The sequence below is a fragment of the Mesorhizobium sp. SEMIA396 genome, assembly GCF_024518615.1.
Classification (GTDB): Bacteria; Pseudomonadota; Alphaproteobacteria; order Rhizobiales; family Rhizobiaceae; genus Mesorhizobium.
Genome location: NZ_JANIFC010000003.1, coordinates 335,606 through 393,276, shown reverse-complemented (window position 1 = coordinate 393,276; position 57,671 = coordinate 335,606). Strand labels below are relative to the sequence as shown.

The window sequence follows — 57,671 nt, the reverse complement described above, 5'->3', positions numbered from 1 at the left end:
CAGGAACGCGTTGAGGACGCCGGCGATGAAATCGACCGGCGACTCGGTGGCGATGCGCAGATCCTCGGTCATGCGGGCCTCGGGGTTCTGGTGGTCGCCGCCGACGAGATTCAGTTGGTAGTAGCGGCCGCCTGCCAGCCAGCGCGCGATGACCGCGGTGGTCAGCCAGGAACGCCAGCGGCGCTGGATCGTCATGCGCAGGTAGACCTGCGCGACGACAAGGCTGCCGCTGCAGATTACCAGCGGCACGAAGACGGCGCTGAGGAAATAGACGCTGCGGGCGTTGCGCTGCTCGAGGGCATCGAACATCGAACGGTTCCAGACATTGATGCCATACTGGAAGCCGATATTGATGCAGATCAGCAGCAGCACCCCGATCGTCAATGGCCAGGCGAGCCGGTCGCCGCGCCGGCTCCAGTAACCGCGCGCGCTGATCCAGAAACGCCGCAGCAGATATTTCTTGCGCTCCTGCTCGGCCCCTTCGGGCGTCAGTTGCGGATCGGGCTCGACAGCATCCGGCGGTGGCCCCGGCTGGCCGTCGACCTCCGGGGCAGCTTCGGCACTCGACAGCTTTTTTTCGCGCAGCTCCTCGTGGCGTGGCCTTTGGTCACGCGGAGCTTTCTGTGGCGGCTTCAAGGCACCGCGCGGTTTGATGCCGTCGGCCTGTTTCAATTTGGGTTTCGCCTCGGACATACGCTCCGACAACGACCTCAAAATCAAAAGGTTTCATGACGTCAGCCGACTTGACCTGATATCAACGCACAGTGTCGGAGCCGGCCGCAAAAACCTTTTCGCCGCCGATCCAGACGCCCTTCGTGTCGAGATCGTCCGACAGAGCGACAATATCCGCAGCCGTGCCGTTGGCGAATCGGCCAAGTCGGTGCGACTGGCCGATTGCTTGCGCCGGATAGAGTGAGGCCATGCGCAAAGCCTCGGAAAGCTCGACCCCGACGACGCGGTGGATGAAACGAACGGCCGAGATCATGTCGAGATCGGCGCCCGCCAGCGTTCCGTCGGCGAGCCTCAGGCTGCCGTCCCTTCGATAGATGGTGCGGCCGTTGAGCGTGAACGACGTCATCTCGGTGCCGATTGTCGCCATGGCGTCGGTGACCAGCACGATCCTGGCCGGCCCCTGCTTGGCGCGCAGCGCGATCTTGATGGTGGCCGGATCGACATGGATGCCGTCGGCGATGAGGCCGGCCGACAAGCTGCCGATGTCGATGGCGGCGCCGACCAATCCGGGCTCGCGATTGCCGATCTGGCTCATCGCATTGAACAGATGGGTGACCATTGAGGCGCCGGCCGCGGCAAAGGCGCTGGCGGTGGCATAGCCGGTATCGGAGTGGCCAAGGCTGACGATGATGCCGGCCCTGGCGAGTGCCGCGACGCGCGCCGGCTCGACGGATTCAGGGGCAATGGTGGTGAGCAGCACCGGTAGTTTTTGCCGCGCGGCGATCAGCATCGCCTGATCGGCATCCGTCATCGGCCGGATCAGCACCGGATCATGCGCGCCCTTGCGGGCGACCGACAGATGCGGGCCTTCGAGATGCAGTCCGAGAAACCCGGGCACCTTCTGGCGCGCCGCTGCCTCGCCGGCGGCGACAGCGGCGGCCGTGATTGCAGGCGTGTCGGTGATCAGCGTCGGCAGCAGCGCCGTCGTGCCGAAGGGCGCGTGCGCGCGACAAATGGTTTCGATGGAAGCGACATCGGGATGGTCGTTGAGCATGACGCCGCCGCCGCCATTGACCTGTACATCCACAAAGCCCGGCGTCAGAAGGCCGCCGCCGGTGTCGACGACGCGGATATCCGAGGGGACGGCGCCCGTTGGCAAAATAGCCTCGACGAGACCGTCGCGCACGACAAGTGCGTGGCCTTCATGCCAGTCGTCGCCGTCGAAAATCCGGGCTCCAGTCAGGGCAAAGCGATCGCTCATACTGTCTCCGTCACCTTGCGAAGATTGCGCGGCGTGTCCGGGTCGAGACCGCGATGGCGGGCAAAGGCCTCGACGAACATGTAGAAGGAGACGATCAGCGTCAGCGGATCGGTCAGCGGGTGGCCAGTGGCGACATGCGGCAGGCGCACGGCGCGTTTGGCAAGCGCCGAGGTGACGAACACCGGCGCGCCCTTGGCCGCCAGGCTGTCGGCGGCCTCGGCAATGGACGGTTCGGAGGCGTCGCGCGCGGCCAGCGCCAGCACCGGAAAATCGGGACCGATCAGCGCCAGCGGGCCGTGCATGACCTCGGCGGCGCTGTAGGCCTCGGCATGCATGCCGCAGGTCTCCTTGAATTTCAGCGCCGCCTCATTGGCCATCGCCGCCGACGGTCCGCGGCCGAGGATGAACAGCGACTTCTGCTTCTCGATCGTCTCGGAGAGCACGCTCATCCAGTCGCAGGCGATCGCCTTGCCGAAATGCTCCGGCAGGCGGGCAAGTGCGGCCAACAGCGCGTCGTCGCCCGTGGCATGCGCCATCAGAGCGAGGCCAGCGACGGCCGAATTGATGAAGGTCTTCGTGGCCGCGACGCTGCGCTCGGGGCCGGCCAGGATATCGATCGCATAGTCCGAAGCACGCGCCAGCGGCGAATCGGCGGTGTTGGTGATGGCGACGGTCAGCGCGCCCCCCGCCCGCGCGGTTTCGGCCATGGCGACGATATCGGGGCTCTTGCCCGACTGCGAGATTGCCAGGCAGGCCGAGCCGGCCAGCCTGAGCTTGCGGCCGTAGATCGAGGCGATCGACGGTCCGACCGATGCGACGGCCAGGCCGGCGGTCAGCTCGACGGCGTATTTCATGAAGGTGGCGGCATGGTCGGACGAGCCGCGCGCCACGGTGACGACGAACTGCGGGTCACGTTCACGGATGCCGCGCCCGGCCTCTGTCAGCACGGCGCCGGAGCCGTCGAGCAGGCGGGCGACCGCTTGCGGGACCTCCTCGATCTCGCGCCGCATATGGGTCATTTCTGCCGACATGGTCGGCTTTGTCGTGCTCATGGTCGGCCCTCTTCGCTCGGCCCTGTCAGCCGCAGTTCGGCGACGAAATCATAGGCGTCGCCTCGGTAGATGGAGCGGGTGAATTCGATCACCTTGCCGCTCGCCAGATAGGAAATGCGTTCGATGTGCAGGCCGGCAATGCCTGGCGGCACTTCGAGCAGGCGCGCGTCGCTGTCGCCGAGATTGGCGGCGGAGATGCGCTGCACCGCCCGCACCGGCCGGTTGCCGGTCAATTCCAGCGCCGCGTAGAGCGAGGAACCTATATCGGCCGGATCGGGCAACACGCTGGCCGACAGCGAGGCGCGTTCGATCGCCAGCGGCGTGTCGTTGGCAATGCGCAGGCGCGCCACCCGCGCCACCAGTTCGCTCGACGACAGGCCGAGCACCATCATCTCGTCGGGCGAGGGCGCGTAAAGGCCGCGGTCGAGCCATGCCGAACGCACCGCCATGCCGCGCCGCGCCATGTCCTCGGTGAACGAGGTCAGCCGCGACAGCGACTGTTCGACACGCTCCATGCGCGGCGCCACGAAGGTGCCGGAGCCGTGGCGCTGCACCAGGATGCCGCCCTTGACCAGGTCCTGCACCGCCTTGCGCACGGTGACCCGCGAAATATCGGCCTTGGTGGCGATGTCGCGCTCGGAAGGCAGCGCGTCGCCCGGCCCGATGAGGCCGCGATTGACCGCGTCCTCGATGCTCTTGCGAAGCTGCAGATAAAGCGGCGCGCCGCTTTGCGCCTGATGTTTGAGCGTGGCGAAGATCTGGTCGGCGGCCTCGCTCATCGAGTTGCCTCCGCGTGTCCGGCGAAAAGGCGGACCGCTATCTGCACCGCGCCGCCCAGCGCGTCGTCGAGCGGCGGCTTCAGCAGCGCCCGGTAACGGGCAGACAGGCGCGGCGCGTAGAGCGGCGCCAGCCCGCCGAGCAGGCACAGCGGCGCGTCGTCGGCGAGATCGAGCGCGCCGAGCGAGGCTTCGACATCGGCGACCACCCTGTCGAGGATCCAGTTGGCGACGCTGTCACCCTTCTCGGCATGCTCGAACACCTTGGGTGCGAAGCCGCCGAAATCGCCCGGCTTGGCATTGGTGGTGAATTCGACGACATCCTCCGGGTTGTTGCGGAACACGGCCAGCATGCTCTGCGTCAGCGGCGAACCTTCGCGGACGCCGTCATAGGCAAGCAGGGTCTGTTCGAGCAGGTCGCGGCCGATACGGGCGCCGCTGCCCTGGTCGCCAACCTGGAAGCCCCAGCCGCCGATGGCCCGCGATTTGCCTTGTCTGCGCGCCATATAGGCGGTGCCGGTGCCGAGGATCGCCATGGCGCCGTCGCCGGAGCCGACAGCGCCTTCCAGTGCGATCTCGGCGTCGGTCTCGACGCGGCTGATGCTGAACGGCAGGATCGCTTCGAGCTGCTGCCGGTAGGTGCCGACATTGGCGCCGGCCAGCCCGAGAATGGCCGGCGTCTGCGGGATCAGTTCCGCATCCTGCCCGGCGGCGAGAAACGCCTGCCGCGCGGCCTCGACGATGTTCGAGCGGGCGCCGGTCAAGTCGGTGCGGATGTTGGCGGCGCCGCTTTTTGCGCGGCCAATCACCGTGCCGTCCGCCGTTGCCAGGGCGGCCCTGCAGCTGGTGCCGCCGCCATCGATTCCGAGCACGAAATTCACGTGATTTCTCCTCCAGGCGGATAATACCAATAAAATACCAATAGCCAAGGGTTAATTTCCGTTTCAAAAAGATTAAGCCGTATTTTATTGAAAATCCTATGAATTTCGCCGGCTCAGCGATTTCCGGCCAGCGAATTCGTTAATGCGTGTGGACAAGTGGTATTTTTTTGGTATTGTTCTGGTATTGGAGGAACCGGGATGGCCGAAACGCGCACCGAAGCGCTTCACAAAAATGCCGAGGGGCTGGATATCCAGCCTCCGGACGCCATCCTTTCCTATCTGGCCGATGCGCAGATCGAAGCCGCCAAGGTCGTGCGCCATGCCATTCCATCCATAGCCAGGGCCGCCGAGATCATCGCCGGCAGGCTGAAGAGCGGCGGCAAGCTTGCCTACGCCGCGGCCGGCAGCTCAGGCCTGATGGCGCTGGCAGATGCGCTGGAACTGCCGGGCACCTTCGGCATTCACCGTGACCGCATCGCTATCCTGATCGCTGGCGGCGACGACGCTTTCCGCACGCTTGCCGGAGGGCCGGAAGACGATACCGAGGAGGCTGCGGCAGCGGTCGCCGAGGCCGGCCTCGGCAAGGGCGACTGCCTGATCGCTATTTCCGCCAGCGGCACGACGCCCTATGCCGTGCGGGCCATCGAGGACGCCCGGCTTCGGGGCGCCGCCACAATCGCTATTGCCAACAACGGCAACACGGCGCTGCTGCGCCTGGCCGATGTGGCCATCCTGCTCGAAACGCCGCCGGAGTTGATCGCCGGCTCCACGCGTATGGGCGCCGGCACCGCCCAGAAGATCGCGCTCAACATGCTGTCGACGCTGACCGCCATCCATCTCGGCCATGTGCATGACGGCTACATGGTCAATCTGATGGCCGACAACATCAAGCTGCGCGGCCGCGCGGCGCGCATCGTCGCCGCCGTCAGCGGGTGCGGCACGGACGAAGCGGCCCGCCTGCTCGAGAAGAGCGGCGGCGCGGTCAAGACCGCCATTCTGCTCGCCGCCGGCGCCGACAGCACCGACGCGGCGCAGAAGACACTGGAAGAGGCCGGCCAGAAGCTGCGCCCGGCCCTTTCCGCTATAGAGGGGAGCAAGGGCTCAAAAGCCTCCGTTCTCATCAAAACCGAACCTGAAAAAGGTCAACAGGGAGACTGAGCATGACAACGAAACTACTGACGGCACTGCTTTTGGGCACCAGCATTCTCGGCTCGGCCGGGGTTGCTTCTGCCGCAGACGTAACGCTCAACATCGAAAGCTGGCGCGGTGACGACCTTGCCATCTGGAAGGACAAGCTGCTCCCGGCTTTCGAAGCCAAGAACCCGGGCATCAAGGTGGTGTTCGCGCCCTCGGCTCCGACCGAATATGACGCAGCGCTCGGCGCCAAGCTCGCCGCCGGCTCGGCGGGCGACCTGATCACCTGCCGCCCGTTCGACAAGTCGCTCGAGCTGTTCAAGAAGGGCAACCTTGCCGATCTCTCGGCGCTGCCCGGCATGGAGAACTTCTCGCCCGTGGCAAAGTCCGCCTGGCAGACCGACGACGGCAAGGCGAGCTTCTGCGTGCCGATGGCCTCGGTCATCCACGGCTTCATCTACAACAAGGACGCCTTCGACAAGCTCGGCATCAAGGTGCCGGAGACCCGCGACGAGTTCTTCGCCGCGCTCGACAAGATCAAGGCCGACGGCACCTACATCCCGATGGCGATGGGCACCAAGGATCTCTGGGAAGCCGCGACCATGGGCTACCAGAACATCGGCCCCAACTACTGGAAGGGCGAGGACGGCCGCGCAGCACTGATCAAGGGCGAGCAGAAGCTGACCGACAAGGACTGGGTCGCGCCGTATGAGGAACTGGCCAAGTGGAAGCCTTATCTCGGCGACGGCTTCGAGGCGCAGACCTATCCGGACAGCCAGAACCTGTTCACGCTCGGCCGCGCCGCCATCTACCCGGCCGGCTCGTGGGAAATCGGCCTGTTCAACACCCAGGCCCAGTTCAAGATGGGCGCCTTCCCGCCGCCGGTCGAGAAGGCCGGCGACACCTGCTACATATCAGACCATACCGATATCGGCATGGGCCTGAACGCGGCTTCGAAGAACGCCGATGCGGCCAAGACCTTCCTGTCCTGGGTCGCCTCGCCCGACTTCGCCACCATCTACGCCAACGCGCTGCCGGGCTTCTTCAGCCTGAACTCCTCGCCGGTGAAGATGGAAGACCCGCTGGCGCAGGAATTCGTCTCCTGGCGCGGCAAGTGCAAGTCGACCATCCGCTCGACCTACCAGATCCTGTCGCGTGGCACGCCGAACCTCGAGAACGAGACCTGGGTTGAATCGGCCAACGTCATCAACGGCACCGATACGCCGGAAGCCGCGGCCAAGAAGCTGCAGACCGGTCTCGACAGCTGGTACAAGCCGGCCAAGTAAGAGCTCGGCTGAGCGCTGCTTTATCTCCCCCCTCGAGGGGGAGATGTCGCCGAAGGCGACAGAGGGGGTCGGTGGAGGCAGGCCGCGACTTGATCGTTGCTGGAAAGCGCGGTCAAATGTCGATGGCGCGCTGCCTTGACCGACCCCACCCGCCTCGCTTCGCGAGGCACCCTCCCCTCGAGGGGGAGGGAGGCGCCGCGCCTTTGGCGGCATTTGCCGAGACCTAAACGGCGGGGACCGAACTCATGGCCGCAGATATCAGACCGAAAAGACCGTTCCGCTGGCATATAGGCGTCTTCCTGGCGCCGGCGGTGCTTGTCTACACGGCGATCATGATCCTGCCGCTCGCCGGCACGCTGCAGCTGTCGCTGTTCCGCAACATCGAGCAGCACCAGGTCTTCGTCGGGCTGGAAAACTTCCGCACGCTGTTCGGCGACCCCAACTGGTCGGTGGGTTTCTGGAACGCGCTGAGGAACAATGTCTGGTTCTTCATCATCCACATGATCGTGCAGAACCCGATCGGCGTCATGCTGGCCGCGCTTCTGTCCAGTCCGAAACTGAGATTCGCGGCTTTCTACCGCACGGCGATCTTCGTGCCGACCATCCTGTCCTTCGTTATCGTCGGTTTCGCCTGGAAGCTGATCCTGTCCCCGTTGTGGGGCGTGGCGCCGCATCTGATGGACCTCGTCGGCCTGAAAAGCCTGTTCACGCCATGGCTCGGCAAGGAGCAATATGCACTGACCGCACTCAGCCTGATCTCGGTGTGGCAGTTCGTCGGCATCCCGATGATGCTGATCTACGCGGCACTGCTGTCGATCCCCGAAGAGGTGATCGAGGCCGCGGAATGCGACGGGATTACCGGCCTGTCGCAATTCTGGAAGATCAAGCTGCCGCTGATCCTGCCGTCGATCGGCATCATCTCGATCCTCACCTTCGTCGGCAATTTCAACGCCTTCGACCTGATCTACACCGCGCAAGGCGCGCTCGCCGGGCCGAACTATTCGACCGACATTTTAGGCACCTTCCTCTACCGCGCCTTCTTCGGCTTCCAGCTGCAGACCGGCGACCCCAATATGGGCGCGGCGATCGCCACGATGATGTTCCTGATCATCCTCGGCGGCGTCTGCGTCTACCTCTTCCTCGTCCAGACGCGCCTGCGTCGCTACCAGTTCTGAGGGGCCGAGAGATGAGCACCGCCACCCGTTCCGTGCCCCGCACCATCGGCGCCCACGCGATCCTTTTGACCTACACGGTGATCGCGCTGTTTCCGGTGATCCTCGTCATCATGAACTCGTTCAAGTCCCGCGCCGGCATCTTCGGCGCGCCTTTGACGCCGCCGACGCCAAAAACCTTCGACCTGATCGGCTACACGACCGTCATCGGCCAGGGCGACTTCATCCACTATTTCCAGAACAGCCTCGTCGTCACCGTCGCCTCGCTGTTCTTCGTGCTCCTGTTCGGCGCCATGGCGGCGTTCGCCCTGTCGGAATACCGCTTCCGCGGCAACTCGCTGATGGGGCTCTACCTGGCGCTCGGCATCATGATCCCGATCCGGCTGGGCACCGTCGCCATCCTGCAATTGATGGTGGCGAGCGGGCTGGTCAACACGCTGACGGCGCTGATCCTGGTCTACACCGCGCAAGGCCTGCCGCTTGCCGTGTTCATCCTGTCGGAGTTCATGAAGCAGGTCTCCGACGATCTGAAGAATGCCGGCCGCATCGACGGCCTGTCCGAATACACCATCTTCTTCCGGCTGGTGCTGCCGCTGGTCAGGCCCTCGATGGCGACCGTCGCCGTTTTCACCATGATCCCGATCTGGAACGATCTGTGGTTCCCGCTGATCCTGGCGCCGTCGGAAGAAACCAAGACGGTGACGCTCGGCGCCCAGCTGTTCCTCGGCCAGTTCGTCACCAACTGGAACGCCATCCTGGCAGCCCTGTCGCTGGCGATCATGCCGGTGCTGATCCTCTACGTCATCTTCTCGCGGCAGCTGATCCGCGGCATCACGTCCGGAGCCGTCAAGTGAACTCTGAAACACCCCTCCGCGTCGTCATTGCCGGCCTCGGCAATATGGGTCGCAGCCATGCGCTGGCCTACCATACCAATCCAGGTTTCCAGATCGCGGCGCTGATCAATCGCTCCGACGTGCCGCTGCCGGACGGGCTGTCGGATTACGGCATCAGGCGCTCCTTCGACGAGGCGTTGCGCGAGGAAAAGCCCGATGTCGCCTGCATCGCCACCTATTCCGACAGCCATGCCGACTATGCGGTGAGGGCGTTCGAGGCCGGTTGCCACGTCTTCGTCGAGAAGCCGCTGGCAACGACGGTGGCCGACGCCAGGCGCGTCGTCGCGGCGGCGAAGGCCAATGGCAGGAAGCTGGTGATTGGCTACATCCTGCGCCATCACCCGTCCTGGATCAGGCTGATCGCCGAAGCCCGCAAGCTAGGCGGCCCCTACGTCTTTCGCATGAACCTCAACCAGCAATCCTCAGGCCACACCTGGGAGACGCACAAGCAGTTGATGCAGACGACGTCGCCGATCGTCGACTGCGGCGTGCACTATCTCGACGTCATGCTGCAGATCACCGATGCGAAGCCGATCGAGGTGCGTGGCATGGGCGTGCGGCTGTCCGACGAGGTGGCGCAGTCGATGTACAATTACGGCCATCTGCAGGTGCTGTTCGACGACGGCTCGGTCGGCTGGTACGAAGCCGGCTGGGGTCCGATGATTTCGGAAACGGCGTTCTTCGTGAAGGACGTCATCTCGCCCAATGGCTGCGTGTCGATCGTCATGAAGGAAGGTGTGAAGTCCGATGACATCGACACCCACACCAAGACCTCGACCATCCGCCTGCACAGTGCGGCGACCGGCGCGGACGGCAAGTTTCTCAAGGCCGACGAGATGCTGTCGATGGAGGGCGAACCCGGCCATCAGGATCTCTGCGACCTCGAACAGGCCTTCGTGCTGAAGGCGATCCGCGAGGATCTCGATCTCACCAAACATATGGACGACGCGGTCAAATCGCTCGCCGTCTGCCTTGCAGCCGACGAGAGCGTGCGCAGTGGAAAGGCGGTGCGGTTGTGATCAGGGAATTGTCGTCAGGGGCTGCGCTCTACGGCGCCCCCCTCTGGCCTGCTGGCCATCTCCCCCTCAAGGGGGGAGATCAGCTTTCGGCACGGCCTTCGCCAATCACCAACGTTGAAAAGAGTGCGGCGGCGTCAAAGCTGCCAATCTCCCCACTTGAGGGGGAGATGGCCGGCAGGCCAGAGGGGGGTGTCTTGGCGCCCACATTCCAATCCGGAGGAACGAAGTGGGCTCGCTGAACATCGAGAACGTGAAGAAGGCCTTTGGGCCGGTCGAGGTGCTGAAGGGCATCAACCTCGAAGTGAACGACGGCGAGTTCGTTGTCTTCGTCGGCCCCTCCGGCTGCGGTAAGTCGACCTTGCTCAGGGTCATTGCCGGACTGGAGGATTCGACCTCGGGCCGTGTTGTGATCGACGGCGCGGACGTCTCGGCCACGCCGCCGGCCAAGCGCGGCATCGCCATGGTGTTCCAGACCTATGCGCTCTACCCGCATCTGACGGTGAAGAACAATATGGGCCTTGGCCTCAAGCAGGCCGGCACGCCCGCCCCGGAGATCGAGCGCCGCATCGGCATCGCCTCGTCGATGCTGTCGCTGGAGCCCTATCTCGAAAGGCGGCCGGCCGAACTCTCCGGCGGCCAGCGTCAGCGCGTCGCCATCGGCCGCGCCGTGGTGCGCGAACCCAAGCTTTTTCTCTTCGACGAGCCATTGTCCAACCTCGATGCGGCACTGCGCGTCAACACAAGGCTGGAGATCGCGCAGCTGCATCGCCGGCTGAAGGCAACGATGATCTACGTCACCCACGACCAGGTCGAGGCGATGACGCTGGCCGACAAGATCGTGGTGCTCAACGCAGGGAAAATCGAGCAGATCGGTGGCCCGATGGAGCTCTACAATTCGCCGGCAAATGAGTTCGTCGCCGGCTTCATAGGCTCACCGAAGATGAATTTCGTCGACGGCGCCAGGCTTGGCGAAACCGCCAAGACCATCGGCGTGCGGCCGGAACATTTGACCGTCGATCCGAAATCCGGCGCCTGGAAGGGAACGGTGGTGCACGCCGAGCACCTCGGCGCCGACACCAACCTTTATCTCGATTGCGAGAAGGCCGGTCTGATTACCGTGCGGATTTTCGGTGTTTATGATGCCGAGCCGGGTGCGACGCTGTATGCGACGCCGGATCCGGGGAAGACGTATCGGTTTGGTGCGGATGGGAAAGTGCTGAAGTAGCGCGGCGGCGCACCCCCCTCACCCAGCCTCCGCTTCGCTCGGCTGACCTCTCCCCGAGGGGAGAGGAGATTGTCAGCGCCGCCGCTCACCTCTTCTCCCCAGCGGGGAGAAGGTGGCCGCGAAGCGGCCGGATGAGGGGGCAGCGCTGACCCCGAAATGTAGTGCCTACAAATCAGCCTTGAACGTCTGCTTCTGCTGGCCCAGGCCCTCGATTCCCAGCTCCACCACATCGCCGGCCTTCAAGAACACCGGCGGCTTCATGCCCAGCCCGACGCCGGGCGGCGTGCCGGTGGAGATGATGTCGCCGGGGTGCAGCGACATGAACTGGCTGAGATAGGAAACCAGATACTTGACGCCATAGACCATGGTCTTGGTCGAGCCGTTCTGCATCGTCTTGCCGTTGACCGTCAGCCACATTTTGAGGTTCTGCGGATCGGCCACTTCGTCCTTGGTTACCAGCCATGGGCCGGTCGGGCCGAACGTGTCGCAGCTCTTGCCCTTGGTCCACTGGCCCTGCCGCTCGGCCTGGAAGGCGCGCTCGGAGACGTCGTGGGCAACGCTATAGCCGGCAACATAGTCGAGCGCATCGGCCTCGCTGACATACTTGGCGGTTTTGCCGATGATTACGGCCAGTTCGACTTCCCAGTCGGTCTTCTCCGAGCCGCGCGGGATCAGCACGTCGTCATCCGGCCCGACAATGGCCGAGCTTGCCTTCATGAAGATGATCGGCTCCGGCGGCACGGTGGCGCCGGTTTCGGCGGCATGGTCGGAATAGTTGAGGCCGATGCAGATGAACTTGCCGGTGCCGGCAACGCAGGCGCCAAGGCGCGGGCTGCCGGAAACCGCCGGCAGCGACTTCGGATCGAGCTTGGCCAGTGCCGCCAGCGATGCCGGGTCGAGCGTCTTGCCGCCGATATCGGTGACGTGAGCGGAGAGATCACGGATCGTTCCATCCGCATCGAGCAGGCCGGGACGTTCGCTTCCCACCTCGCCATAGCGCAGCAGTTTCATCTAAATCCTTCTCCTGATTGCGGCCTCGTGGCCTTTTGCAAACTTTCCGCCAAGGCGATTGCGCCTTCAAGGAACCGGCGGACCGTACCCATCGACCTGACTACGGACAAGCGCGATCGCCATACAAGATAGCCGGCGCGCGGGATTTTCAGACTCTTCGATCCCCTGTCAAACGCCGGGAAAGGGCCAGATCGTCCGGCTCGGCAAGATTTCCGCAGTCAGATCGACCAGCCGCCATCGATATTGTAGGCCTGCCCTGACGTATAGGTGGCGCCGGCCAGATAGACGGCGAGATCCGCGATCTCCTCCGGCGTGCCGAGCCGGCCCATCGGCTGGCGGGCGATGAAGGCTGCGCGGGCGGCATCGTAGTCGCCTTGCGCGTGCATGCGGTCCTGCAGCGACGGGCTCTCGACCGTGCCGGGGCAGATGGCGTTGCAGCGTATACCCTTGCCGACATAGTCGGCGGCGATCGCCTTGGTCAGGCCGATGACGGCGGCCTTGGTCAGGCCATAGACGAAGCGGTTGGGCACGCCCTTGGTTGAACTGGCCAGCGAGGCCATGTTGATGATCGATCCGTCGCCGCGTTCCAGCATGCCGGGCAGCACGGCCCGGCTGGTGCGGATCATGGCGCGAACATTGAGATCCAGCGCGAAATCGAGATCGGCTTCCTTCATCTCGAGGATCGAGCCGGAATGGACGAAACCGGCGCAATTGAACAGAACGTCGACGACGCCGATCTCGGCAAAGGCGGCGTTGACGGCTTCGTCGTTGAGTACGTCCAGCTTGCGGGTCTTGATCCCCGGCGTCCTGGCGAGTTCCGCCAGCAGTGCCTCGTTGATGTCGGTGGCGTGGACGATGGCGCCAGCTTTTGCGAACGCCAGTGCGCTCGCCTTGCCGATGCCTTGCGCCGCTGCCGTGACGACAACGACCTTGCCTGCCAGATCCGACATACTGTTCTCCTCGTCCGCTGGGGATAGTCCGGGTCTACCTGCGGCTGGCCAAGGCGTCATGTGCCAGTCACGCGTGATCGTGCAGCCTGCGCCGTTGACCGTTCACTGATAAAGATGTTTTTTCTCGTTAAAGAACATCTGTCCGTGCGTCAAGCCCGAACACGATCTCGACAGCACCGGCGGGACATCAATCGCCGTAAGGCACCCAGACATTCTTGACCTCGACGGCGCGGCGCAGGAAGGCGTCGCCGGCGGCTTCGTCGGATGCCCAGTCGAGGCTGCGGCCATTGCCGCTCCAGACGCGCTTGAGGTTGCCGATGGACTCTGCCTCCGCCTTGGCGCAGGTCTCTGCGTCGGCGAACACCCAGAGCCCGTCGACATCGTCATGCTTGGCCAGCACGCCGGCAAGTTCGGCGCTGCGGCCGGTGACGATGTTGATGGCGCCTGAGGGAATGTCGGAATATTCGATGACCTGGTAGAGATCGGTGGCCAGCAGCGGGTAGCGCTCCGACGGCACCGCAACCACGGTGTTGCCCATGGCCAGCGCCGGTGCGACCAGCGAGATCAGACCGAGCAGCGGCGAGCTATCGGGGGCGACGATGCCGACGACGCCGACCGGTTCATGAAGCGCCAGCGTCACGGCACGCGCCGGCGGCTGGTGCACGCGGCCCTCGAACTTGTCGGCCAGACCGGCATAGAGGAACAGCCGTTCAATGGATTGTTCTACCTCTTCCCGCGCGGCCTTGGGCGTAGCGCCGGTCAATTCGGTGAGACGGGCGGCGAACTCGCCGGCACGGCCGGAAAGATTCTCGGCCAGATAATAGAGCACCTGGGACCTGTTATAGGCGGTCGCCTCCGGCCAGGCCTTGGCACCGCGGGCGGCAGAGACGGCATCGCGGATATCCTTGCGGCTGCCGAGCCCAACTTCGCCGGCAAGCTTGCCCTTGGCGGTGGCGATGGCGAGCGAATAATTGCCGTCCGGCCGAACCTGCTTGCCGCCGATGAACAGCTTTGCGGTGCGGTCGATTGCCGAGCCGTCGGCCTGCTCGACTGGCTGTGCGGAGGTCGTCGCCGGCTTGATGACCGGGCCGAGCGGCAGCTTTGCCGTGAGATATTCGAACATGCCCTCGCGCCCGCCCTCGCGGCCGAAACCGCTCTCGCGGTAGCCGCCGAAGCCACAGGCGGCGTCGAACATGTTGGTGCCGTTGACCCAGACCACGCCGGCCTTCAATTGCGGCGCGACGTGCAAAGCAAGGTTGACGTTCTCGCTCCACACCGAGGCGGCGAGGCCATAGCGCGTGTTGTTGGCTAGCTCGATCGCTTCCTCGGTGTTGCGGAAGGTCATGGTCGCCAGAACAGGGCCGAACACCTCTTCTTGTGCCAATATGTTAGCCGGCGAAACACCTGTGGCGAGCGTCGGCAGATGGTAGTAGCCGGAAGACGGCAGCGCCGCATCCGGCTGCCAGCAGACGGCGCCCTGCCTGGCGCCTTCGGCAACCAGGCCCTTGACGCGGTCAAGCTGGGTCAAGTCGACCAGCGGGCCGATATCGGTGTTCTTGTCGAGCGGGCTGCCGACGCGCAGCCGGCTCATCCGCGTCTTGACCTTGGCGATCAGGGCGTCGGCGATGCCTTCCTGCACCAGCAGGCGCGAGCCGGCGCAGCAGACCTGCCCCTGGTTGAACCAGATACCGTCGACCAGGCCTTCGACGGCGCTGTCGAGATCGGCATCCTCGAAGACGATGAAGGCCGACTTGCCGCCGAGCTCCAGCGACAGTTTTTTCCCGGACCCCGCAGTGGCTTTCCTGATGATCTTGCCGACCTCGGAAGAGCCGGTGAAGGCGATCTTCTGGATGCCGGGATGGTTGACGATGGCCACGCCGGCCTCAGGTCCGCCCTGGACGATGTTGACGACGCCTTTCGGCACGCCGGCGCGTTCGCAGATCTCGGCGAACAGGATTGATGTCAGCGGCGTGAACTCGGCCGGCTTCAGCACCACCGTGCAGCCGGCGGCGAGCGCCGGCGCGATCTTCCAGGCCAGCATCAGCAGCGGAAAGTTCCACGGGATGATCTGGCCGACGACGCCGACGCCCTTGTGGCCGGGGAAATCCTTGTCCAGCGCCTGCGCCCAGCCGGCATGATGGATGAAATGGCGGATCGCCAGCGGCACGTCGATGTCGCGGCTTTCGCGGATCGGCTTGCCATTGTCGATTGTCTCAAGCACCGCGAACAGGCGCTGGTGGCGCTGCATGGCGCGGCCGATGGCATAAAGCACCTTGGCCCTGACATAGCCCGAGGCTGCCGACCATTTCGGCAACGCCTTGGTGGCCGCCGCCACCGCCGCGTCGATGTCGGCGGCATTGGCGTCCGAGACCTTGGCCAGCAGCTTGCCGGAGGAGGGCTCGCTGGTCTCGAAGGTCTTGCCGCCGGACGCGGCTTTCCAGTCGCCGCCGATGAACAGCGCCTTGGAAAAATCGCGCGCGGCAAGCCAGGCGTCGGCCTCGTTGCGGGCTTCCGGCGCCGGGCCGTACTCCATGGCGTGATAGCGGTCGAGGATGTTCATCAGGTGCCTCCTTCACCCTCCCCCTTGTGGGGAGGGTCGATCGGCAAGGCCGATCGGGGTGGGGGTAAATGTCTCATGCCATCGCGTGGCGATGATTGGCCGAATAGTGTCCGGTCAGATGGTGCTCGAGCTGGCGCTCGATGTCGGTCAAGAGGCTCGAGGCACCGAAGCGGAACAGCTCGGGCTCCAGCCAGGGCCGGCCGAGTTCTTCCTTCATCAGCACCAGCCAGTCGAGCGAGGCCTTGGCCGTGGATATGCCGCCGGCCGGCTTGAAGCCGATGAGATAGCCGGTTTCCTCGAAATAGGCCCTGATGGCGCGCACCATGGCGAGGCCGACAGGCAGCGTCGCGTTGACGCTTTCCTTGCCGGTCGAGGTCTTGATGAAATCGGCGCCCGCCATCATCGCCACCATCGAGGCCAGCATGACATTGCGCAGCGTGGCGAGGTCGCCGGTGCCGAGGATGACCTTCAGATGCGCGTCACCGCAGGCGGCGCGCATCGAGACGATCTCGTTGTAGAGCTCCCGCCATTTGGCGCCGAACACCAGCCCGCGCGGGATGACGACGTCGATCTCGTCGGCGCCGTCGCGGACCGAGGCCTCGATCTCCTGCAGGCGGGTCGACAGCGGCGTAAGGCCATGCGGGAAGGCGGTGGAGACGGCGGCGACATGGATGCCAGTGCCGCGCACGGCATCGACGGCGGTGGCAACGAAGGGGTGGTAGACACAGACGGCGGCCGGGCGGATGGTTTCACCTGATATGCCGAGGCCCTCGACAATGTCGCGGCGGAACGGATTGATCGCCTTGGCGCAGAGCCGGCGCACGCGCTCCTCGGTGTCGTTGGAATTCAGCGTCGTCAAATCCATGCAGGCGACGGCGCGCAGCAGCCAGGCCGCCTGGTTGTCGGCCTTTATCGAGCGCCGCTTGGTCAGGCTGGCGACGCGCCGTTCCAGCGCCGAGCGATTGACGCTGCGCACCGATTCCATGAAGCCGAGGTCGAGCTTCATGCCTGGATTGCGCGCAATGCGATGGTCCGGGGGAACGGCTGTGTTGGCGGCGGCACGCGCGGGCAGCGGCGTCACCTTGGACGAGCCGACATCGGCTTCGCGGATTGTGCTGCTCATCTCCTGCCCTTTCATTCAGCGACGTGTGCCGAAGATAGCCCGTGAAGCCGTACTTCACGAGTCCTGCGGGCGGTCATAACCGAAAAAGGCGGCGAAAGCAGCAATTTTTGACCGTGCGGTCAAAAACATAGACTTCGAGATGTTGGTGCGTCTCAGCCGACGAAGGCGCGCTCGACGACAAAAGTCGCTGGATGGCTCAGCGACCCTTCCTCGAAGCCAAGGCTTTCGGCCAGTTCCTTGACGTCCTTCAGCATATGCATCGAGCCGCAGATCATGATCCGGTCGGTTTCCGGGTTGAGCTTGTCGATGCCGAGATCGCTGTAGAACTTGCCGGAGCCGATCAGCGCGGTGATGCGGCCCATGCGTGCCGATTCCTCGCGGGTCGTCGAATTGTAGAGCGTGACGCGCCCGGAGGTCAGCTCGCCGATCAGCGGGTCGCTTTCGAGTGCTGCGACCAGTTCCTGGCCATAGGTCAGCTCGGCATTGTCGCGGCAGGTATGGGTCAGGATCAGCTGATCGAACTTGTCGTAGGTGTCGGGGTCGCGCAGCAGGCTGGCGAAGGGCGCGATGCCGGTGCCGGTCGAGATCATGAACAGCCGCTTGGCCGGCGTCAGCGCGTCGACCACCAGCGTGCCGGTCGACTTCTGGCGCATGATGACGGTGTCGCCGACCTGGATCTTCTGCAGCTCCGAAGTCAGCGGGCCGTCCGGCACCTTGATCGAGAAGAATTCCAGCTCTTCGTCCCAGGCCGGGCTCGCCACCGAATAGGCGCGGTACACCGGCTTCTCGGCATTGGGCAGGCCGATCATGACGAACTCGCCGGAGCGGAAGCGCAGCGACTGCGGACGGGTGATGCGGAACGAGAACAGCCGATCGGTATAGTGCTTCACCGAGACGACGGTTTCGGCATAGACGTTGGCCGGAATCGGGAACTGCAGCGGTCGGGCGCCGGCGGTGTTGAGAGCGGATGTGGTGTTCATCAAATCCAACCTTCTGGCCCAACCGTGGACGCGGGCGCCAAACTTTCACCTGCACGCCCGGACCATTCAGATCCCGGCGGGCTGTTCGCACACTGCAAAGCGGCAAGCTCTTGTGTCCGGAATTTATTAGTATACAAACGATATTTGCGTCAAGATGCTCCCTTAAAACAGCTTTCCAAACTGGCGCATATCCGTAGTCCGCGCATTTCGGGTTTCGACGATGGAAGAGAATATTTCGGCGCAAGCGCGCAATTCCCGGGGAAATGTCGTCGCCGGTATCGATGTCGGCGGCACCTTCACCGACCTGCTCCTGATCGACGGAAGCGACGGCGGCCGGGTGTATCTGGCCAAGACGCCGACCACGGTGGACAACCAGGCTTTCGGTGTGGTTTCGGCACTCGGCGCCACCGGATTTGCCATCGATAGCATCGACCTCATCGTGCATGGCACGACCACCACCACCAATGCGGTGCTCGAACGCCGGCTGGCGAAAACCGGCATGATCACCACGCGCGGTTTTCGCGACGTGATCGAACTGGGCCGGCGCACGCGGCCGCAGGCCTATGGCATGACCGGCAGCTTCGTGCCGATCATTCCGCGCAATCTCAGGCTCGAAGTCTCGGAGCGCGTCGAAGCATCGGGCGCGGTGCGCACGCCGCTCGACGAGACCGAGATGCGCGACGCAGTGCAGACGCTGATAGCGGCCGGTTGCGAATCCCTGGTCATCCATTTCCTGCATTCCTACGCCAACCCGGCACATGAGCGGCGCGCCGTCGAAATCGCCACCGAACTCTGGCCGAACGGCTACATCACGGCAGGCCATGCGCTGCTGTCGGAAGCGCGCGAATTCGAACGCGGCGTGACCGCTTCGGTCAACGCCTCAGTGCAGCCGATCCTCGAGCGCTATGTCGAGCGGCTGCGCAAGGAATTGGCCGCCAAAGGCTATGCCCGCGACTTCCTGATCATGAACGGCAATGGCGGCATGATCTCGGCCCGCTTCGTCACACGTGAATCGGCCAAGACGGTCATGTCCGGCCCGGCCTCGGGCGTCATCGCCGCCGCTTATACGGGAAAACGCGCCGGCTTCGAAAACCTCGTCACCTATGACATGGGCGGCACCTCGACCGACGTGGCGTTGATCCGCAATGCCGAGCCGGCAGTGTCGAACGAGATCGAGATCGAATATGCGATGCCGATCCATGTGCCGATGGTGGCGGTGCACACGGTCGGCGCCGGCGGCGGCTCGATCGCCCGCGTCGATGCGGCCGGCCTGATCCAGATCGGTCCGGAAAGTGCCGGCGCCAATCCCGGCCCGATCTGCTACGGACGCGGCGGCCTCGAGCCGACCATTACCGACGCCAATCTGGTGCTCGGCCGGCTGGCGCCGAAGAAGCTGCTGGCGGTCCAAAATCCCGTCACATCAGAGCGCGTCACCAGCATTTTCGAAGACAAGATCGGCAAGGCGACCGGCCTTTCCGGCGTCGAGGCGGCGGGCGCGGTGCTGCGGCTCGGCAACATGAAGATGGCCGGCGCCATCCGCATGGTCTCGGTGTCGCGCGGCCATGACCCTCGTGATTTCGCGCTGTTCGCCTTTGGCGGCGCCGGCCCGCTGCACGCAACGGCCCTGGCGCGCGAACTCGGCCTGCCCAAGGTGCTGGTGCCGGCGCGTCCGGGCATCACCAACGCACTCGGCTGCGTCGTCGCCGACCTGCGCCATGACTTCGTCAACACCATCAACCAGCCGGTGGCGGTGCTCGACGAAAGACAGCTTCATACTGTATTGGAACGACACCGAAACGAAGGTGAAGAGCTGATCGGCAAGGAAGCGGTGAAGCCGGAGACGATCCGCGTCACCCACTCCGCCGACATGCAGTTCGTCGGCCAGACCCACATCATCAACGTGGCGCTGCCGTCCTCATCGGTGACGCGGGCAACGCTGCAGCAGCTTTTCGAAAAGGCCTATTTCGCCCGCTTCAAGGTCGAGCTTCCGGAAATCCGCGCCAACCTCGTCAATCTCAACACCTCGGTCACTGGCGTGCGTCCGGCGATCGATCTGTCGCGGCTGATCGACCCGGCCGGGCGCGCAACAACGCTCGACGAGGCGCGGCGCGAAATCCGGCCGGTCTGGTACGCCGGCCAATGGCACGACACGCCGGTATACGCGCGTGAAAAGCTGCCGCTTGACGCTGAAATCGAAGGGCCGGCGATCCTCGAACAGGTGGATGCCACCACCGTGCTCGAACCCGGCGACCGCGCACGCAGCGACGCCGACGGCAACATCATCATCGACATTGGCGAGGCCTGAGATGCCAAATCTTGATAGGGCAAAGCTCGACGCCATCACCCTTTCGGTCCTCCAGGCGGCACTGCAGCAGGTCTGCGACGAGATGGACCTGACCTTCTCGCGCGCCGCCTTCTCGCCTGTCATCGCCGAGGCCAATGACCGCTCCGACGGCATCTATTCCGCCGTCGATGGTTCGCTGATCGCGCAAGGCAGCCAAGGCCTGCCGGTGTTCGTCGGCGTCATGCAATATTCGACCAGGACGGTGATCGAGATGATCGCCGACGGCCGTTGCCTGCCGCCGGAACCAGGCGACATCTACATCGTCAACGACCCCTATCTCGGCGGCACGCATCTGATGGATGTGCGCTTCGCCATGCCGGTCTACCGGGACGGCAAGATTTTCTGCTGGCTGTCCAACACCGGCCATTGGCCCGACATTGGCGGCTCGGTCCCGGGCGGATTTTCGGCCTCGGCGACTGCCGTGGAGCAGGAAGGCCTGCGACTGCCGCCCGTAAAACTGTTCAAGAAGGGCGTGCTCGATCCGGAGATCTACGCCATCATCTGCTCCAACATCCGCGTTGCCGACCAGCGCATCGGCGACATCCGCGCCCAGGCTGCGGCACTGCTGATCGGCCAGGACCGGCTCAATGGTATCCTGGATCGTTACGGTGATGAAACGGTTGTCGAGGCGATCGCCGAACTGCGCCGCCGCGCGGCCGAGCAGATGCGCGCCAACATCTCAGCCATTCCCGACGGCACCTACCATTCCAAGGCGTTTGTCGATTCCGACGGGGTGGTCAACGAGCCGCTGACCATCGCGCTCGCGGTGGAGAAACAGGGCAATACGCTGACCTTCGATTTCACCGGCTCGTCAAAGCCCTGCGCCGGGCCGATGAACAGTGTGCTGGCGACGACCTTGTCGTCGGTCTATCTCGCCATGCGTCACATTTTCCCTGATGTGCCGATCAGCGCCGGTGCCTTCGAACCGCTTGAAGTCAAGCGGCCGGAAGGCACTTTCCTCGACGCCAGATATCCACGCCCGGTCTCGGGCTGCGCGGCTGAAGTGTCGCAGCGCATCGCGGAAGCGGTGTTCGCGGCCATGGTGCAGGCGTTGCCGGACAAGGTGACGGCGGCGCCCGCCGGCTCCAGCGGCAATTTCGCGCTCGGCGGCAACGACCCGGCGCGCGGTCGCGATTACGTCATGTACCAGATCTCCGGCGGCGGTTACGGCGGAAATTCAGGCCATGACGGACTGACCAATGGCTGCTCGACCATCGGCATTTCCAAATCGCCGCCGGTCGAGATCATGGAACAGGCATTCCCGGTGCTCTACCGCCACTATGCCTTGCGCGAAGGTTCAGGCGGCGCCGGCAAGCATCGCGGCGGTTTCGGCCTCGCCTATGAGGTCGAAATCCTGCGCGGCGACGCCCGTGCTTCTTTCGTCATGGATCACGGCCGTTTCGGCCCCCAAGGCGCACTCGGCGGCAGGGATGGCGCGGTCAACATGGTGACCGTCTTCCGCAACGGCGAGGAACATGTACCGCCGCATTTGTCCAAGGAGCAGGACATCGCGCTCAAGGCCGGCGACCGCGTGCGTGTCGGCACGCCGGGCGGTGGCGGCTACGGCGATCCGCTGCAGCGCGATCCGGATCTGGTGCTGCGCGACGTGGCGTTGGGTTACTATACGATCGAGGAAGCCAACGAAAAATTTGGCGTTGTCCTCTCGGCAGGCGAACTCGGCATCGACCGGACAGCGACGAACAAGCAGCGCGCCGGCTAACGCACGACCAATCGTGAGGGCTTGGTCCGCTCGCCGCGCCGCGATCGCCGCAGCGCATGTCGTTTCCGTCTCCGCCGGGATCATGAAAGCCCGTAGACTTCCCGCTTTCAACGGGGAACTCGAACATGCGTCTTTTCGGTCGTTTCGTGCTTGCAGCTTCCGTCGCTCTCACCCTTGCCACGGGCGCCGCCTCCGCCCAGGACAAAAAACTCAGGATCGGCACCGAGGGCGCCTATCCGCCCTTCAATTACGCCAGTGCCGACGGCACGCTGGGCGGCTTCGACATCGACTTGGGGAAGGCGCTGTGCGCGCAGATGAAGGCCGAGTGCGAGTTCAGCGTGCAGGATTTCGATGGTTCGATCCCGGCGCTGCAGGCCGGCAAGTTCGACGCCATCATCAACATCACCATCACGCCCGAGCGGGCCGAAAAGGTCGAGTTCACCCACAAATACTACCAGACGCCGCCGGCCATCGCCGTACCGAAGGATTCGACCATATCAGGCTCCTCGCCGGACGACCTGAAAGGCAAGGCGCTCGGCGTGCAGACCGCGACCATCCACCAGAAATTCGCCGACCAGAAATATGCAGGCTCGACGGTCAAGGCCTATCCGACGGGCGAAGATGCCCGCACCGACATGGCCAATGGCCGCCTCGACGCGATGATGGACGGCTCGATCATCCTGACCGAGTGGTTGAAGAAGCCAGACGGCGCCTGCTGCAAGCTGCTCGGCACGCTGACGGCCGATCCGGCCATACACGGCCCCGGCGTCGGCATCGCCCTGCAGAAGGGCAACAAGGAGTTGGCCGACAAGCTCAATGCGGCCATCGACGCGCTGCGCGCCAATGGCAAGTACAAGGAAATCAACGACAAATACTTTTCCTTCGACGTCTACGGCAGCTGAGAACGACAACAAATGCCTTCCGGCAGCGCTGCCTGGCGCTGCCGTTTTTCATGAACGATGGAGACTTCCTTGGCTGAGCGGCGTTCCCCTTTCTACAGCAGCATCGTCGGGCTGGGCGCGACCATGGGTCGTGTCGGGGGCGATTTCATCTCGGCCAAAACTTATTCCGGTATTGCCGACGAGCACCTGAACACCCGCAGGAATGTCGGCGTGCAGGATCTCAGCACCATGGGCAAGATGGATATCAAGGGGCCGGAGGCCGAGGCGCTGGTCAACCATGTCATCGTCAATAATGCCGCTGCCATGAAACCGGGCCACGTCCGCTATTCCACGGTCTGCCGCGAGGATGGCGGCATCATGGACGACCTCACCGTGTTTCGGTTGGGCCCGGAGCACTTCATGCTGGTGACCGGCTCGGTCAACCGCCTGAAGATGCTGCCCTGGCTGCAGCATCACGCTCAGGGCCGCAAGGCCTATGTCACCGACATCACGGCGGCCATCGCCTTCCCGACCATCCAGGGTCCGCGCTCGCGCGAACTGCTGAAAGCGTTGATCGCGGATGCCGATCTGGATGGACTGAAGCGCTGGTCGTTCACGTCGGGCCATATCAACGGCACGCGGGTACTGATCTCGCGCACCGGCGTCACCGGCGAACTCGGCTTCGAACTGTTCGTGCCGGCCGACGAGGCGGCCTCTCTCTGGGACGCGCTGATGCGCACCGGCCGTGACTTTGGCCTGAAACCCTATGGCGTGCTGGCGATGTTCACGCTGGGCCTGGAAAAGGCCTATCCGGCGCACGGCATCGACATGGACGAGACCCGCACCCCGTTCCATGTCGGCCTCGACCGCTGGATCAAGTTCGACAAGGGCGATTTCATCGGCCGCGAAGCTTTGCTCAAGGTTCGCGACAAGGGCCTCGACGAGCAATGGGTCGGACTGATCCTCGACGGCGACAAGCCGGCCGCGGCCGATGCCAGGATTCTGGCCGATGGCGAGGACGCCGGCATCGTCACCTACAGCGACCACGGCTATTCCCTCGGCAAGGTGCTGGCCACCGCGCATCTGCGGCTGCCCTTCACGGCTGTCGGCACCGAATTGAGCATTGATATCGGTGGTAAGCCGACGCGTGCGGTGGTGGCTCCGATACCGTTCTTCGATCCGGAAGGGGCGAGGTTGCGAGGTTAGCTGACCCCATCGGGTGTTTCGGCCATTTTCAAGGTATGCGGGGCCGTCAACCCAAGCGACCGTCGAAACCTCTGCGGTAGCCGGAACGATCAGCTCTCGCCGTCGATCAGCGTCTCCAGCAGATCGAGCAACTGCTCGAGCTTTTCGTGGCCGAAGCGCTGTTCGATGTCGTCATAAATGACGCGACGCTCCGGCGACAGGGCGTCGATCAGGGCGGAACCGGCGGGCGCAATGGTTAGAACGACGCGTCGGCCGTCGCCTTCGGCCTTGTTGCGGGTGATGAATTTGCGGCCCTCGAGCGCCTTGATGATGCGCGTCAGGCTGGGCGGCAAAACCGAGGCGCGGTCGGCGAGTTCCGTCGCCTCGACCGGGCCGGCTTCGCTCAGCACGCGCAGCACGCGCCATTGCTGTTCGGTCACGTCATGCGCCGCAAGCATCGGCCGAAACCGCGCCATCACCGCTTCGCGGGCATGAAGCAGCGCCATTGGCAGAGAACGACGGGTGTTTTCAGGCAGCAAGAAAAAGAGCCTCCCACGCTTGCGATCGAAAACAGGCCTTCCCTCAGCCGAATCCGCCTGCCAGGGCCCGTTCCTGCCATCCCGTATCGTTGCGCCAAGGCCGATGCAAGACTTGACTTCGTCGGCGTTGCATGTAATTAACGCGTTAACTACAACAAAAGCAATAGACCAGGGAAACGCCGTGCCTCACTTCTCCATCGAGTATTCAGCCAATCTCGATGCCAAGGTCGACATGGGCGAATTGTGCGCGCTGGTGTTGCGCACCGTGCTGGACACCGGGCTGTTCGAGACCGGCGCCGTGCGGGTGCGGGCCTTTCGCGCCGAGGCTTACGCGATGGCCGACAGTCTGCCGGAAAACGCTTTTCTCGACATGTCGTTTCGCATCGGCACCGGCCGCAGCCCTGATGAGAAGAAGCGGACCGGCGAAGCCGTCTTCGCGGCGGTGAGCGAATATCTCGCCGGGCTGTTCGAGACCCCGCATTTCGCCCTGTCGCTCGAGATCCGGGAAATCGACCCGGAGCTGAGTTGGAAGAGAAACGCAATCCACCCGCGACTGCGCGGCAAGTGACGGAACCCGACATGTCCGACCTGCAAGGCAATCTGAACAAGGCCGAGGCCTATATGGACCGCTTCAGGCGCGATGGCGTGTTGAACCAGATCGGCGGCGAGGCGGTACCGGCGCTCGACGGCGCGACGTTCGAAACGCTGTCGCCGGTCGACCTGAAGCCGCTGGCAAGCGTCGCGCGCGGCGGAGCCGCCGACATCGACCGCGCCGCCAGGGCAGCCAAGGCTGCGTTTCCAGCCTGGGCCGCCATGCCGGGCGAAGCGCGCAAGAAGCTGCTGCACAGAATCGCCGACGCGATCGAGGCGCGTGCCGAGGAGATAGCCTTCGTCGAATGCATGGATACCGGCCAGGCGCTGAAGTTCATGGCCAAGGCGGCGTTGCGGGGTGCCGAGAATTTCCGCTTCTTCGCCGACCGTGCACCCGAAGCCCGAGACGGCGAGACGCTGCGGACCACGGGCCAGGTCAACCTCACCACGCGGGTGCCTATCGGCCCGGTCGGCATCATCACGCCGTGGAACACGCCGTTCATGCTGTCGACCTGGAAGATCGCACCGGCGCTGGCGGCCGGCTGCACCGTGGTTCATAAGCCGGCTGAATTTTCGCCGCTGACCGCCCGCCTGCTGGTCGAGATCGCCGAGGAGGCCGGTCTGCCGAAGGGTGTGTGGAACCTGGTCAACGGCCTGGGTGAAGATGCCGGCAAGGCGTTGACCGAGCATCCCGACATCAAGGCGATCGGCTTTGTCGGCGAGAGCCGTACCGGCTCGATGATCATGAAACAAGGCGCCGACACGCTGAAGCGCGTGCATTTCGAACTTGGCGGCAAGAACCCGGTGATCGTCTTTGCCGACGCCGATCTCGAACGCGCCGCCGACGCCGCCGTATTCATGATCTATTCGCTGAATGGCGAACGCTGCACCTCATCGTCGCGACTGCTGGTCGAAGCTTCGATCTATGAAAGCTTCACCGCCAAAATCGCGGAGAGGGCGAAGCGCATCGTCGTCGGCCATCCGCTCGATCCGAAAACGGTGGTCGGCCCGCTCATCCATCCGGTGCATGAGAAGAAGGTGCTGTCCTATATCGACATCGGCAGGTCGGAGGGGGCCACGCTCGCCGTCGGCGGCGGCAAGGTCGATGGGCCGGGCGGCGGCTGTTATGTCGGCCCGACACTGTTCACCAACGTCACCAACGGCATGCGCATTGCGCAGGAGGAGATTTTCGGGCCGGTGCTGAGCGCCATTCCCTTCAACGACGAGGCCGAGGCGCTTGCGCTGGCCAACGACACGCAATACGGCCTGACCGGCTATCTCTGGACCTCGGACGTCACCCGCGCCTTCCGCTTCACAGACGCGCTCGATGCCGGCATGATCTGGGTCAATTCCGAGAATGTGCGCCATTTGCCGACACCGTTCGGCGGCGTCAAGAATTCCGGCATCGGCCGCGACGGCGGGGACCATTCCTTCGACTTCTACATGGAGACGAAGAACATAGCCTTTGCGACGACGGCGCACGCGATCCAGAAACTCGGCGGCTGACCGGAGGAAATCAGATGCCCTTGCCCAAGCCCAATCTCTACCCCGCCTTCAACATCGTGCGCCTCAGCCATGTCGAGCTGGCCGTCACCGACCTCGCCAAATCCCGCGCCTTCTATGTCGATACGCTCGGCCTGCAGGTCACCGACGAGACATCGGACACCATCTATCTCAGGGCGCTGGAGGAGCGTGGGCACCATTGCATCGTGCTGAAGAAGGCGGCCACGGCAGAAGCGCGCGACCTTGGCTTCAAGGTCTTCTCGGATGAAGACCTCGACAAGGCAGTGCATTTCTTCAAGGACAAGGGCCTGCCGGTGGAATGGGTCGAGCGGCCTTACCAGTCGCGCACCTTCCGCACCCGCGATCCGCACGGCATTCCGCTCGAATTCTACGCTGAGATGGAGCGGCTGCCGCCGATCCACCAGAAGTATGCGCTGTACAAGGGCGTCAAGCCGCTGCGCATTGACCACTTCAACTGCTTCTCGCCCAATGTCGACGAGTCCGTCGCCTTCTACAACGAGCTCGGCTTCCGGGTGACCGAGTATACCGAGGACGCCAGCAGCGGAAGGCTGTGGGCGGCGTGGACGCACCGCAAGGGCGGCGTGCACGACATCGCCTTCACCAACGGCATCGGGCCGCGCCTGCACCATGTCGCCTTCTGGGTGCCGACGCCGCTCAACATCATCGACCTGCTCGATCTGATGGCAACGACGGGCTATTTGCCGAACATCGAACGCGGCCCCGGCCGGCACGGTATTTCCAACGCCTTCTTCCTCTATGTCAGAGACCCGGACAACCACCGCATCGAGATTTACTGTTCGGATTACCAGACGGTCGATCCGGACCTCGAGCCGATAAAATGGGACCTCAAGGACCCGCAACGCCAGACGCTGTGGGGCGCGCCGGCGCCGAAAAGCTGGTTCGAGGAGGGCAGTGTGTTTGCCGGAGCGAAGGCACGCCAGCCGGATTTGGCGGCTTCGCCGATCATTGCGCCTTAGACGGGAATTCAGAGATGATAGCGTTCCGTCACGCCCCCCTCTGTCCTGCCGGACATCTCCCCCTCAAGGGGGGAGATTGGCCAGGCCCATGGTCAGCGCCTCTCTTGCAGCGTTGGAAATTGGCGAAGGCAGAGATGACATCCAATCTCCCCCCAAGAGGGGGAGATGTCCGGCAGGACAGAGGGGGGCGTCGTAGAGCTCCGACCTCGCCGATATTCACCATCGCCGGAGCCGCAGCATGAACCACGCACGGCTCGCCACCTTCACCGTCGGCGGCAAGGTGCGCTATGGCGCGATATCAGGCAACGGTGTCGTCGACTTGTCGGCGCGCCACGGCCAATGGCCGACGTTGCGGGAAGTGATCGAGGCCGGCGCCTTGCGGCGGCTGGCGGAAGAGGCCGAGGCGTTTGCCGCCGATTTTCCGCTCGACGCCATCGCCTATGAAATCCCGATCCCGTCACCGGAAAAGATCATCTGCGTCGGCGTCAACTACCCCGACCGCAACGAGGAGTACAAGGACGGCCAGGCAGCGCCCTCCAACCCGTCACTGTTCATCCGCTTCCCCCGCTCCTTCGTCGGCCATGGCGCGCCGCTGGTGCGGCCGCCGGAATCACCGCAGCTCGACTATGAGGGCGAGATCGTCATCGTCATCGGCAAGGCCGGCCGGCGCATTGCCGAGGCCGACGCGCTCGGCCATATCGCGGCGCTCTCGCTGTGCAATGAAGGCACCATCCGCGACTGGGTGCGCCATGCCAAGTTCAACGTCACGCAAGGCAAGAATTTCGACCGCAGCGGCTCGATCGGCCCATGGCTGGTGCCGTTCAGCGACGAGGCGCAGATCGCCGACATCGCGCTGACCACCCGCGTCAATGGCGAGTTGCGCCAGCAGGACCGCACCAGCCGGATGATTTTTTCCTTCCGCAAGATCATCAACTACATCTCGACCTTCACCACGCTGGTGCCGGGCGATATCATCGTCACCGGCACGCCGACGGGTGCTGGCGCCCGCTTCGAGCCGCCGATCTGGCTGAAGCCCGGCGACGTGATCGAGGTGGAGGCCGAAGGCATCGGCGTGCTCAGAAACGGTGTCGTCGACGAGGCAGCGCAATGACCCCGGAACAGGTGGAGGACGCCGCGGCACAGCTGTTCGAGGCCGAGCGGTCGCGCCGCCAGATCCGTCTGCTCAGCCTCGATTTTCCCGATGCGACGATGGAGGACGCCTATCGCGTGCAAGCGGCGCTGGTGGCGCGCAAGATCGATGCCGGGCTGAAGCCGAAGGGCTGGAAGATCGGGCTGACATCGAAGGCAATGCAGTACGCGCTTGCCATCGACACGCCGGATTCGGGCGTGCTGTTCGACGACATGTTCTTCCATGACGGCGCGACGGTGCCGGCCGGCCGCTTCATCCAGCCGCGCGTCGAGGCCGAGATCGCCTTCGTCATGAAGGCGCCGCTGAAAGGCCCCGGCGTGACCATCTCCGACGTGCTCCACGCCACCGACTACATCACACCGGCGCTGGAAATCCTCGATACGCGCATCGAGCGCGTCAATGCCGAGACGAAGAAGGTGCGCACCTTCTTCGACACGATTTCCGACAATGCCGCCAATGCCGGCATTGTCATCGGCGGCCGGCGGCAACGTCCTGATGAGGCCGACATGCGCTGGATCGGCGCCATCGTCTCGCGCAACGCCGAGGTAGAGGAAACCGGGCTTGGCGCCGGCGTGCTCAACCACCCGGCCATGGGCATCGCCTGGCTGGCGGACAGGCTCGCCCGCTACGGCATGTCGATCGCGGCTGGCGAGGTGGTGCTCTCTGGATCGTTCGTGCGCCCGGTCGAGGCGCGGCCCGGCGACACGATCGTCGCCGATTTCGGCAGTTCGGGCACGGTCAGCATCCATTTCGCGAAGGGCTGATGACCCGCCAGTTCTTATTGATCGGCCCTATTCGCCACGCAGATAGGCAATCACCACATCGGCTGCGATGGCCGACATACGCTGGCCGACATCCCTGGTGATGTCGCCTTCGACGCGGCTCTGCACCCAACCGAGGAAAGCAAAGGCACGCAACGCCGAAAACAGCGGCAGCGCGGCGATGTCGCGCGCGGTCAGTGCCCGCTCCTGCCGATAGCCCTCGAGCAAAGCGGCCTCGATCAGCGGATAGATCGCCTCATCGCGGTTCTGGTAGAGCGCGACGGCAAGGTCGTACATGTGCCAGCCATGGCCGCAATCGTCGAAGTCGATGATGCGGATCGCGCCGTCATGGACGAGCACATTCTCGCGCACCAGATCGGCGTGGATGATGCCGAAATTGCGGGCGCTGCGTTCATGCTCCGACAGCGCCTTCACGGCCTTTTCCCGCGCCTGGAAAACCAGCTCGCGATGAGGGCCGTCGAGGAAGGGCGAGGTCTCGAAGCGGCCCCAATTCGGGTTCGCGCCGAAGAAGCCATTGAAATCCCAGGCATGGCGGGCAAAGCCGGCGGGCGGCGTCCAGGCAGACGTGACATTGTGCATGTGGGCGATGGTTCGGCCCATCGCGGTAAAGACCTGTCTTGCCTGCTCGGGCGTAAAATCCAGCGGCACGCCTCGCGCGCCGACGGCGCGGCCTTCCAGCCAGCTCAAGCAATCGACTTGCCGGGGTTGCACTGAGGCGTTGGCGCTGACAAGCACGAACAGATCGCCGGCCGGCGTGGCGACCGCAGATGGCGTGGCGATGCCGGCCGCTTGCAAAAAGCCCATCCATTGCAGTTCCGAGCGCAGGGCGGCGTCCGTGTGATAGCCAAGCCGATGAATGCGCATGGCGGCCGGCTGGCCTGTTGGCAAGATGACGCGAAACACCGCGTTCTCGCGGAATTTCAGCAGCTCTGGCTCACCCTCACGAATGCCCCAATGTTCGAGCGCGCGCTTGGCAAGCTCGGTGACATCGGCTGCCGTCTCGGGCTCGGATTGCGTGGAAACAGCGTTCACGCCTTCACTCCGCCGACTTCACCCAGCACCTCGTCGAGGGCGCCGATCAGGACGTCGGCATTGTCGCGCGAGAACGGCATGGGCGGGCGGATCTTCAGCACATTGCCGTGGATCCCGGTCTTGCCCATGAGCACACCGCGGTGGCGCATGCGGTTGGCGACCTGCTCGGCAATGTCGGGCGCCGGCTCGCGCGTCTCGCGGTCGTGAACCAGTTCGGCGCCGAAGAACAGGCCGGCGCCCCTGACCTCGCCGATGCATTCATGGCGCTCGGCCAGCGGGCGCAGCAGACCGAGCGCATAGGCGCCGACGTCACGTGCGTTGGCGACGAGATCTTCCTGCTCGATGACGTCGAGGACGGCATTGGCCACCGCGCAGGAAACCGGATTGCCGCCAAAGGTGTTGAAGTAACGGAAAGCGTTGCGGAAGGTCGCCAATGTGTCCTTGGTGGTGACCACCGCGGCGACCGGATGGCCGTTGCCCATCGGCTTGCCCATGGTGACGATGTCGGGCACGAAGCCAGCGCGCTGGTGGCCCCAGAAATGGCTGCCGGTACGGCCGAAACCAGGTTGCACCTCATCGGCGATGACCAACCCGCCCGCTTCACGCACCGCCGCCACGGCGTCTTCGAAAAATCCGCTGGGAAGCGTCGGGAAGCCTTCATTTTCGAGCAGCGGGCACAAAATGATGCCGGACAGGCCGATGCCGTCCTTTGCCAGCGCGGCGATGGCTCCCCGCACCGCATCGCCAAAGGCCTTGCCGTCGGCCGTCGCATCGGGATGGCGATAGCTGTCGGGCGTCGGCACCAGCCGCACTTGGCGCGCGCGGCCGCCGACCGGCGGCATGCGGGTGCTGAGCTGCGAAACCGCCGTGGTGTTGCCATGGTAGGTGGCGTCGGTGGCGATGATGCCCATGCGGCCGGTTGCGGCCTGCGCCATGCGCAGCGCGATGTCGTTGGCCTCACTGCCGGTGCAGGTCAGGATGGCGGACGACAGGCTGGCATCGAAGGTCGCGGTCAGCCGCTCGACATAATCAAGGATGGCGGTGTGCAGATAGCGCGTGTGGGTGTTGAGCAGGCTGGCCTGCCGGCACAGGGCTTCGACCACATGCGGGTGGCAGTGGCCGACATGTGCGACATTGTTGTAGGCGTCGAGATATTTCCGACCATCGGCATCGTAGAGCCAGACGCCTTCGCCGCGCACCAGATGCACGGGCTCGTCGTAGAACAATTGCGATTTCGCGCCGAGCAGGCGGGAACGCCGGCTAACCAGTGCTTCTTGCGATTGGCTCATTGCGTCTTGAAACTCCGTTGTGTCCAGCTAACCCGTCAGGCCTTCGATAGGCCTGCATCCAGCGCTTCGCCAATCTTCGTCACATCGGCGGCGGTGATGATGAGCGGCGGCGACAGGATGATGGTGTTGCCCGACACACGCAGCATGACGCCGGCCTCATAGGCGGCCTCCGAAACCACGGCCATGGTCTTCTTGTCGGCCGGCTTTTTCGTCGTGCGGTCCGAGACCAGCTCCAGCGCCGCCATCAGGCCCTTGTACCTGACATCGCCGACGATCGCATGCCTGGCCTTCAGCCCCTCCAGCGTGGCCGCGAGTTCGACGCCCCGTGCCGCCGCGTTCTCGTTCAGGCGAAGCCGTTTGGTCTCGGCAAGCGCCGCCAGACCCGCCGCGCAGCCGACCGGGTGGCCGGAATAGGTATAGCCGTGGCCGATCGCACCAAAACTGGTCTTGTCGGCCTCGAAGACATCGGCGACTTTTCCGCCGATCAAGGTCGCGCCGAGCGGGAAATAGCCTGACGTGATCGCCTTGGCGATGGTCATGAAATCCGGCTTCACGCCGGACAGACGCGAGCCCGACCATGCGCCGGTGCGGCCGAAGCCCGTCACCACCTCGTCGGCGATCAGCAGGATCTCGTGGCGGTCGCAGATCTCACGCACCAGTGGCATGAAGCTCTCATGCGGAACGATGACGCCGCCGGCGCCGAGAACCGGCTCCATGATGAAAGCGGCGATGGTGTCGCCGCCCTGGAAGGCGATTTCGTCCTCCAGCGCCTTGGCGCACAGTTTCGCCAGCCGCGCTGGGTTGGTCTCATCGAACGGGTTGCGGAAGGTCCAGGGCGCGGGAATGTGGAAGACGCCGGGCAGCAGAGGCTCGTAGTTGCGACGGAAATTGGCGTTGCCGTTAACCGACGCGCCGCCGAAATGCGTGCCGTGATAGCCCTTCTTCAGGGCGAGGAATTTTGTCCGGTCGGCCTGGCCGCGGATCTTCCAGTATTGCCTGGCCAGCCGAAGTGCCGTTTCTACTGAATCCGAGCCGCCCGAGGTGAAGAAGGTCCGCACCATGCCTTCTGGCTCGAACCATTCGCAGAGTTCGTAGGCGAGTTCTATCGACGGCCCGGTCGAGGTGCCGCGAAAGCCGGAATAATAGGGCAGCGCCGAAAGCTGGTCGGCGATCGCCTGCTTGATCGGGTCGCAGCTGTAGCCGAGATTGACGTTCCACAGGCCGCCGACGGCGTCGAGCACGGTGTTGCCGGCGATGTCGGTGACCATCACACCCTCGCCTTTCATGATCACCTTTGGCGGGTTGGCCCGCATCTCGGCCGGATGCGCCATCGGGTGCCAGATCGGCTTGGCGTTGGTTTCGGTGAGAAAATTGATGTCGCGCATAGAGGACTCCGCAAAAAAATCTCAGGCAACTGGGACGAGGCCGAAATGACCGAGGGCCTCGGCATAGGAATGAGCCGGGCGAGCGACGTCGAAATGGACCGTGCGCATGCCGGCAGCAGAGCCGCCATCGACATTGCGCTGCTGGTCGTCGACGAAGACGCAAGCGCCGGCAGGCAGGCCGAGCGCCTCGGTGACCAAGGCATAGGCGCGTGGATCGGGCTTGAGGATGCCGGTATAGGTGGCGTCGACGATGAGGTCGAACAGGCCGAGCAACGGCAGCCGCCGGCGGAAATCGGCGCCGTAGAACAGGTCGAGTTCGTTTGACAGGATCGCCAGCCGAAAACCCGCCGCATGCACCGTGCGAATGGCGCTGTCGGCCTCGGGCCGCACCACCTTTTCCGGCTCGGCGCCGCGCGCTCGTTGGACGAAGGTCTCCATCGCCTGCCAGTCCTCGCCGACCAGCCGACCGACCTCACTGGTGCGGGAGCGCCAGTAGTCGCGCTCGCTGATCTCGTCGGCCTGCATCGCGCGCCACAGCGGATCGCTGTCCGGATCGAACGGCCCGCGCCATTGCAGCGTTCCCGGCGCAAGGCCGAGCGCCTGTTCGGTCAAGGCATGCGTCTCGAACAGCGTCCGGGTGACGACGCCGCCGAAATCAAGGACAAGCGCCTGGGCGGGAACAGCGCTCACGCTGCCACTCCCTTGGCCGGCTTGCCGCGCGGGACGATGCCTTCCTCGACCCAGCGGTCGAATATCTCGAGCGCCTTGCCGACGAAGTCGTCGCTGTTGATGTGAGCGTCGATCTCGTGGAACTCGACCCCGGCGGGAATAGCCCTGCGCATTTCATCTGCGAAGGCCGCGAGAGCCTCGGGTTCATAGAGCGGCTCGCCCTGCACGTCCCATTCCTGGATGCCGCCGGTAGGCAGGATGAAGGCGGAGCGGCCTTTCGCGGCGCCGAGCTTGGCGGCGATGGTCCTGGCGACCTGCCGACGATCGTCGGCATCGACGGTGATCGACGCGATCAGCCTGTTGTGGGCATGAAAGGGCCGCGTCGAGAATTTAGCCGGCAAATCCTGCCAGGTCGGCAGATCGACCATGTCGACCGCCCCGGGTGCGGCGATCTGCGGAGTGCCGCGAGCGCCGGCATTCTCCAGCCGGTCGGTGCCGGAACTGACGACGGAGCCCGCGAGATGATTGGTAATTTCCTGCAGGCTGAAGTCGAACACCGCGCAAAAATGGTCCTGACCGGCAATCGATTCGAAGGCGCGGCCGCCCATTCCGGTGGTGTGGAAGACGGCAACGTCATAGCCGCGCTGTTCCAGCGCCGGCTTCAGCGTCTTCATGTAGCGCAGGCAGCTGCTGCCGAGCGAGGTCATGCCGATGGTCGGGCCGATTGCTGGAGCCGACATGCGGGCCTCCAGCACAATCCTGGCCGCGCCGACGACCGCACCACAGGCCTGTGACAGGACCAGCCTGCAGATCGAGTTGAGGCCGTACAGCCCGCCGGCCCAGAGGATCATCATCAGGTCGGGCGCGACGCGCTCGGGCGGGATGAGATGCGAATAGGCGATGGTCGAGACGACGAATTTCGGCACACCGAGCGGCAGGCAAAGCGCCACGTCGAGCGCCAGATCTGTCCCCATCGAACCGCCGATGGCGATGAAAGCGTCGATCTCGCCGTTTTGATGGAGCTTGCGCACCAGCTGCACCGCGCCGCCGGCCATCAGCGTCATGGCGGTGTTCTCATCACCGCTCGAGACGATCTCGGCGATCGTCACATCCACGGCCCGGGCCACGGCATGCTTGTCGTGGTCCGGGCTGTAGGGCGGGTCGCCCAGCACGCTGACATCCATCATCACGGCGCTGCCGCCTGACTGCTCGATGCACTGTTTCATGAACAGCAGCTCTTCGGCCTTTGTGTCGCCCGTGCCGATGACCAGGATGCGGGGCGCTGTCTCCGAGGGCATCAGGCCTGCCTCCTCAAGATTTGCAGGTTTTCGCCGTTGAGGCGCATGGAAATCTCCCGTGCCGCCTCCCTCACGGCAAGTCCCCGCTCCGTGATCGCGGCTGCCGTCGTTCTGGCCTTTGGCGCCGCCACCGCGATGGTGCCGAGCGCAAAGCCATCCGCCCCGCGGATTGCCGCCGCGACGCTGATCACACCTTCCTCATAGCCCTGGTCGCAGATCGAATAGCCGCGCTCGCGCGCCTCGCTCATGCATCTTGAGATGGCGGCCGGCTCGATCAGCGTATGGGCCGTGAAAGCGTCGAGGGAACCCGTCAGGCACGCCTTGACGGTCTCGTCGCGGGCGAAGGCCAAATAGGCGATGCCCGACGCGGTCGAATGCAGGGGCAACAACTGACCGATGTCGATGTTGACCCGGTTCGCCCATGCCGGATGCTCGACATGGACGGTGACCAGCCTGTCGACGCCGAATTCCGACAAATGCACGGTCTCGGCCGTCGATGCTGCCAGGTCCCGCACCAGCGGAACAGCTGTCTGCAGGAAAGGAAAGCGCGCTTCGCGGATGCGCGCCAGCCGCGACAGGCCGGCGCCGAGGCGATAGTGCCGCGTGCCGATATCCTGCTCGACAAAACCATGGCCGGCCAGCGCAACCAGCAGCCGCCGTGTCGTCGCCTTGTCGAAGCCCGAGCGGCGCGCCAGATCGGACAGGCCGAGCTCGGGCTCGTCGACGCTGAACAGCTCCAGAAGCGAGATCGCTTTTCCGACCGTACTCAAATTTGCCTCCCGGTTCGGGACAATCATTTAACGTGTGAATTAACTTGACAGGCATCGGCATTGTTTGCAAGTCTATATTCAAAATAACGGTTCAAATAACGAACCAACCGCCAGAGTGCATGGGACAGGCCATTCGGCCGGCGAGCCTGAGGGTTTGCAAACAGGAGGGATCGATGACAGCAGTTGCAGAACAGGCGCCGGCCAACAGGCTGCGCAAGAACAGTCTTGGCGTCGGCGCCATCACCTTCATGGTGATTTCGGCGGCCGCCCCGCTCACGGCCGTCGCCGGCGGCACGCCGCTCGGCATGCTGATGGGCAATGGCGCCGGCTTTGCCGGCACTTATCTGATCGTGACTGTGCTGCTGCTTTTGTTCGCGGTCGGCTATGTCGCCATGTCACGCCATGTCGGCAATGCCGGCGCCTTCTATGCCTATGCCGCGCGCGGCCTCGGCAGCATGGCCGGCGGCGCCACGGCGCTGATCGCCATCCTGTCCTACAATGCCATGCAGATCGGGGTCATGGGCCTGCTCGGCGCCGCGACGTCAGGCCTGTTCGCCGGCTGGGGCATCAACCTGCCCTGGTGGGTGTGGAGTTTCATCGCCATCGCGCTGGTCGCCGTGCTCGGCTATCGGCAGGTCGACCTCTCCGCCAAGATCCTAACGGTGCTGGTGCTGTGCGAATATCTTGTGGTGCTGGTCCTCGACATCGCCATCCTCAAGACCGGCGGCGATAGCGGCCTGTCGGCGGCGCCGTTCAGCTGGAGCCAGATCACATCAGGCTCGCCGGCCATCGCCATTCTGTTCTGCTTTGCCGCCTTCATCGGTTTCGAGGCGACGACGATCTATGCCGAGGAAGCCCGCGATCCAAAGATCACCATTCCGCGCGCCACCTATTTTTCGGTCGTGTTGATCGGCGTCTTCTACATGCTCACGGCATGGCTGATGGCGGTCGGCGCCGGTGTCGACAAGCTGCTGCCGACGCTGCAAGGGCTGCAGGATCCGACGACCTTCCTGTTCGGCCTGTCGGATCGTTACGCCGGCACGATGCTGTCGCAGGCGATGAGCATCCTGTTCGTGTCGAGCCTGTTTGCCGGCGTGCTGGCGTTCCACAATGCGGTTGCGCGCTATATCTATGTCTCGGGCCGCGAAAAACTGTTGCCGCAGACGATTGGCGTGACGCATGCGGTGCACCAGAGCCCGCATGTCGCTTCCGTCATCCAGAGCGTGCTCGCTGCGGTCGTCGTCGGCCTGTTCGCCGTGCTCGGCCTCGATCCGGTGCTGGCGCTGTTTTCGTGGCTGACCAATGTCGCGACGCTCGGCGTCATCGTCATGATGGCGGTGGCCTCGCTTGCCGTGGTGATGTTCTTCCGCGCCAACCCGGCAGCCCAGGAGAACGCGCTGAAGACCACCATCCTGCCCGGGCTGACCTTCATCGCTTTCGTCATCATCATCTACCTGATCGTCATCAATTTCGGCAGCCTGTCCGGGGCCGGCGGTTTTCTTGGCGTGTTCCTGCCGGGGCTGGTGCTGATCGCCGCGATCGTCGGCCTGCTGCTGGCCAGCGCGCTGAAGAGCCGCGATCCCATAGCCTTCGAAAACCTCGGCCAGCCGCTGAAAGATTGAGAAAAGCAAAGGGGCGGCGTGCCACGCCGCCCTTACACCACAAGGGGAGTGGCGGATTTGAGCTTTGCCGAAAATATCACCGTTGAGGCTTTGGAAGCCGATCCCTACCCGATCTATGCAGAGCTCAGGCGCAGTGCGCCTGTCGCTTTCGTGCCGGCGGTCAACCTGTGGTTCGTCACCCGCTGGAAGGATGTCGAGAGCGTCGCCAAGTCGCCCGACATCTTCTCCGCCGTCGTCGGCTCATCGCCGGTCGAGCGCTCCTTCGGCAAGCCCACCATCCTGACCACCGATGGCGAAACGCATAAACAGCTGCGACAGGGCGTCGATCCGAAATACCGGCCGCGCACCGTTGCCGCCTATGCCGGCGACCTCGTGCGGTCGATTGCCGAACCTCTTCTCGACCGGATCGCCAACCAGGGCTCCGCCGAGCTGATGGCCGATTATTTCGAACCGGTGTCGACGCTCAGCCTGGCGCGCTCGCTCGGCCTTGCCGACATTGACATGCCGACGCTGCGCCGCTGGTTCTATGGCCTTGCCCAGGGCGCCATCAATTTCGAGAACGACCCGAAGCGGCAGGAGATCGCCGACGCGATCAGTGCCGAGGTCGGCGACGCCATCCTGCCGACGCTGGAAAGACTTGCGCGCCAGCCAGATGACTCGGCGCTGTCGCATATGCTGCACGATGGCATGCCGGAGGGCACGACGCGGCCGATCGATTTTTTGATGCCGAGCATCAAGGTCATCCTGCTTGGCGGCATGCAGGAGCCCGGACATGGCGCCGGCTCGATCCTGGCCGGTCTGCTGGCCCATCCCGAACAGATGCGGCAGGTGCTCGCCGATCCCGAGACCTTCGTGCCGAAGGCGGTCGACGAGGGCCTGCGCTGGGTGGCGCCGATCGGCACGCAGACGCGGCAGACGACACGGGCGGTCGAGCTTGGCGGCGTGACGATTCCAGCCGGTGCCGCGGTTGCCGCACTTGTCTCCTCGGCAAGCCGTGACGAGAGCCGCTTTGCCGATCCAGACCGCTTCGACATCAACCGCGACGAAGGCAACCATGCCGCTTTCGGCTTCGGCCATCATTTCTGTTCGGGCCGGTTTTTCGCACGCGAGCAGATGTGCCTTGCGGTGAGGCTGTTGCTCCTGCGCTTCCCCGATCTCAGCCTTGTGCCTGGCAAGGAGCCGGTGTTTCGCGGCTGGGAATTCCGCGCGCCAACCACATTGCATGTTTGCCTGGGAGTCCGTCACCCATGATCAGTCAGAATGCCATCGACACGCTGCGCAGGACGGAGATCGGCGCACGGGGCCTGTTCATCGATGGCGTGCAGATCGAGGCAACAAGCGGCGCAAGCCTGCCGGTGACGTCGCCGATCGACGGCCGGCCGTTCGCCAGCATCGCCGACGGCAACGCCGCCGATATCGACCGCGCCGTGAAGTCGGCGCGCAAGGCGTTCGAGAAGGGCTCGTGGTCGCGATCAGCGCCAGCCTTTCGCAAGAAGGTGCTGACGAAATTCGCCGAGCTGGTCGAAAAGCATGCCGACGAGCTCGCCGTGCTCGGCGTGCGCGACAATGGCACCGAGATCGGCATGGCCTACAAGGCCGAACCGCTCTCGGCCGCCGGCACCATCCGCTACTATGCCGAGGCGATCGACAAGGTCTACGGCGAGATCGCGCCAACGGCCGACAATGTGCTCGGACTGATCCACAAGGAGCCGCTCGGCGTCGTCGGCGTCATCGTGCCGTGGAACTTTCCGCTGATGATCGGCGCCTGGAAGATCGCGCCCGCACTTGCCGCCGGCAATTGCGTGGTGGTCAAGCCGCCGGAGATCGCTTCGCTGACGCTGCTGCAGCTGGCCGAATTGGCAAGCGAGGCCGGACTTCCCGCCGGTGTGCTCAATGTCGTCACCGGCCGTGGCGCGGTCACCGGCGAAGCGCTCGGCCTGCATATGGATGTCGACGCCATCGCCTTCACCGGCTCGGGGCCGGTCGGCCGACGGCTGCTCGAATATTCCGCTCGCTCCAATCTGAAGCGCGTCTTCCTCGAACTCGGCGGCAAGTCGCCCAACATCGTCTTTGCCGATGCTCCCGACCTGAAACAGGCGGCGGTCGTCTCGGCCAACGGCATTTTTCGCAATTCCGGCCAGGTCTGCGTCGCCGGCTCGCGGCTTCTGGTCCAGTCAGCGGTCTATGATCGGTTCATGGACGAACTTGTCGCGGCAACCACGCGGCTCAAAGTCGGCGATCCGCTCGATCTCACCAGCGATGTCGGCGCCGTGTCGAGCGCCGAGCAACTGAACAAGAATCTCGGTTTCGTCGCCAGAGCCACCGAAGAAGGCGCCCAGCTGGTCACCGGTGGCGAGCGGATTCTGACCGAGACCGGCGGCAGCTACATGGCGCCGACGATCTTCGAGAATGTCACGCAAGACATGCAGCTTGCGCGCGAGGAGGTGTTCGGGCCAGTGCTCGGCGTCATGCGCTTCGAGACCGAGGAGGAGGCGGTGCGGCTTGCCAATTCGACCGTCTACGGGCTCGCCTCGGCGGTGTGGACCGCCAACCTCTCCACAGCACACCGCATGGTGCGCGCCATCAATGCCGGCGTCGTCCACGTCAACACCTATGGCGGCGCCGACATCACCGTGCCGCTCGGCGGCGTCAAACAGTCCGGTTTCGGCCGCGACAAGTCGCTTCACGCGCTGGAGAAATATTTGGAACTGAAGACGGCGTGGATCGCGCTTTGAGCCTGGCGTCAGCGCCGGTTTTTCCGAGAGTCCGATCTTACTTCCGAAGCGCAGCGGATCGCATCGTAGCCCGCGGCGATCGATTCAATGGCGTCTCGTTCTCACTCACCCGAAAATTTTGAGAGAATATTCCCGGCTTTGGCGAGAACGGCGAAAGGCGTTCTTTGATAAACTTGATAGAATTTCTGAGGATGTGACCAAGGCTAGGCAATCCGCCTCGCTGCCATGACTTCACAACCACAGAGATCAATCATGTCCGACTTCAAGAACACTTTGCCATCTTCCCCGGGGTCAACCGTCAACCGGCGCAGTGGCCTTGCTCTGCTGTTCGCCTCGGCCGTGGCGATCGGCAGCCTGATGGCGCCCGGCGCATCGTTCGCCGAGGACAAAAAGGCGATCAAGGTGGGTATCATCAGCGGTGAGGACGAGGATGTCTGGCGAGTCGTCGTCGCCCAGGCCGCCGAAAAGGGCCTCTCCATCGAAACCGTGGTGTTCAACGACTACACCCAGCCCAATGAGGCGCTGGAGCGCGGCGAAATCGACGCCAACGCCTTCCAGCACCAGCCCTATCTCGACAACCAGATCAAGACTCAAGGGTATCATATCGTGCGCGTCGGCTATACCGGCGTGTGGCCGATCGGCCTCTACTCCAAGAAGTACAAAGCAGTCGCCGACCTGCCCGAGGGCGCGGTCGTCGGCGTGCCGAACGATCCATCCAATGAAGGCCGGGCGCTGCGCGTGCTGCAGAACGAGGGCGTGATCAAATTGAAGGACGGCACCGGCATTCTCGCCGCCACCGTCGACATCGCCGAGAACGCGAAGAAGGTGGTGATCAAGGAACTGGACGCCGGCATTGTCGGCCGCTCGGTCGAGGATCTCGACGCGGCCGTGGTCAACACCGACTGGGCGCTGAAAAGCGGCCTGACGCCGGAAAACCGCATCGCGCAGGAGCCGATCGCCGACAATCCCTACCGCAACTTCATCGCGGTGAAGGCCGGTAACGAGAACGAGGCCTGGGTGAAGACGCTGGTCGCCTCCTATCAGAACGAGGCGGTGAAGGCCGAGTTCGACAAGGTCTACAAGGGCACCGGCCTCAGCGCCTATTGATCCGGTCGACCGGAAGCCCGGTTCGATAGCAACAGCGGTCCGCGCTCAGGCGCGGGCCGCGATTGCGTTTTCGGGAACAGGAACATTCATGAACCAGCATATCACGGCATCCGGAGAAACCGCCGATCCGATCCATGCCCGGCCCGACGCGTCTCAGGACGTCGTGCGCCTCGTCGAGCTGAAGCGCCGCTTCGGTGCGACAGCGGCGCTCGACGGCATCTCGCTGACCGTGCGCAAGGGCGAGATCCTCGGTATCATCGGCCGCAGCGGCGCCGGCAAGTCGACGCTGATCCGCTGCCTGAACGGGCTGGAGCGTCCTGACTCCGGCGAAGTTTTCATCGAAGGCCGAGAGATCAGCCGGCTCGGCGAGCGCGACCTGCAGCCGCTACGGCGGCGCATCGGCATGATCTTCCAGCATTTCAACCTGCTGTCGGCCAAGACCGTCGAAGACAATGTGGCGCTGCCGCTCAAGATCGAGGGCCGCCCGAAGGCCGAGCGACTGAAGCGCGCCGCCGAACTGCTCGACCTCGTCGGCCTGTCCGAGAAGGCAAAAGCCTATCCGGCGTCACTGTCGGGCGGCCAGAAGCAGCGTGTCGGCATCGCCCGGGCGCTGGCAGCACGCCCGGCGCTGCTCTTGTCGGACGAAGCCACCTCGGCGCTCGATCCGGAAACAACGCGCTCCATCCTCGCCCTTCTCAAGGACATCAACCGGCAGCTTGGGCTGACCATCCTTCTGATCACCCATGAGATGGAGGTGGTCCGCTCGATCGCCGACCGCGTTGCGGTGATCGACGCCGGGCGCATCGTCGAGCAAGGGCCGGTCTGGTCGGTGTTTGCCGACCCACAATCAGACATCACCAAAAGCCTGCTCGGCGCCATCCGGCCACAGCTGCCAGCCGAACTGGCGGCCCGGCTGCTGCCGGCGGCCGGCGCGGAGACGATCCTGCGCGTCGACGTGGCCGGTGATGCGGCACGCGGCCCGTTGCTGTCCGACCTTGCCACGGCTGTTCCAGGCGCCTTCCGCCTCATCCACGGCGGCATCGACCATATCCAGCAACAGCCCGTCGGCACGCTGTTCCTGTCTGTTCCCGGCAGCGATGCAAATCATCTCGCTGACATCATCACATTCCTGAAGACCCGCCAGGCGCGGGTGGAGGTGCTTGGCCATGTCGCCGATCCTGTTTGAACTTCTGCTGCGTTCGATTTGGGAAACCGTCCTGATGACAGCCGCCTCCGGCCTCATCTCGCTGGTCTTCGGCCTGCCGCTCGGCCTGGCACTGATCGCCACCGAACGCGGCGGGATTGCCGAAAGCCTGTGGGTGAACCGGGCGCTCGGCGCCGTCATCAACGGCTTCCGTTCGGTGCCCTTCATCATCCTTCTGGTGGCACTGATCCCGGTGACGCGGCTGATCGTCGGCACCTCGATCGGCACATGGGCAGCCATCGTGCCGCTGTCGATCGCCGCCACGCCCTATTACGCGCGCATTGCCGAAGTGTCGTTGCGTGAGGTCGACCGTGGCTTGATCGAGGCGGCGCGCGCCATGGGCGGCAACCGCTGGACGATCATCCGCGAGGTGCTGGTGCCGGAAGCCCTGCCCGGCATCGTCGCCGGCTTCACGGTGACGCTGGTGACGCTGATCGGTGCCTCGGCCATGGCCGGCGCCATCGGCGCCGGCGGCCTCGGCGACCTCGCCATCCGCTACGGCTATCAACGATTTGAGACGTCCGTCATGATCGCGGTGGTCATCGTGCTGATCATCCTGGTCTGCGGCATCCAGTGGGCGGGGGACCGGCTGGTGGCGAGGCTGGATCGGCGGGGGTGAAAGACTGGCTGACGGCACGGCCGCGTACGGGATAGGCGGAGGCCTCCCCGCCACCAAACCGTCTGACGCCCGGCCTCACCCGCCAAAGCTGCCCAGCCGCGTCGGCTGCGTATAGCTGCGGTCGACATAGAGCAGGGCCGAGCCGCCGCTGCCGTGCCGGACATCGATGACGCGGCCGATCATGACATTGTGCGTGCCGACGACATGCACAGTCTCAATCTCGCAATCGAAATTGACGATCGCATCCGACAACGCCGGCGTGCCGGAGGTCAGCGTCTGCCAGCGCGCCGAGGCGTAGCGTGCCTCCATGTCCCTGGTCGCGCCGGCGAATTTTCCCGCCAGATGCATGTGGTCATGCATCAGCACGTTGACGCAGAAGCGCTGGTTGGACAGAAACATGGCGGCCTGCGTCGAGCGCCCGTTCATGCAGACCAGCAGCGTCGGCGGCTCGTCGGAGACGCTGCACATGGCGGTGGCGGTGAAGCCGCCGCGTCCTGCCGGCCCATCGGTGGTGACGATGTTGACCGGCGCGCAGACCCTCGCCATGGCGTCGCGGAAATCGGTTTTCGAAATCTGCGTGGCCATCTAATTCACTCGGCCGTTGAGACAAGCGGATTGAACCAGGTATCGCCCGTCCAGCCATTCTCGTCATAGTCGGCCATGCAGGTGTCGACGAGCTCTTCCATCGCCTTCAGCCGCCCGCCGCGTTCAGCTCCTTTCAGCACCTGCAGCCGCACCTCTTCCGGCGCGCCGGCATAGTTGAGCTCGTAGAGCGCGTGGCGGCCGCCGAACTCGGTGCCGGTCGCGTCCCACAAAAGCTTCATGATCTTGATGCGCTCGATGTGGCCCATGTCGTTGGAGCCACGCACATATTGCGCCAGATACTTGTCGATCTCGGGGTTGTTGAAGTCGCGCACCGACGACGGCAGGTAGATCAGCCCGGACGCGATCACCCGGCGCACGGTGTCGATGACACGCGGATAGGCTTCCGACATGAAGGTGCGGTAGGCGAGCGCGGCTTCCAGATTGGGCAGCACCGCGCCATTCGCCCACGGGATCGGGTTGTAGGCCATGGCGTTGGAAAAGCTCCAGAACATGTGCCTGAGCGCGATGACCTCGCCCAGTGCCGCCTGGTTGCCGCGGAAAGCATCGCCGCCCGTGGCGCGCAGCGCCTTGGCCAGCAGGCCGGCGAGGAAGTCGAGCTTGACGGCGAAACGCGTGCAGCCCTGGAAGCAGTAGCCATGCATGAAGCCGGATGCCGGGTGGAAGGACAGGATCTTCTGCGCATCGCGCAGCACCAGCACGTCCTCCCAGGGGATGAAGACATTGTCGAGCACCAGGATCGCATCGTTCTCGTCGAAGCGCGACGACAGCGGATAGTCGAAGGGCGCCGCCACCGTGTTGGCCGTCTGCTCGTAGGAGACGCGGCAGAACATCTTTATCCCCGGTGCATTCATCGGCACGATGAACATCACCGACAGCGACGGATCCTCAGTGATCGTCGCCGAGCCCTGCGCCAGGAAATTGTAGTGGGTCAGCGCCGAGGACGTCGCCACCACCTTGGCGCCGGAGACATAGATGCCGGCATCCGTCTCCTTGGTGATGTGGACGAAGACGTCCTTCACCTGTTCGGCCGGCTTGTGGCGGTCGATCGGCGGATTGACGATGGCATGGTTCATGAACAGTGCGGCTTCCTGCGCACGTTTGTGCCAGGACAGAGCATTGTCCCTGAACGGCCCGTACCAGTCGGCATTGGCGCCGAGCGTGTTCATCAGCGCCGCCTTGTAGTCGGGCGTGCGCCCCATCCAGCCATAGGACATGCGCGACCACTCGGCGATCGCCGTCTGCTGGGTAACAAGCTCAGCCGAGGATTTGGCGACCCGGAAATATTTGTGGGTGTAGCCGCCCGAGCCGGTGTCGGTCGGCGAGGTCAGCGTGTCCCGCCGCAGGGGATCATGCAGCGCATCGTAGAGGCGCGCCAGCGACCGCGCCGAATTGCGCATCGACGGGTGCGTGGTGACATCGGCAATGCGTTCGCCGTATATATAGACCTCGCGGCCGTCGCGCAGGCTCTCCAGATACTCAGCCCCGGTGAACGGCCGTGCCTTATCAGTGCGGAAGTCTTCTGATCGCATGATGGTCCTCCTCTTGAGTCGCAACACTAGCGCCTTGGGCATGCTTCGGTTATGGACGGAACGGCAAAACCGATTGGACTTTTTCAGGCGCCATGAGCCAGAATTCCATCCCCGACTTCTTCGTCTATGGCGAGCCGGTGAGGCCGCTCGATGTCGGTTTCCTGCATGTCGAGACGGTGCTTGCGCGCAGCAATATCCATCTTGGTCAGGTTGCGGCGCACAAGCATCCGCAGATGGGCCAGATCACCTACTGGACCAGCGGCTCCGGCACCTACCGTATCGAAGACCGATCCTGGGACTTTTCGGCGCCTGCCGTCAGCTTCGTGCCGAGCGCTGTCGTGCATGGCTTCTCGATCGGACCCGGCACCGACGCCATCGTCGTCTCGGTCGCCGACGGCGCGCTCGCGGCCATCGCCGCTCACAGCCTGCTGCCGCTGGACAGGCCGGTCTTTGCCGACGGTCTGCCACGACACGCGGCGTGGGCGAGACTGGCGGCGGTGCTGGAGATGATCGCCGCCGAATATGCCGAGGCGCAAGCCGGCAATGACAGGGTCCTGCCGGCGCTGATCGCCGTCGCACTCTCCCACATTGCGCGCCTGAGCCCCGGCGTGACCGCCTCCGCTGCCTCTTCCGATGCTTCGCTGGCGCGGGGCCTGCGCCGGCTCGCCGACACGCATTTCCGCGACAACTGGCCGGTCGATCGCTACGTCGAGGCGCTGGCCACCACGCCGCATCTTCTCGACAAGGCTGCCCATGCTGTGCTGGGCGCCGGCGTCAAGCGGGTCGTCAGCGAAAGGCGGCTGCTGGAGGCCAAGCGTCTGCTGCTGTTTACCGTACGCACGGTGGAGGACATCGCCTACGAGATCGGCTTCGACGACCCGGCGTATTTTTCACGGTTCTTTCGCGCGCGGGTCGGCGAAGCGCCCGCCGCCTGGCGCCGGAAGCACTTGCAGGGCCATTAGTCCTGCGTGAGATGCAGACCCGTGATGCGCAATCCTCGATGTTGCAGCCACAGCCACTTTTTCGTGAAGCTGAACGGGTTGATCCCTTCGCCTGTCTGCCTAGGTAGAAAGGAGCGGCGGGCGCCACGCAAATCTGACATCGGGCCAATCTGACAGTCGGCATGATATTTTCCTGCATTCAAAAGCTTGCCCTCGCTGTTCTCTGTGTGGGAATCCAGTCTTCCTGCGTCGTTCCCGACGATACGTCGCGTATCGCCAAGGTTGATCCAACGGCGGCGGCCGCCCGCAAGGAGATGGTCGGCCTCAGCGAAGCCGATGTTCGAATGTGCGCCGGGTTTCCGACCGCCACCGCCAACGCCGGCCGATCGGGCCAGATCTGGACCTACAAGCGCATCGTCCAGCGCGGCAATCTCAGCATTGTGGTTCCGACTCTAGCGGTAGGCGCGATCCCGGCGGTCGGCGGCTCCGTCAATGTCGCTCCCGGCGGTTATTGCGACACGCAAATTCGCATGGTCGACGGCCGCGTCGCCGAAGTTGCCTATGCCGGCGACAACAATTTGCCGAACAGGCGCGACGCGCTTTGTGTCAGCACGGTGGACGCCTGCGTGACCTATGCGCGTCAACACGGTCAGAGGCCGGCGGCCAGATCGGCCAGATAGCCGGCGGCAGCGAAACGGCGATGACGGTCACGCAAATACCGTTGAGGGCTTGACTGACCCGCCGGACAGAATACGCTAGCGCAAAATACCGGCTCTGATCGCCGGGCGGCAAGAATGCCTCGTATGCCTCGCCCTTCCGGCGCTGGCTGCGAGGCATTGTCATTTTGGGGATCTGTTTGAAACGGCATATCGAGATCGGCATCCTGTATTCCCGCTCGGGGAGCTATCAGCTCGTCTCCGATGCGTGCCGCATCGGCGCCATGCGCGCCATCGCCGACATCAACGCCGATCGCAGCTCAGGCATCGAACTGGTGCCGGTCGAGCGCGATCCGCAAAGCAATGCGGACCGTTACGCGACGCTGTGCGAGGATATTTTCAGGACCAGCAGCGCGCGCCATGTCGTCGGCTGCGTCACCTCGTGGAGCCGCAAGGAAACCATTCCGGTGCTCGAGAAGGCGGGCGGCATGCTCTGGTACGCCTGCCCCTATGAGGGCTTCGAGGCCAACGAGCACGTCGTCTACATGCACGCCTGCCCCAACCAGCATCTGGTGCCGCTGATGGCGCATGTCGTGCCGCGTTTCGGCGCCAACGGTTTCCTGCTCGGCTCGAACTACATCTGGGGCTGGGAGATGAACCGCGTCGCCCGCGACCTGATCGCCGATGCCGGCGGCAAGGTGCTGGGCGAACGCTATCTGCGCATCGGCGAGACCGACGTGTCGCGGCTGATCGCGGAGATCCGTGCCACACGGCCGAACTTCATCCTCAACAACCTGATCGGCACCACTTCCTACGCCTTCCTGGCGGCCTATTGCGATCTCGGGAATGAGGATCCTGCCTTCCGCCCGGAAACCTGTCCCGTCATCTCCTGCAACCTCACCGAAGGAGAGTTGCCGGCGATCGGCGTATCCGGGAAAGGGCACCTGTCGGTCGGGCCGTACTTCGCGCCGCGGCCGGCCGCCTTCGCCTCGTCTTTCGAGGCCTCCGCCTATGCCTCCGTGCAGGTGATGGCCGACGTGCTCTCCAGCAATTCCGAAGCCGGTCCGGCGGAATTTTCCAGAGCCTTCGCAGAACGCCGCTTCTCCACCCGGCTCGGGCCGATCGCCATCGACGCGCATTCCCAGCACGCGACGCTGCCGGTGATCATCGGGCGCATCGCGGATGGCTTCTTCGAGGTCGTCAGCCGCGAGGACGAAGTCGCGCCAGACCCGTATCTGTCGCGCTACGACCCGGCAAAAACATTCGGCCGCCCGCGCCTGAGGGTGGTGTCGTGACGAGAACCCCACGCATCCCCAATCTCGGCGGCGCCAGGGCCTTCATCCTGCACCGTCCGCACCCGACGGTGCAGGCGATCACCAGGCAATTGTCGGCCATCGGCCTGATCACGCTGGACTGCTGGCCCGAACTACCGCCCGAGGCGCTGGCGGCCGATTTCGTCTTCTTCGACGCCGATCTCGGCTTCGACGAGCAATTCCCGTGGAAGCCGGGCGAAGCGCCGATGCCGCTGGTGGCGCTGATCGGCTCCGAGGCGCCCGGCCGCATCGAATGGGCATTGTCGCACAAGGCCGACGCCCAACTCTTGAAGCCGGTCGGCAATGCCGGCGTCTACAGCGCACTGCTGATCGCAAGGCAAAGTTTCGAGGCGCGAAAACACCTGGCCAGCGAAATCGCCTCGCTTCGCCAGCGCGTCGCCGAGCGCCAGACCATCGTGCGCGCGGTGACGGCACTGGCGAAAGGCGCCGATGACGGCCGCGCCTATGCGCAGCTTCGCTCGCTGGCGATGAGCTGGCAGATCAGCGTCGAGGATGCCGCGCGGCGGATCGTGGCCATGACAAGTGAAGAAGCAACGGGGGAAGAAGGCGGCGATGACCAGTCCCATCGCGCCTGATCTCACCGCGCCAGGGCGCATGCCGGTCAAGCCGCGCGCCGGCGTCTGGCGCCGGCTGGTCAGGCGCCGTCTGGCACTGCTTGGGCTGGTGATCGTCGCCATTGTCGTTGCCGGCGCCGTGCTGGCGCCATGGCTGACAGGCTACGATCCCAACGAGCAGATGTTCGACGGCCTGACCATCGAGGGCTCGCCCTTGCCGCCGGATGCAAAATTCTGGCTGGGCACCGACCTGCTCGGCCGCGACCTGTTGACCCGCATCCTCTACGGAGCCCGCACCTCGCTGATCATCGGCATCGTCGCCAATGGCGTGGCGCTGTTCATCGGCACGCTGGTCGGTGTTGTTGCTGGCTATTTCCGCGGCTGGATCGGCAGTGCGCTGATGCGCTTCACCGATTTGATGATGGCCTTTCCGGCACTGCTGCTCGCCATTTGCCTGGCGGCGGTGTTCGAGCCGAGCCTGTGGATCGTCGCCATGGTCATCGCGCTGGTCAACTGGGTGCAGACCGCCCGCGTTATTTACACCGAGACCTCTTCGCTCGCCGAACGCGAGTTCATCGACGCCGAGCGCACCATCGGGGCGAGCGCACCGCGCATCCTGTTTCGCCACATCCTGCCGCATCTCCTGCCGACCATCATCGTCTGGGGCACGCTCGGCATTTCGACCACGGTGCTGTTGGAGGCGACGCTCTCCTTCCTCGGCATTGGCGTGCAGCCGCCGACCTCGTCCTGGGGCAACATCATCTTCGAGAACCAGACCTACTTCCAGGCAGCACCCTGGCTGGTGTTCTTCCCCGGTGCGGCGATCCTGGCGCTGGCACTGGCCTTCAACCTGATCGGCGACGCGCTGCGCGACATCCTCGATCCGACGCAAAGGGGCCGGGCATGATCGCCTATCTAGGCCGCCGCCTGATCCAGTCGCTGCTGATCCTGCTCGGCGTCTCGCTGATCACCTTCGCGCTGCTCTATCTCTTGCCGGCCGACCCGGTGCGCCAGATCGCCGGCCGCAGCGCCACGCCGCAGACGGTTGAGAACATCCGCCAGCAGCTCGGCCTCGACCAGCCCTTCATCGTCCAGTACTGGCGCTATCTTACGAAGCTCATCAGCGGCGATCTCGGCCGCTCCTACATCCAGCGCTCCGAAGTCACCGAGCTGATCGTCTCACGGCTGCCGGCAAGCCTGTTGCTGATGGTCGGCGCCATCCTGTGCGAGCTGCTGCTCGGCCTCAGCATGGGCCTGATCGCTGCCGTCAAGCGCGGCACCGGCACCGACCAGACGCTGATGGTCGCCTCCTTCGTCGGCGTCTCGGCACCGCAATTCGTCGTCGGTCTGCTGCTGCTCTACGTCTTTGCCGTGCGGCTCAGCTGGTTCCCGATCGGCGGCTATGGCACCTGGCGTCATCTCGTGCTGCCGTCGCTGACCATGGGCATACTCGGCGCCGGCTGGTACGCCCGCATGATGCGCTCGTCGATGATCGATGTTCTGCGTCAGGATTATGTCCGCACCGCCCGCGCCAAGGGCCTGGCGCGGCGAGCCATCCTTTTCCGCCATGCGCTGCCGAACGCCATCCTGCCGGTCATCGCCATGATCGGCATCGACATCGGCATCTTCATGGGTGGCATCGTCGTCGTCGAAAGCGTGTTCGGCTGGCCTGGCATTGGCCAGCTGGCGTGGCAGGCCATCCAGCGCGTGGACATCCCGATCATCATGGGCGTCACCCTGGTCTCGGCCTTCGCCATCGTGCTCGGCAATCTGCTGGCCGACGTCATCGCGCCCTTCATCGACCCCCGCATCAAGCTCAGATGAAAATGAAAACCAGACAGAGAAAGGGAACATAAAAATGAAAAAGTTTCTCGCTTCCACGGTAGCGGCATCGGCGCTGGCGCTGATGCTCGGCATGACAAGTGTTCGCGCCGAGGACACCGTCGATCCGAACGCCAAGCAGGGCGGCGCCATCACCATCACCTACAAGGACGATGTCGCCACGCTCGATCCGGCGATCGGGTATGACTGGCAGAACTGGTCGATGATCAAGAGCCTGTTCGACGGGCTGATGGATTACGAACCTGGCACCACCAATTTGAAGCCCGACCTTGCCGAGAGCTACGAGATCTCGCCCGACGGGAAGACCTTCACCTTCAAGCTGCGCCATGGCGTGAAATTCCACAATGGCCGCGAGATGACCGCCGACGACGTGAAATATTCGCTCGACCGCGTCACCAATCCCAAGACCCAGAGCCCCGGCGCCGGCTTTTTCGGCTCGATCAAGGGCTATGACGATGTCGCCGCCGGCAAGGCCGGGAGCCTCTCCGGCGTCACCGTCGTCGATCCCTACACGGTCAAGTTCGAGCTGACCCGGCCCGACGCCACTTTCCTGCATGTCATGGCCATCAACTTCTCGCATGTCGTGCCGAAGGAAGAGGTCGAGAAATACGGCGCCGATTTCGGCAAGCATCCGGTCGGCACCGGCGCCTTCAAGCTCGCCGAATGGACACTCGGCCAGCGCATCGTCTTCGAGCGCAATGCGGACTATTGGCACAAGGGCCTGCCGCATCTGGACAAGATCACCTTCGAGATCGGCCAGGAGCCGATCGTGGCGCTGCTGCGCCTGCAGAAGGGCGAGATCGATGTGCCCGGCGACGGCATTCCGCCGGCAAAATTCCAGGAGGTGATGGCCGATCCGGAGCAGAAGGCGCGCGTCGTCGAAGGCGGCCAGCTGCACACCGGCTATGTCACCATGAACACCACCATGGCGCCGTTCGACAATGTGAAGGTGCGTCAGGCGGTCAACATGGCGATCAACAAGGCGCGCATCATCCAGATCATCAACGGCCGCGCTGTGCCGGCCAACCAGCCGCTGCCGCCGTCGATGCCGGGCTACGACAAGGAGTACAAGGGCTATCCCTATGACGTCGCCAAGGCCAAGGCGCTGCTTGCCGAGGCCGGCCATCCCGATGGTTTCGACACGCAATTGTTCGCCATGAACACCGATCCCAACCCGCGCATCGCTCAGGCGATCCAGCAGGATCTGGCGGCGATCGGCATCAAGGCCAGCATCCAGTCGCTGGCTCAGGCAAACGTCATTGCCGCCGGCGGCGACAAGGCCGGCGCACCGATGATCTGGTCCGGCGGCATGGCCTGGATCGCCGACTTCCCGGATCCGTCGAACTTCTACGGCCCGATCCTCGGCTGCGCCGGCGCGGTGCCGGGCGGCTGGAACTGGTCGTGGTACTGCAACAAGGATCTCGAGGCCAAGGCGGCCGAGGCCGACTCGGTGGTCGACCCGGCCAAGGCCGGCGAGCGCGACAAGATGTGGAGCGCCATCTACGACAAGGTGATGGAAGACGCGCCCTGGGCGCCGGTCTTCAACGAGCAGCGCTTCACCATGAAGTCGACGCGCATGGGCGGCGCCGACAACCTCTATGTCGACCCGGTCCATATCCCGATCAACTACGACAATGTGTACGTAAAAGATGTGCAATAACTGCGACTACACCATCCACGGGCGCCAACATCATTTCGGCTGGGACAATTCGTTTGTCCCGGCCGAGCGGGTGGCGCCCGGCTCGACCATCGAGTTCCAGTGCCTCGATTCCTCCGGCGGCCAGTTGCAGGCCGACAGCACGGTCGCCGACGTCGCCAGGCTCGACTTCGCCACCGTCAATCCGGTGACTGGGCCGATCTTCGTCGAGGGCGCCGAGCCGGGCGATGCACTGAAGGTGACGATCGAGATGTTCAAACCATCCGGCTTCGGCTGGACGGCCAACATTCCCGGTTTCGGGCTGCTCGCCGACGACTTCAAGGAGCCGGCGCTGAACATCTGGAAATACGACGCCGTCTCGCTCGAGCCGGCGCTGTTCGGCAAAAATGCGCGTGTGCCGTTGAAAGCCTTCGCCGGCACCATCGGCAACGCGCTGGCGGAAAAGGGCCACCATTCGGTGGTGCCGCCAAGGCGCGTCGGCGGCAATCTCGACATCCGCGATCTCGCCGCCGGCACCACGCTGTACCTGCCGGTGGAAGTGGCGGGCGCACTGTTTTCGGTCGGCGATACCCATGCCGCGCAAGGCGACGGCGAGGTTTGCGGCACGGCGATCGAAAGCCCGATGGACGTCGTGCTCAAGCTCGATCTGGTCAAGGATGCCAGGCTGAAGACGCCGCGCTTCACCACGCCAGGCCCGGTGACGCGCCATCTCGACGCCAAGGGTTATGAGGTGACGACCGGCATCGGCCCGGACCTGATGGCGGGCGCCAGGGAAGCGGTCGCGCAGATGGTCGACCTGCTCGCCGGGAGGTACAAGATCGACCCGGTCGAAGCCTATATGCTGGCCTCTGTGTGCGGCGATCTCAGGATCAGCGAGATCGTCGACATGCCGAACTGGGTGGTGTCGTTCTATTTTCCGCGCTGCGTGTTTGAATGATGTCAAGTCGGCGCTGCACCCCCCTCTGTCCTGCCGGACATCTCCCCCTCAAGGGGGGAGATCAGATGTCACTTCGGCTTTCGCCAATCTCTAATGTTGCAAGGGGGAGCGCCGGCCCACGTGACGGCCAATCTCCCCCCTTGAGGGGGAGATGTCCGGCAGGACAGAGGGGGGCGTGCCGGAATAAACCTCTCAGAACTTTGCCTTTGCAATGACCTCAACCCCCAAACCCGTCCTCGACATCGCCAACCTCTGCGTCAGCGTGCGCGGCGAGGACGGCGAGCGCGAGGTCGTCTCCGACCTGTCGCTGACGCTGGCGCGTGGCGAGACGCTCTGCATTGCCGGTGAATCCGGCTCCGGCAAATCGATGACCGCACTGGCCATCATGCAATTGCTGCCGCAGCCGGCGGCGCGCATATCGTCTGGGAAAATCCATCTGGGCGATACAGATCTGACGACTCTCGACGAGCGCCGGATGCGGCGCATTCGCGGCGACCGCATCGCCATGATCTTCCAGGAGCCGATGACCTCGCTCAACCCGGTGCTGTCGATCGGCCGGCAGCTCACCGAATCCATCGAGGCACACACCAGCCTGTCGCAGGGCGAAGCTCGTCAGCGCGCCATCGAGGCGTTGAAGGCGGTGCGCATTTCAGAGGCCGAAAGCCGGCTAAAGCAGTTTCCGCACGAACTGTCCGGCGGCATGCGCCAGCGGGTGATGATCGCCATGGCGCTGGCGCTCGAGCCGGACGTGCTGATCGCCGACGAGCCGACGACGGCCCTCGACGTCACCGTGCAAGGCGAGGTGCTGGAGCTGCTGCGCGACCTGCAGCGCCAGCACGGCACCAGCGTCATCCTGATCACCCACGACATGGGCGTCGTCGCCGAAATGGCCGACCGCGTCATCATCATGCGGCATGGCCGCATGGTCGAAGAGGGAAGAACCGCTGACATTTTTGCCAGGCCGCAAGCCGACTACACGCGCGAACTGCTTGCCGCCGTGCCGCGCATCGGCAGCGGTATCGGCCGCCAGAAATCCAGGGATGTCGAGGCGGCGGCGCCGGCCAATGTCGCCGAGGTCAAGGACCTGCATGTCCGCTTCGACCTGCATGGCGGCTTCTTCGGCCGGGTCACCCGCCGCGTCCACGCGGTGGAAGGCGTGACCTTCTCGATCGCGCCCAACGAGACGCTGGCGCTGGTCGGCGAATCCGGTTGCGGCAAGTCGACAACCGCCAAGGCGTTGGCCGGACTGGTGCCTTACAGCGGAGGCGTCGTCATCGGCGGCCGCAATTTGTCTGGCCTTGGCCGCGACGAGCGCAAGGCTGTGCGCCGCGACGTGCAGATGATTTTTCAGGATCCCTACGCCTCGCTCGACCCGCGCATGCGCGTCGGCGACCTCGTCGCCGAGCCGCTGCTGATCCATGGCATCGCCTCGAAGCAAGAACGCAGCCAGCGTGTCGCGGCGCTGTTCGAGCGCGTCGGCCTGTCGGCTGACCAGATGGATCTCTATCCGCATGAATTCTCCGGCGGCCAGCGCCAGCGCGTCTGTATTGCACGCGCTCTTGCGCTGCGGCCGAAGCTGATCATCGCCGACGAAAGCGTCTCGGCGCTCGACGTCTCGGTGCAGGCGCGTGTGCTCGATCTGTTGAAGGAATTGCAACGCGAATTCGGCGTCGCCTATCTCTTCATCTCGCACGACATGGCGGTGGTCGAGAACATCTCCGACCGCGTCGCCGTCATGTATCTCGGCCAGATCGTCGAAATGGGCACGCGCGACCAGGTCTTTTCCAACCCGCGCCACCCCTACACCAGACGCCTCATCGAAGCCGTGCCGGTGCCCGATCCAGCCAAGCGAAGAAGCCGCTTCGCCCGCCTGGACCAGGAGATCCCGAGCGCCACCCGCAGGATCGGCGAGGCGCCGTTGAAACTGGCGCTGAGGGATTTCGGCAACGGCCATCTCGTCGCCGCCGAGGGCTGAGCCGGCACTGCCGCCGGCGGTTCACGTGTTTGTGTCTCTATCTCGTGCTCAAGGCTCGCGTTCCGCCGCCAAACCGTATCGCTTCGAGCACGAAATCCCTAACGGCCTCTTGCCCTCTGTCCCTATCTTCCTCATGTTCAATACCATTGCGATGATCGATCGTAGGAGGGTCGGTCGGATTCATCGCTATGGGAGGAAGTCAACCATGAAGGTAAGCCTTTTCGTTTCCGCGGCACTTCTCGCCGTATCCGCGATCCCCGCCTCGGCCGCTGAAATTTCCGACGGCAAGGTCAAGATCGGCATCCTCAACGACCAATCGGGCGTCTACGCCGATTTCGGCGGCAAGTGGTCGGTCGAGGCGGCCAAGATGGCGGTCGAGGATTTCGGCGGCAAGGTGCAGGGAGCGCCGATAGAAATCATCAGCGCCGACCACCAGAACAAACCGGATATCGCCTCCAACATCGCGCGGCAGTGGTATGACACCGAGCAGGTCGATGCCATCATGGAACTGACGACCTCTTCGGTGGCGCTCGCCGTCCAGGGGATTTCCAAGGAAAAGAAGAAGATCGACATCGTCACCGGCGCGGCGACCACGGAGCTGACCGGCAAACAATGCTCGCCCTATGGCTTCCACTGGGCCTATGACACTCATTCGCAAGCGATTGGGACAGGCGGCTCTCTCGTGCAGCAGGGCGGCGACAGCTGGTTCTTCGTCACCGTCGACTATGCATTCGGCTATTCGCTGAAGGATCAGACCACCAAGTTCGTCGAGAGCCATGGCGGCAAGGTGCTGGGCGAGGTGCGTTATCCCCTGGGATCGACCGATTATTCGTCCTTCCTGCTGCAGGCGCAATCGTCGGGCGCCAAGGTCATCGGCCTGGCCAATGCCGGCCTCGATACCTCCAACTCGATCAAGCAGGCGGCCGAATTCGGCATCGTGCAGGGCGGTCAGCGTCTTGCCGCACTCCTGTTCACGCTGGCCGAGGTGCATGGGCTTGGCCTTCAAGCGGCGCAGGGCGTTGTGCTGACCGAAGGCTATTATTGGGATCGCGACGACAAGAGCCGCGAATTCGGGCAGCGCTTTTTCAAGCGCACCAACCGCATGCCGAACATGATCCAGGCCTCGACCTATTCAGCGGTGACGCAGTACCTGAAAGCGATCGACAAGGCCGGCACGGACGAGACCGAAGCCGTCGCCAAGCAACTGCATTCGATGCCTGTGGACGACGCCGCGATAACCAACGGCAAAGTGCAGGCGGACGGCAACATGGTCCACGACATGTACCTCTATCAGGTCAAGTCGCCAGCCGAGAGCACCAAGGAGTGGGACTACTACAAATATCTCGCCACCATTCCTGGCAACGAGGCCTTCCTGAGCGAAAAGGAAAGCGGCTGTCCGACGGCCGGCCAGTGATCGGCGCGGCCGATGGCGCCGACTGACCTGAGCGCGAACGAGCCGCCTGTGGTGCTTTCCGCCCGCGGGTTGCGGCGTGACTTTGCCGGCTTCATCGCCGTGAAAAACGTCGATCTGGATGTTCGCCATGGCAACATCCATGCCCTGATCGGACCCAACGGCGCCGGCAAGACGACCGTCTTCAACCTGCTCACCAAGTTCCTGGCGCCGACCAGCGGCAGGATCGAGCTGCTTGGCCACGACATCACCCGCACGTCGCCGGCCAGGGTCGCGCGAATGGGTCTGGTGCGCTCGTTCCAGATATCGGCGATTTTTCCGCATCTCAGCGTGCTCGACAATGTGCGCGTCGCCCTGCAGCGGCCGGGCGGGCTCAGCGTTCAGTTCTGGCGCTCGCTGGCGGCGCTCGACCGGCTGACGCCGCGCGCCGAGGAATTGCTGCGCTCGGTCGGTCTCGACGACGCCAGGAACAGGCTCGCCGGCGACCTTTCCTATGGCAGGAAACGCGTGCTCGAGATCGCCACGACCCTGGCGCTCGATCCGAAAGTGCTGCTGCTGGACGAGCCGATGGCCGGCATGGGGCACGAGGACGTGGCCACGGTTTCCGACCTTATCCGTTCGGTGGCCAAGGATCGCGCCGTGCTGATGGTCGAGCACAATCTGACTGTGGTGGCCGACCTTTGCGACTGGATAACGGTCATGCAGCGCGGCGAGGTGCTGGCCGCCGGCGACTACGCCACGGTCAGCCGCGACGAGCGCGTCAAGATCGCCTATATGGGCACCGCCGATGACTAGTACCGCACCTCTGCTT

Annotated in this window: 52 protein-coding genes (2 of these 52 running past the window's edge); 33 read left to right on the top strand and 19 right to left on the bottom strand. The window is 64.3% G+C overall.

What is annotated here, in order from left to right; all coding sequences use genetic code 11:
• The 5 genes from NP503_RS11375 to NP503_RS11355 all read right to left on the bottom strand — a co-directional run.
• Positions 1-693, bottom strand: the 5' portion of a protein-coding gene (locus NP503_RS11375; protein WP_127267932.1) for an ABC transporter ATP-binding protein/permease. Its footprint begins 1,347 nt before the window's first position; only the first 693 of its 2,040 coding nucleotides appear in the window; its start codon is at positions 691-693; its stop codon lies off the left edge, out of view.
• 61 nt (positions 694-754) lie between these two features.
• Positions 755-1,933, bottom strand: a complete 1,179-nt coding sequence (gene nagA / locus NP503_RS11370) for an N-acetylglucosamine-6-phosphate deacetylase (protein ID WP_127267933.1) — start codon at positions 1,931-1,933, stop codon at positions 755-757.
• Entirely contained in the window at positions 1,930-2,964 is a 1,035-nt protein-coding gene (locus NP503_RS11365; RefSeq protein WP_164748800.1) for an SIS domain-containing protein, read from the bottom strand. Before NP503_RS11365 ends, nagA begins: the two co-directional genes overlap by 4 nt.
• Before the next feature lie 17 nt (positions 2,965-2,981).
• Positions 2,982-3,764, bottom strand: a complete 783-nt coding sequence (locus tag NP503_RS11360; RefSeq protein WP_027040192.1) for a GntR family transcriptional regulator — start codon at positions 3,762-3,764, stop codon at positions 2,982-2,984.
• On the bottom strand, positions 3,761-4,642 hold the full coding sequence (locus NP503_RS11355) for an N-acetylglucosamine kinase (protein ID WP_127267935.1): 882 nt from the start codon (positions 4,640-4,642) through the stop codon (positions 3,761-3,763). Before NP503_RS11355 ends, NP503_RS11360 begins: the two co-directional genes overlap by 4 nt.
• Before the next feature lie 198 nt (positions 4,643-4,840).
• Here NP503_RS11355 and NP503_RS11350 point away from each other — a divergent pair, with 198 nt between their 5' ends.
• From NP503_RS11350 to NP503_RS11325, 6 genes are all read left to right on the top strand, one after another.
• Positions 4,841-5,800, top strand: a complete 960-nt coding sequence (locus tag NP503_RS11350; RefSeq protein WP_127272472.1) for an N-acetylmuramic acid 6-phosphate etherase — start codon at positions 4,841-4,843, stop codon at positions 5,798-5,800.
• A gap of 2 nt (positions 5,801-5,802) precedes the next feature.
• On the top strand, positions 5,803-7,062 hold the full coding sequence (locus NP503_RS11345; protein ID WP_127269378.1) for an ABC transporter substrate-binding protein: 1,260 nt from the start codon (positions 5,803-5,805) through the stop codon (positions 7,060-7,062).
• 245 nt (positions 7,063-7,307) lie between these two features.
• Positions 7,308-8,237 carry a carbohydrate ABC transporter permease gene (locus NP503_RS11340; protein WP_127269379.1) on the top strand — a complete coding sequence of 310 codons (930 nt, stop codon included), beginning with the start codon at positions 7,308-7,310 and terminating at the stop codon, positions 8,235-8,237.
• Between the two features lie 11 nt (positions 8,238-8,248).
• A complete protein-coding gene (locus NP503_RS11335; RefSeq protein ID WP_127265686.1) occupies positions 8,249-9,088 on the top strand; it encodes a carbohydrate ABC transporter permease in 840 nt (279 codons plus the stop codon).
• Positions 9,085-10,146, top strand: coding sequence for a Gfo/Idh/MocA family protein (locus NP503_RS11330; protein WP_127269380.1), 1,062 nt, complete (start codon positions 9,085-9,087; stop codon positions 10,144-10,146). Before NP503_RS11335 ends, NP503_RS11330 begins: the two co-directional genes overlap by 4 nt.
• A 226-nt stretch (positions 10,147-10,372) precedes the next feature.
• Positions 10,373-11,371 (top strand): ABC transporter ATP-binding protein, encoded by a 999-nt coding sequence (locus NP503_RS11325; RefSeq protein WP_127272471.1) that lies wholly within the window; start codon positions 10,373-10,375, stop codon positions 11,369-11,371.
• Between the two features lie 165 nt (positions 11,372-11,536).
• Here NP503_RS11325 and NP503_RS11320 read toward each other — a convergent pair whose 3' ends face one another.
• From NP503_RS11320 to NP503_RS11300, 5 genes are all read right to left on the bottom strand, one after another.
• Positions 11,537-12,382, bottom strand: coding sequence for a fumarylacetoacetate hydrolase family protein (locus tag NP503_RS11320; RefSeq protein ID WP_127271132.1), 846 nt, complete (start codon positions 12,380-12,382; stop codon positions 11,537-11,539).
• Positions 12,383-12,600: 218 nt separating this feature from the next.
• Positions 12,601-13,332, bottom strand: coding sequence for an SDR family oxidoreductase (locus tag NP503_RS11315; protein ID WP_127272470.1), 732 nt, complete (start codon positions 13,330-13,332; stop codon positions 12,601-12,603).
• Between the two features lie 187 nt (positions 13,333-13,519).
• Positions 13,520-15,892, bottom strand: coding sequence for an aldehyde dehydrogenase family protein (locus NP503_RS11310; RefSeq protein WP_127301705.1), 2,373 nt, complete (start codon positions 15,890-15,892; stop codon positions 13,520-13,522).
• Positions 15,893-15,965: 73 nt separating this feature from the next.
• Positions 15,966-17,015 (bottom strand): deoxyribose-phosphate aldolase, encoded by a 1,050-nt coding sequence (gene deoC / locus NP503_RS11305; RefSeq protein WP_127267816.1) that lies wholly within the window; start codon positions 17,013-17,015, stop codon positions 15,966-15,968.
• A gap of 152 nt (positions 17,016-17,167) precedes the next feature.
• Positions 17,168-17,995, bottom strand: coding sequence for a ferredoxin--NADP reductase (locus NP503_RS11300; RefSeq protein ID WP_127267817.1), 828 nt, complete (start codon positions 17,993-17,995; stop codon positions 17,168-17,170).
• Positions 17,996-18,215: 220 nt separating this feature from the next.
• Here NP503_RS11300 and NP503_RS11295 point away from each other — a divergent pair, with 220 nt between their 5' ends.
• The 4 genes from NP503_RS11295 to NP503_RS11280 all read left to right on the top strand — a co-directional run bounded on the left by NP503_RS11295 (position 18,216) and on the right by NP503_RS11280 (position 24,146).
• Positions 18,216-20,300, top strand: coding sequence for a hydantoinase/oxoprolinase family protein (locus NP503_RS11295; RefSeq protein WP_127267818.1), 2,085 nt, complete (start codon positions 18,216-18,218; stop codon positions 20,298-20,300).
• 1 nt (position 20,301) lies between these two features.
• Positions 20,302-22,059 (top strand): hydantoinase B/oxoprolinase family protein, encoded by a 1,758-nt coding sequence (locus NP503_RS11290; RefSeq protein ID WP_127267819.1) that lies wholly within the window; start codon positions 20,302-20,304, stop codon positions 22,057-22,059.
• Positions 22,060-22,184: 125 nt separating this feature from the next.
• Complete coding sequence (locus NP503_RS11285) at positions 22,185-22,961, top strand: ABC transporter substrate-binding protein (RefSeq protein WP_127267820.1); 777 nt, start codon at positions 22,185-22,187, stop codon at positions 22,959-22,961.
• A 69-nt stretch (positions 22,962-23,030) separates the two neighbouring features.
• The gene (locus tag NP503_RS11280; protein WP_236383079.1) at positions 23,031-24,146 is read left to right on the top strand and encodes an aminomethyltransferase family protein; all 1,116 of its coding nucleotides are present in this window, start codon (positions 23,031-23,033) and stop codon (positions 24,144-24,146) included.
• Between the two features lie 89 nt (positions 24,147-24,235).
• On the opposite strand, the gene hpaR is transcribed toward NP503_RS11280, so the two are convergent.
• Positions 24,236-24,631, bottom strand: coding sequence for a homoprotocatechuate degradation operon regulator HpaR (gene hpaR, locus NP503_RS11275; RefSeq protein WP_127276380.1), 396 nt, complete (start codon positions 24,629-24,631; stop codon positions 24,236-24,238).
• A gap of 214 nt (positions 24,632-24,845) precedes the next feature.
• On the opposite strand from hpaR, the gene NP503_RS11270 reads away from it, so the two are divergent.
• The 5 genes from NP503_RS11270 to hpaH all read left to right on the top strand — a co-directional run bounded on the left by NP503_RS11270 (position 24,846) and on the right by hpaH (position 29,670).
• Positions 24,846-25,232, top strand: a complete 387-nt coding sequence (locus tag NP503_RS11270) for a 5-carboxymethyl-2-hydroxymuconate Delta-isomerase (RefSeq protein ID WP_127266759.1) — start codon at positions 24,846-24,848, stop codon at positions 25,230-25,232.
• Positions 25,233-25,243: 11 nt separating this feature from the next.
• A complete protein-coding gene (gene hpaE, locus NP503_RS11265) occupies positions 25,244-26,761 on the top strand; it encodes a 5-carboxymethyl-2-hydroxymuconate semialdehyde dehydrogenase (RefSeq protein WP_127266758.1) in 1,518 nt (505 codons plus the stop codon).
• A 14-nt stretch (positions 26,762-26,775) separates the two neighbouring features.
• A complete protein-coding gene (hpaD, locus tag NP503_RS11260; RefSeq protein ID WP_127266757.1) occupies positions 26,776-27,756 on the top strand; it encodes a 3,4-dihydroxyphenylacetate 2,3-dioxygenase in 981 nt (326 codons plus the stop codon).
• Positions 27,757-27,994: 238 nt separating this feature from the next.
• Entirely contained in the window at positions 27,995-28,867 is an 873-nt protein-coding gene (locus NP503_RS11255; protein ID WP_127266756.1) for a fumarylacetoacetate hydrolase family protein, read from the top strand.
• Positions 28,864-29,670 carry a 2-oxo-hept-4-ene-1,7-dioate hydratase gene (gene hpaH / locus NP503_RS11250; RefSeq protein WP_127266755.1) on the top strand — a complete coding sequence of 269 codons (807 nt, stop codon included), beginning with the start codon at positions 28,864-28,866 and terminating at the stop codon, positions 29,668-29,670. Before NP503_RS11255 ends, hpaH begins: the two co-directional genes overlap by 4 nt.
• A gap of 27 nt (positions 29,671-29,697) precedes the next feature.
• Here hpaH and NP503_RS11245 read toward each other — a convergent pair whose 3' ends face one another.
• Genes NP503_RS11245 through NP503_RS11220 form a run of 6 tightly spaced genes read right to left on the bottom strand, consistent with a single transcriptional unit; the run spans position 29,698 to position 36,131 of the window.
• Positions 29,698-30,720: a phosphotransferase enzyme family protein gene (locus NP503_RS11245; protein ID WP_127266754.1), complete on the bottom strand. Its 1,023-nt coding sequence runs from the start codon at positions 30,718-30,720 to the stop codon at positions 29,698-29,700.
• Positions 30,717-32,009, bottom strand: coding sequence for an aminotransferase class III-fold pyridoxal phosphate-dependent enzyme (locus tag NP503_RS11240; protein ID WP_127266753.1), 1,293 nt, complete (start codon positions 32,007-32,009; stop codon positions 30,717-30,719). The genes NP503_RS11245 and NP503_RS11240 overlap by 4 nt, the downstream gene beginning before the upstream one ends.
• A 35-nt stretch (positions 32,010-32,044) precedes the next feature.
• The gene (locus NP503_RS11235) at positions 32,045-33,394 is read right to left on the bottom strand and encodes an aminotransferase class III-fold pyridoxal phosphate-dependent enzyme (protein WP_127266752.1); all 1,350 of its coding nucleotides are present in this window, start codon (positions 33,392-33,394) and stop codon (positions 32,045-32,047) included.
• Between the two features lie 21 nt (positions 33,395-33,415).
• The gene (locus tag NP503_RS11230; RefSeq protein WP_127266751.1) at positions 33,416-34,084 is read right to left on the bottom strand and encodes an HAD family hydrolase; all 669 of its coding nucleotides are present in this window, start codon (positions 34,082-34,084) and stop codon (positions 33,416-33,418) included.
• Positions 34,081-35,361: a Tm-1-like ATP-binding domain-containing protein gene (locus tag NP503_RS11225; protein ID WP_127266750.1), complete on the bottom strand. Its 1,281-nt coding sequence runs from the start codon at positions 35,359-35,361 to the stop codon at positions 34,081-34,083. The genes NP503_RS11230 and NP503_RS11225 overlap by 4 nt, the downstream gene beginning before the upstream one ends.
• Positions 35,361-36,131, bottom strand: a complete 771-nt coding sequence (locus tag NP503_RS11220) for an IclR family transcriptional regulator (protein ID WP_127266749.1) — start codon at positions 36,129-36,131, stop codon at positions 35,361-35,363. Before NP503_RS11220 ends, NP503_RS11225 begins: the two co-directional genes overlap by 1 nt.
• 173 nt (positions 36,132-36,304) lie before the next feature.
• Between NP503_RS11220 and NP503_RS11215 the strand changes: the two genes are divergently transcribed.
• From NP503_RS11215 to NP503_RS11190, 6 genes are all read left to right on the top strand, one after another.
• A complete protein-coding gene (locus NP503_RS11215) occupies positions 36,305-37,753 on the top strand; it encodes an APC family permease (protein ID WP_127266748.1) in 1,449 nt (482 codons plus the stop codon).
• Between the two features lie 57 nt (positions 37,754-37,810).
• Positions 37,811-39,004 carry a cytochrome P450 gene (locus tag NP503_RS11210; RefSeq protein ID WP_127266747.1) on the top strand — a complete coding sequence of 398 codons (1,194 nt, stop codon included), beginning with the start codon at positions 37,811-37,813 and terminating at the stop codon, positions 39,002-39,004.
• Positions 39,001-40,488, top strand: a complete 1,488-nt coding sequence (locus NP503_RS11205) for an aldehyde dehydrogenase (RefSeq protein WP_127266746.1) — start codon at positions 39,001-39,003, stop codon at positions 40,486-40,488. Before NP503_RS11210 ends, NP503_RS11205 begins: the two co-directional genes overlap by 4 nt.
• Positions 40,489-40,740: 252 nt before the next feature.
• Entirely contained in the window at positions 40,741-41,595 is an 855-nt protein-coding gene (locus NP503_RS11200; protein ID WP_127266745.1) for a MetQ/NlpA family lipoprotein, read from the top strand.
• Between the two features lie 88 nt (positions 41,596-41,683).
• Entirely contained in the window at positions 41,684-42,781 is a 1,098-nt protein-coding gene (locus NP503_RS11195) for a methionine ABC transporter ATP-binding protein (RefSeq protein WP_127266744.1), read from the top strand.
• Complete coding sequence (locus NP503_RS11190; RefSeq protein ID WP_127266743.1) at positions 42,762-43,418, top strand: methionine ABC transporter permease; 657 nt, start codon at positions 42,762-42,764, stop codon at positions 43,416-43,418. The genes NP503_RS11195 and NP503_RS11190 overlap by 20 nt, the downstream gene beginning before the upstream one ends.
• Before the next feature lie 75 nt (positions 43,419-43,493).
• On the opposite strand, the gene NP503_RS11185 is transcribed toward NP503_RS11190, so the two are convergent.
• Together NP503_RS11185 and NP503_RS11180 are read right to left on the bottom strand one after the other, a co-directional pair.
• Entirely contained in the window at positions 43,494-44,003 is a 510-nt protein-coding gene (locus NP503_RS11185) for a flavin reductase (protein ID WP_127268203.1), read from the bottom strand.
• Between the two features lie 5 nt (positions 44,004-44,008).
• Positions 44,009-45,553, bottom strand: coding sequence for a 4-hydroxyphenylacetate 3-hydroxylase N-terminal domain-containing protein (locus NP503_RS11180; protein ID WP_127268204.1), 1,545 nt, complete (start codon positions 45,551-45,553; stop codon positions 44,009-44,011).
• A gap of 92 nt (positions 45,554-45,645) precedes the next feature.
• Here NP503_RS11180 and NP503_RS11175 point away from each other — a divergent pair, with 92 nt between their 5' ends.
• The 12 genes from NP503_RS11175 to NP503_RS11120 form a co-directional block, all read left to right on the top strand.
• A complete protein-coding gene (locus NP503_RS11175) occupies positions 45,646-46,515 on the top strand; it encodes a helix-turn-helix domain-containing protein (protein ID WP_023810826.1) in 870 nt (289 codons plus the stop codon).
• Positions 46,516-46,721: 206 nt separating this feature from the next.
• Positions 46,722-47,174, top strand: a complete 453-nt coding sequence (locus tag NP503_RS11170) for a hypothetical protein (RefSeq protein ID WP_236383081.1) — start codon at positions 46,722-46,724, stop codon at positions 47,172-47,174.
• A gap of 176 nt (positions 47,175-47,350) precedes the next feature.
• The gene (locus NP503_RS11165) at positions 47,351-48,445 is read left to right on the top strand and encodes a transporter substrate-binding protein (protein WP_127268206.1); all 1,095 of its coding nucleotides are present in this window, start codon (positions 47,351-47,353) and stop codon (positions 48,443-48,445) included.
• The gene (locus tag NP503_RS11160) at positions 48,442-49,059 is read left to right on the top strand and encodes an ANTAR domain-containing response regulator (protein ID WP_127268207.1); all 618 of its coding nucleotides are present in this window, start codon (positions 48,442-48,444) and stop codon (positions 49,057-49,059) included. Before NP503_RS11165 ends, NP503_RS11160 begins: the two co-directional genes overlap by 4 nt.
• A 19-nt stretch (positions 49,060-49,078) precedes the next feature.
• A complete protein-coding gene (locus NP503_RS11155) occupies positions 49,079-49,945 on the top strand; it encodes an ABC transporter permease (RefSeq protein ID WP_127387289.1) in 867 nt (288 codons plus the stop codon).
• The gene (locus tag NP503_RS11150; RefSeq protein ID WP_127268209.1) at positions 49,942-50,862 is read left to right on the top strand and encodes an ABC transporter permease; all 921 of its coding nucleotides are present in this window, start codon (positions 49,942-49,944) and stop codon (positions 50,860-50,862) included. Before NP503_RS11155 ends, NP503_RS11150 begins: the two co-directional genes overlap by 4 nt.
• 82 nt (positions 50,863-50,944) lie before the next feature.
• The gene (locus NP503_RS11145) at positions 50,945-52,540 is read left to right on the top strand and encodes an ABC transporter substrate-binding protein (RefSeq protein ID WP_372958883.1); all 1,596 of its coding nucleotides are present in this window, start codon (positions 50,945-50,947) and stop codon (positions 52,538-52,540) included.
• On the top strand, positions 52,530-53,474 hold the full coding sequence (locus NP503_RS11140) for an acetamidase/formamidase family protein (protein ID WP_127267604.1): 945 nt from the start codon (positions 52,530-52,532) through the stop codon (positions 53,472-53,474). The genes NP503_RS11145 and NP503_RS11140 overlap by 11 nt, the downstream gene beginning before the upstream one ends.
• A gap of 211 nt (positions 53,475-53,685) precedes the next feature.
• On the top strand, positions 53,686-55,449 hold the full coding sequence (locus NP503_RS11135) for an ABC transporter ATP-binding protein (protein ID WP_127267605.1): 1,764 nt from the start codon (positions 53,686-53,688) through the stop codon (positions 55,447-55,449).
• Between the two features lie 205 nt (positions 55,450-55,654).
• Positions 55,655-56,863, top strand: a complete 1,209-nt coding sequence (locus tag NP503_RS11130; protein WP_127267606.1) for an ABC transporter substrate-binding protein — start codon at positions 55,655-55,657, stop codon at positions 56,861-56,863.
• 12 nt (positions 56,864-56,875) lie between these two features.
• The gene (locus NP503_RS11125; protein WP_127267607.1) at positions 56,876-57,655 is read left to right on the top strand and encodes an ABC transporter ATP-binding protein; all 780 of its coding nucleotides are present in this window, start codon (positions 56,876-56,878) and stop codon (positions 57,653-57,655) included.
• Positions 57,648-57,671: the 5' end (the start) of an ABC transporter ATP-binding protein gene (locus NP503_RS11120; protein ID WP_127267608.1), read on the top strand. Its footprint extends 687 nt past the window's final position; the window shows 24 of its 711 coding nt (coding positions 1-24); the start codon lies at positions 57,648-57,650; the stop codon falls past the right edge of the window. Before NP503_RS11125 ends, NP503_RS11120 begins: the two co-directional genes overlap by 8 nt.

What these genes read in the sequence shown, in the direction of transcription:
- NP503_RS11185 (WP_127268203.1), bottom strand. Translation starts at nt 44,003, where the DNA reads ATGGCCACGCAGATTTCGAAAACCGATTTCCGCGACGCCATGGCGAGG.
- NP503_RS11240 (WP_127266753.1), bottom strand. Translation starts at nt 32,009, where the DNA reads ATGAGCCAATCGCAAGAAGCACTGGTTAGCCGGCGTTCCCGCCTGCTC.
- NP503_RS11235 (WP_127266752.1), bottom strand. Translation starts at nt 33,394, where the DNA reads ATGCGCGACATCAATTTTCTCACCGAAACCAACGCCAAGCCGATCTGG.
- NP503_RS11200 (WP_127266745.1), top strand. Translation starts at nt 40,741, where the DNA reads ATGTCCGACTTCAAGAACACTTTGCCATCTTCCCCGGGGTCAACCGTC.
- NP503_RS11180 (WP_127268204.1), bottom strand. Translation starts at nt 45,553, where the DNA reads ATGCGATCAGAAGACTTCCGCACTGATAAGGCACGGCCGTTCACCGGG.
- NP503_RS11175 (WP_023810826.1), top strand. Translation starts at nt 45,646, where the DNA reads ATGAGCCAGAATTCCATCCCCGACTTCTTCGTCTATGGCGAGCCGGTG.
- NP503_RS11285 (WP_127267820.1), top strand. Translation starts at nt 22,185, where the DNA reads ATGCGTCTTTTCGGTCGTTTCGTGCTTGCAGCTTCCGTCGCTCTCACC.
- NP503_RS11340 (WP_127269379.1), top strand. Translation starts at nt 7,308, where the DNA reads ATGGCCGCAGATATCAGACCGAAAAGACCGTTCCGCTGGCATATAGGC.
- NP503_RS11150 (WP_127268209.1), top strand. Translation starts at nt 49,942, where the DNA reads ATGATCGCCTATCTAGGCCGCCGCCTGATCCAGTCGCTGCTGATCCTG.
- NP503_RS11125 (WP_127267607.1), top strand. Translation starts at nt 56,876, where the DNA reads ATGGCGCCGACTGACCTGAGCGCGAACGAGCCGCCTGTGGTGCTTTCC.
- NP503_RS11315 (WP_127272470.1), bottom strand. Translation starts at nt 13,332, where the DNA reads ATGTCGGATCTGGCAGGCAAGGTCGTTGTCGTCACGGCAGCGGCGCAA.
- NP503_RS11130 (WP_127267606.1), top strand. Translation starts at nt 55,655, where the DNA reads ATGAAGGTAAGCCTTTTCGTTTCCGCGGCACTTCTCGCCGTATCCGCG.
- NP503_RS11290 (WP_127267819.1), top strand. Translation starts at nt 20,302, where the DNA reads ATGCCAAATCTTGATAGGGCAAAGCTCGACGCCATCACCCTTTCGGTC.
- hpaR (WP_127276380.1), bottom strand. Translation starts at nt 24,631, where the DNA reads ATGGCGCTGCTTCATGCCCGCGAAGCGGTGATGGCGCGGTTTCGGCCG.
- NP503_RS11335 (WP_127265686.1), top strand. Translation starts at nt 8,249, where the DNA reads ATGAGCACCGCCACCCGTTCCGTGCCCCGCACCATCGGCGCCCACGCG.
- NP503_RS11215 (WP_127266748.1), top strand. Translation starts at nt 36,305, where the DNA reads ATGACAGCAGTTGCAGAACAGGCGCCGGCCAACAGGCTGCGCAAGAAC.
- NP503_RS11365 (WP_164748800.1), bottom strand. Translation starts at nt 2,964, where the DNA reads ATGTCGGCAGAAATGACCCATATGCGGCGCGAGATCGAGGAGGTCCCG.
- NP503_RS11345 (WP_127269378.1), top strand. Translation starts at nt 5,803, where the DNA reads ATGACAACGAAACTACTGACGGCACTGCTTTTGGGCACCAGCATTCTC.
- NP503_RS11360 (WP_027040192.1), bottom strand. Translation starts at nt 3,764, where the DNA reads ATGAGCGAGGCCGCCGACCAGATCTTCGCCACGCTCAAACATCAGGCG.
- NP503_RS11190 (WP_127266743.1), top strand. Translation starts at nt 42,762, where the DNA reads ATGTCGCCGATCCTGTTTGAACTTCTGCTGCGTTCGATTTGGGAAACC.
- NP503_RS11310 (WP_127301705.1), bottom strand. Translation starts at nt 15,892, where the DNA reads ATGAACATCCTCGACCGCTATCACGCCATGGAGTACGGCCCGGCGCCG.
- NP503_RS11320 (WP_127271132.1), bottom strand. Translation starts at nt 12,382, where the DNA reads ATGAAACTGCTGCGCTATGGCGAGGTGGGAAGCGAACGTCCCGGCCTG.
- NP503_RS11255 (WP_127266756.1), top strand. Translation starts at nt 27,995, where the DNA reads ATGAACCACGCACGGCTCGCCACCTTCACCGTCGGCGGCAAGGTGCGC.
- hpaE (WP_127266758.1), top strand. Translation starts at nt 25,244, where the DNA reads ATGTCCGACCTGCAAGGCAATCTGAACAAGGCCGAGGCCTATATGGAC.
- NP503_RS11140 (WP_127267604.1), top strand. Translation starts at nt 52,530, where the DNA reads ATGTGCAATAACTGCGACTACACCATCCACGGGCGCCAACATCATTTC.
- NP503_RS11195 (WP_127266744.1), top strand. Translation starts at nt 41,684, where the DNA reads ATGAACCAGCATATCACGGCATCCGGAGAAACCGCCGATCCGATCCAT.
- NP503_RS11350 (WP_127272472.1), top strand. Translation starts at nt 4,841, where the DNA reads ATGGCCGAAACGCGCACCGAAGCGCTTCACAAAAATGCCGAGGGGCTG.
- NP503_RS11205 (WP_127266746.1), top strand. Translation starts at nt 39,001, where the DNA reads ATGATCAGTCAGAATGCCATCGACACGCTGCGCAGGACGGAGATCGGC.
- hpaH (WP_127266755.1), top strand. Translation starts at nt 28,864, where the DNA reads ATGACCCCGGAACAGGTGGAGGACGCCGCGGCACAGCTGTTCGAGGCC.
- NP503_RS11155 (WP_127387289.1), top strand. Translation starts at nt 49,079, where the DNA reads ATGCCGGTCAAGCCGCGCGCCGGCGTCTGGCGCCGGCTGGTCAGGCGC.
- nagA (WP_127267933.1), bottom strand. Translation starts at nt 1,933, where the DNA reads ATGAGCGATCGCTTTGCCCTGACTGGAGCCCGGATTTTCGACGGCGAC.
- NP503_RS11300 (WP_127267817.1), bottom strand. Translation starts at nt 17,995, where the DNA reads ATGAACACCACATCCGCTCTCAACACCGCCGGCGCCCGACCGCTGCAG.
- deoC (WP_127267816.1), bottom strand. Translation starts at nt 17,015, where the DNA reads ATGAGCAGCACAATCCGCGAAGCCGATGTCGGCTCGTCCAAGGTGACG.
- NP503_RS11145 (WP_372958883.1), top strand. Translation starts at nt 50,945, where the DNA reads ATGCTCGGCATGACAAGTGTTCGCGCCGAGGACACCGTCGATCCGAAC.
- NP503_RS11295 (WP_127267818.1), top strand. Translation starts at nt 18,216, where the DNA reads ATGGAAGAGAATATTTCGGCGCAAGCGCGCAATTCCCGGGGAAATGTC.
- NP503_RS11225 (WP_127266750.1), bottom strand. Translation starts at nt 35,361, where the DNA reads ATGCCCTCGGAGACAGCGCCCCGCATCCTGGTCATCGGCACGGGCGAC.
- hpaD (WP_127266757.1), top strand. Translation starts at nt 26,776, where the DNA reads ATGCCCTTGCCCAAGCCCAATCTCTACCCCGCCTTCAACATCGTGCGC.
- NP503_RS11135 (WP_127267605.1), top strand. Translation starts at nt 53,686, where the DNA reads ATGACCTCAACCCCCAAACCCGTCCTCGACATCGCCAACCTCTGCGTC.